The sequence below is a fragment of the Pseudomonas sp. KCJK9111 genome, assembly GCF_046231935.1.
Taxonomy (GTDB): domain Bacteria; phylum Pseudomonadota; class Gammaproteobacteria; order Pseudomonadales; family Pseudomonadaceae; genus Aquipseudomonas; species Aquipseudomonas parafulva_B.
Window position 1 is genome coordinate 1 of record NZ_JBJJMO010000035.1, and the last position, 46578, is coordinate 46578.

General features: G+C 61.7%; 44 protein-coding genes and 1 pseudogene. 39 read left to right on the plus strand and 6 right to left on the minus strand.

Annotated features, from left to right (window positions below):
• The 5 genes and pseudogenes from ACK59L_RS13190 to ACK59L_RS13210 form a co-directional block, all read left to right on the plus strand.
• Nucleotides 1-506, plus strand: a 506-nt coding sequence (locus ACK59L_RS13190; RefSeq protein ID WP_409274062.1) for an HNH endonuclease, incomplete at its 5' end; no start/stop codon positions are given.
• A pseudogene (locus ACK59L_RS13195) lies at nt 503-727 on the plus strand (structural protein P5); the annotation flags it as partial. The gene ACK59L_RS13190 and the pseudogene ACK59L_RS13195, both read left to right, overlap by 4 nt.
• A gap of 135 nt (nt 728-862) precedes the next feature.
• Entirely contained in the window at nt 863-1855 is a 993-nt protein-coding gene (locus ACK59L_RS13200; protein ID WP_409274064.1) for an acyltransferase family protein, read from the plus strand.
• A 61-nt stretch (nt 1856-1916) separates the two neighbouring features.
• Entirely contained in the window at nt 1917-2405 is a 489-nt protein-coding gene (locus ACK59L_RS13205; protein WP_409274066.1) for a glycoside hydrolase, read from the plus strand.
• Entirely contained in the window at nt 2402-2914 is a 513-nt protein-coding gene (locus tag ACK59L_RS13210) for a DUF2514 family protein (protein WP_409274068.1), read from the plus strand. Before ACK59L_RS13205 ends, ACK59L_RS13210 begins: the two co-directional genes overlap by 4 nt.
• Nucleotides 2915-2916: 2 nt before the next feature.
• Here the strand turns inward: ACK59L_RS13210 and ACK59L_RS13215 are convergent, their stop codons facing one another.
• The gene (locus ACK59L_RS13215; RefSeq protein ID WP_409274070.1) at nt 2917-3189 is read right to left on the minus strand and encodes a hypothetical protein; all 273 of its coding nucleotides are present in this window, start codon (nt 3187-3189) and stop codon (nt 2917-2919) included.
• Nucleotides 3190-3338: 149 nt separating this feature from the next.
• Here ACK59L_RS13215 and ACK59L_RS13220 point away from each other — a divergent pair, with 149 nt between their 5' ends.
• Nucleotides 3339-3569 (plus strand): hypothetical protein, encoded by a 231-nt coding sequence (locus ACK59L_RS13220; protein WP_409274072.1) that lies wholly within the window; start codon nt 3339-3341, stop codon nt 3567-3569.
• 67 nt (nt 3570-3636) lie between these two features.
• Nucleotides 3637-4017 carry a LexA family protein gene (locus ACK59L_RS13225; protein WP_409274074.1) on the plus strand — a complete coding sequence of 127 codons (381 nt, stop codon included), beginning with the start codon at nt 3637-3639 and terminating at the stop codon, nt 4015-4017.
• A gap of 378 nt (nt 4018-4395) precedes the next feature.
• Here ACK59L_RS13225 and ACK59L_RS13230 read toward each other — a convergent pair whose 3' ends face one another.
• Nucleotides 4396-4752 carry a hypothetical protein gene (locus ACK59L_RS13230; RefSeq protein ID WP_409274076.1) on the minus strand — a complete coding sequence of 119 codons (357 nt, stop codon included), beginning with the start codon at nt 4750-4752 and terminating at the stop codon, nt 4396-4398.
• Between the two features lie 672 nt (nt 4753-5424).
• On the opposite strand from ACK59L_RS13230, the gene ACK59L_RS13235 reads away from it, so the two are divergent.
• Nucleotides 5425-7071 carry a Na+/H+ antiporter gene (locus ACK59L_RS13235; protein WP_409274078.1) on the plus strand — a complete coding sequence of 549 codons (1647 nt, stop codon included), beginning with the start codon at nt 5425-5427 and terminating at the stop codon, nt 7069-7071.
• 26 nt (nt 7072-7097) lie between these two features.
• On the opposite strand, the gene dapC is transcribed toward ACK59L_RS13235, so the two are convergent.
• The 3 genes from dapC to map are packed head-to-tail and all read right to left on the minus strand — an operon-like array spanning nt 7098 to nt 11842.
• Nucleotides 7098-8294, minus strand: a complete 1197-nt coding sequence (dapC, locus tag ACK59L_RS13240) for a succinyldiaminopimelate transaminase (protein ID WP_409274080.1) — start codon at nt 8292-8294, stop codon at nt 7098-7100.
• A 27-nt stretch (nt 8295-8321) separates the two neighbouring features.
• Entirely contained in the window at nt 8322-11021 is a 2700-nt protein-coding gene (locus tag ACK59L_RS13245; RefSeq protein WP_409274082.1) for a [protein-PII] uridylyltransferase, read from the minus strand.
• 38 nt (nt 11022-11059) lie between these two features.
• A complete protein-coding gene (map, locus tag ACK59L_RS13250) occupies nt 11060-11842 on the minus strand; it encodes a type I methionyl aminopeptidase (protein ID WP_145130334.1) in 783 nt (260 codons plus the stop codon).
• A gap of 348 nt (nt 11843-12190) precedes the next feature.
• Between map and rpsB the strand changes: the two genes are divergently transcribed.
• The 23 genes from rpsB to ispD all read left to right on the plus strand — a co-directional run bounded on the left by rpsB (nt 12191) and on the right by ispD (nt 38215).
• Nucleotides 12191-12928 (plus strand): 30S ribosomal protein S2, encoded by a 738-nt coding sequence (rpsB, locus tag ACK59L_RS13255; protein WP_003252287.1) that lies wholly within the window; start codon nt 12191-12193, stop codon nt 12926-12928.
• Between the two features lie 182 nt (nt 12929-13110).
• Nucleotides 13111-13974 (plus strand): translation elongation factor Ts, encoded by an 864-nt coding sequence (gene tsf, locus ACK59L_RS13260; RefSeq protein WP_058603722.1) that lies wholly within the window; start codon nt 13111-13113, stop codon nt 13972-13974.
• Between the two features lie 180 nt (nt 13975-14154).
• Nucleotides 14155-14898, plus strand: a complete 744-nt coding sequence (gene pyrH, locus ACK59L_RS13265; RefSeq protein ID WP_023534028.1) for a UMP kinase — start codon at nt 14155-14157, stop codon at nt 14896-14898.
• Nucleotides 14895-15452: a ribosome recycling factor gene (gene frr, locus ACK59L_RS13270; RefSeq protein ID WP_058639521.1), complete on the plus strand. Its 558-nt coding sequence runs from the start codon at nt 14895-14897 to the stop codon at nt 15450-15452. The genes pyrH and frr overlap by 4 nt, the downstream gene beginning before the upstream one ends.
• Before the next feature lie 15 nt (nt 15453-15467).
• Entirely contained in the window at nt 15468-16223 is a 756-nt protein-coding gene (gene uppS, locus ACK59L_RS13275) for a polyprenyl diphosphate synthase (protein WP_027913873.1), read from the plus strand.
• Complete coding sequence (locus ACK59L_RS13280) at nt 16223-17038, plus strand: phosphatidate cytidylyltransferase (protein WP_196136331.1); 816 nt, start codon at nt 16223-16225, stop codon at nt 17036-17038. Before uppS ends, ACK59L_RS13280 begins: the two co-directional genes overlap by 1 nt.
• On the plus strand, nt 17035-18225 hold the full coding sequence (gene ispC, locus ACK59L_RS13285) for a 1-deoxy-D-xylulose-5-phosphate reductoisomerase (protein WP_409274086.1): 1191 nt from the start codon (nt 17035-17037) through the stop codon (nt 18223-18225). The genes ACK59L_RS13280 and ispC overlap by 4 nt, the downstream gene beginning before the upstream one ends.
• 67 nt (nt 18226-18292) lie before the next feature.
• Nucleotides 18293-19645, plus strand: coding sequence for an RIP metalloprotease RseP (rseP, locus tag ACK59L_RS13290; protein WP_058639563.1), 1353 nt, complete (start codon nt 18293-18295; stop codon nt 19643-19645).
• 74 nt (nt 19646-19719) lie between these two features.
• Nucleotides 19720-22071: an outer membrane protein assembly factor BamA gene (gene bamA / locus ACK59L_RS13295; protein WP_144965293.1), complete on the plus strand. Its 2352-nt coding sequence runs from the start codon at nt 19720-19722 to the stop codon at nt 22069-22071.
• Nucleotides 22072-22115: 44 nt separating this feature from the next.
• On the plus strand, nt 22116-22619 hold the full coding sequence (locus ACK59L_RS13300; RefSeq protein ID WP_023534153.1) for an OmpH family outer membrane protein: 504 nt from the start codon (nt 22116-22118) through the stop codon (nt 22617-22619).
• A gap of 1 nt (nt 22620) precedes the next feature.
• Nucleotides 22621-23676 (plus strand): UDP-3-O-(3-hydroxymyristoyl)glucosamine N-acyltransferase, encoded by a 1056-nt coding sequence (lpxD, locus tag ACK59L_RS13305; RefSeq protein WP_409274090.1) that lies wholly within the window; start codon nt 22621-22623, stop codon nt 23674-23676.
• Between the two features lie 113 nt (nt 23677-23789).
• Complete coding sequence (gene fabZ, locus ACK59L_RS13310; RefSeq protein ID WP_023534097.1) at nt 23790-24230, plus strand: 3-hydroxyacyl-ACP dehydratase FabZ; 441 nt, start codon at nt 23790-23792, stop codon at nt 24228-24230.
• Nucleotides 24227-25003, plus strand: a complete 777-nt coding sequence (gene lpxA / locus ACK59L_RS13315) for an acyl-ACP--UDP-N-acetylglucosamine O-acyltransferase (protein ID WP_027913879.1) — start codon at nt 24227-24229, stop codon at nt 25001-25003. The genes fabZ and lpxA overlap by 4 nt, the downstream gene beginning before the upstream one ends.
• A 1-nt stretch (nt 25004) precedes the next feature.
• Nucleotides 25005-26132, plus strand: a complete 1128-nt coding sequence (gene lpxB / locus ACK59L_RS13320) for a lipid-A-disaccharide synthase (RefSeq protein WP_409274094.1) — start codon at nt 25005-25007, stop codon at nt 26130-26132.
• 1 nt (nt 26133) lies between these two features.
• Nucleotides 26134-26757: a ribonuclease HII gene (rnhB, locus tag ACK59L_RS13325; RefSeq protein ID WP_196136334.1), complete on the plus strand. Its 624-nt coding sequence runs from the start codon at nt 26134-26136 to the stop codon at nt 26755-26757.
• Between the two features lie 174 nt (nt 26758-26931).
• Nucleotides 26932-30456 carry a DNA polymerase III subunit alpha gene (gene dnaE, locus ACK59L_RS13330; protein ID WP_144965299.1) on the plus strand — a complete coding sequence of 1175 codons (3525 nt, stop codon included), beginning with the start codon at nt 26932-26934 and terminating at the stop codon, nt 30454-30456.
• A gap of 106 nt (nt 30457-30562) precedes the next feature.
• The gene (locus ACK59L_RS13335; protein ID WP_027913883.1) at nt 30563-31510 is read left to right on the plus strand and encodes an acetyl-CoA carboxylase carboxyltransferase subunit alpha; all 948 of its coding nucleotides are present in this window, start codon (nt 30563-30565) and stop codon (nt 31508-31510) included.
• Nucleotides 31511-31597: 87 nt separating this feature from the next.
• Nucleotides 31598-32881 carry a tRNA lysidine(34) synthetase TilS gene (tilS, locus tag ACK59L_RS13340; protein WP_409274097.1) on the plus strand — a complete coding sequence of 428 codons (1284 nt, stop codon included), beginning with the start codon at nt 31598-31600 and terminating at the stop codon, nt 32879-32881.
• Nucleotides 32882-33151: 270 nt separating this feature from the next.
• A complete protein-coding gene (locus tag ACK59L_RS13345; protein ID WP_409274099.1) occupies nt 33152-34780 on the plus strand; it encodes a CTP synthase in 1629 nt (542 codons plus the stop codon).
• A 3-nt stretch (nt 34781-34783) separates the two neighbouring features.
• Nucleotides 34784-35629 carry a 3-deoxy-8-phosphooctulonate synthase gene (gene kdsA / locus ACK59L_RS13350; protein ID WP_058639512.1) on the plus strand — a complete coding sequence of 282 codons (846 nt, stop codon included), beginning with the start codon at nt 34784-34786 and terminating at the stop codon, nt 35627-35629.
• A gap of 152 nt (nt 35630-35781) precedes the next feature.
• Nucleotides 35782-37071, plus strand: a complete 1290-nt coding sequence (gene eno / locus ACK59L_RS13355) for a phosphopyruvate hydratase (protein ID WP_058605315.1) — start codon at nt 35782-35784, stop codon at nt 37069-37071.
• Between the two features lie 158 nt (nt 37072-37229).
• Entirely contained in the window at nt 37230-37511 is a 282-nt protein-coding gene (gene ftsB / locus ACK59L_RS13360; RefSeq protein ID WP_023534037.1) for a cell division protein FtsB, read from the plus strand.
• A complete protein-coding gene (gene ispD / locus ACK59L_RS13365) occupies nt 37508-38215 on the plus strand; it encodes a 2-C-methyl-D-erythritol 4-phosphate cytidylyltransferase (protein WP_058639511.1) in 708 nt (235 codons plus the stop codon). The genes ftsB and ispD overlap by 4 nt, the downstream gene beginning before the upstream one ends.
• Before the next feature lie 68 nt (nt 38216-38283).
• On the opposite strand, the gene ACK59L_RS13370 is transcribed toward ispD, so the two are convergent.
• Nucleotides 38284-39177, minus strand: coding sequence for a LysR substrate-binding domain-containing protein (locus ACK59L_RS13370; RefSeq protein WP_196136337.1), 894 nt, complete (start codon nt 39175-39177; stop codon nt 38284-38286).
• 105 nt (nt 39178-39282) lie between these two features.
• Here ACK59L_RS13370 and ACK59L_RS13375 point away from each other — a divergent pair, with 105 nt between their 5' ends.
• From ACK59L_RS13375 to rpoS, 8 genes are all read left to right on the plus strand, one after another.
• Nucleotides 39283-40395 carry an S-(hydroxymethyl)glutathione dehydrogenase/class III alcohol dehydrogenase gene (locus ACK59L_RS13375; RefSeq protein WP_023534027.1) on the plus strand — a complete coding sequence of 371 codons (1113 nt, stop codon included), beginning with the start codon at nt 39283-39285 and terminating at the stop codon, nt 40393-40395.
• Between the two features lie 8 nt (nt 40396-40403).
• Complete coding sequence (fghA, locus tag ACK59L_RS13380) at nt 40404-41258, plus strand: S-formylglutathione hydrolase (protein ID WP_409274104.1); 855 nt, start codon at nt 40404-40406, stop codon at nt 41256-41258.
• A gap of 96 nt (nt 41259-41354) precedes the next feature.
• A complete protein-coding gene (ispF, locus tag ACK59L_RS13385) occupies nt 41355-41828 on the plus strand; it encodes a 2-C-methyl-D-erythritol 2,4-cyclodiphosphate synthase (protein ID WP_058605320.1) in 474 nt (157 codons plus the stop codon).
• On the plus strand, nt 41825-42883 hold the full coding sequence (gene truD, locus ACK59L_RS13390; protein ID WP_058605321.1) for a tRNA pseudouridine(13) synthase TruD: 1059 nt from the start codon (nt 41825-41827) through the stop codon (nt 42881-42883). Before ispF ends, truD begins: the two co-directional genes overlap by 4 nt.
• Complete coding sequence (gene surE / locus ACK59L_RS13395; protein ID WP_058605322.1) at nt 42871-43620, plus strand: 5'/3'-nucleotidase SurE; 750 nt, start codon at nt 42871-42873, stop codon at nt 43618-43620. Before truD ends, surE begins: the two co-directional genes overlap by 13 nt.
• A gap of 35 nt (nt 43621-43655) precedes the next feature.
• Complete coding sequence (locus ACK59L_RS13400) at nt 43656-44294, plus strand: protein-L-isoaspartate(D-aspartate) O-methyltransferase (protein WP_167339267.1); 639 nt, start codon at nt 43656-43658, stop codon at nt 44292-44294.
• Nucleotides 44295-44486: 192 nt separating this feature from the next.
• On the plus strand, nt 44487-45344 hold the full coding sequence (locus ACK59L_RS13405) for a peptidoglycan DD-metalloendopeptidase family protein (RefSeq protein WP_409274107.1): 858 nt from the start codon (nt 44487-44489) through the stop codon (nt 45342-45344).
• Between the two features lie 108 nt (nt 45345-45452).
• Nucleotides 45453-46460 (plus strand): RNA polymerase sigma factor RpoS, encoded by a 1008-nt coding sequence (rpoS, locus tag ACK59L_RS13410; protein WP_023534146.1) that lies wholly within the window; start codon nt 45453-45455, stop codon nt 46458-46460.
• Nucleotides 46461-46578: the final 118 nt, after the last annotated feature.

Genomic DNA, 46578 nt, shown 5'->3' on the forward strand with positions numbered 1-46578 from the left:
TCATCGCCGAGTTTCCAGGCTACGACGTTTCGCCTGGAGGTCAGGTGCGCAGCCGCCGCGGCGGAAAATGCACGGTCCTTGCCGGCTCTGTCGATGCAAAGGAATACACCGCCTACATCCTTCGCGATAGGAGCACTGGTAAGCCCTGCCGCCGCCTGGCCCATCGCTTGGCGGCAGGGGCCTATCTTCCTGCACCCAAGCAGGATCAAACCGACGTTTGCCACAACGATGACAACCCTGCCAATAACGCGGCAGGCAATCTGCGCTGGGACACTCACGAGGCCAATCAGATGGATATGCGTGCTCACGGCACGATGCAGGACGGCGAGAAGTGTGTGACGGCTGTCCTGACCGCTAAGCAGGCGCTGGACATCCGCAATACCGTTTTGCGTGAAGGCCGCGTATCAGGACGTCGCATGTGCGCGAAGTACGGGATCTCTCCGGCACAGGTAAGCCGAATCAAAAATGGATCGCGCTGGGCTTGCCTGGCAGAGGAGGCAGCATGACGACTAAAGCACCCCGGGGCATTCCCTCGAACAACCCCGACAACATCGATTTCAACCCTTGCAACGCCTGGGTCGGCCAGCTCGGCCTGGAGGAGGGCGTGGCCAAGCCGCGCTTCGCCCGGTTCGACTCACCCGAGAACGGTATCCGCGCCCTGGGCAAGCTGCTGATCAACTACCGAAGCAGGAACCCCATACCCAGTGTGGGCGGAAACGGGATCGACGGTCTCTGATTTCGCCACCAATGGTGCGATTTCCGAAGTTGGCAGTCGCCTCGACACTGATTGGTATTATTAGCTGAGGCGTACCGGTATCATCCACGCTGGGGCATCAGGACCAGCGAGAGGCGTAAGGCAGCAATGGGTTTTTTGAGATTTGTACTGGCAGCTTTGGTGGTTGTCAGTCACATGGGTTACACAGTCAATGGGTTCAACCCTGGTGTATGGGCAGTTGTTGTGTTTTATCTGCTCGCTGGTCATGTGGTTGCGAGGCTTTGGTCCCAAAGGCCCTTTGAGGGAACACTTGATTCGGTTCTATGGTTTTACAAGGACCGAGCGCTGCGAATTTTCCCGCTCTATCTCGCAGCCTTAGTTTTCGGTGTGTTGGTGTGGTGGCTTGGTGCTAAAAGTTACTTCTTAAGTCTTAATCCCGGGTTGCTCCATTGGGTGAGCAATATTACCGTGATCCCGCTTAGCTACTACATGTGGAATGGGATAGACAAGTTTACCATATTGCCCCCGGCTTGGTCTTTGGGCGTGGAGTTGCAGTTTTACCTGCTGGTGCCGCTGCTATTGCTAAGTCACAGGGTGGCTTTTATCGTCAGCTCTATCAGTGTTGCGATTTTTACCGCTGCGCAAGTCGGTTGGCTTAACACGGATGTGTTTGGGTATAGGCTGCTCTTAGGTGTGCTCTTCATATTCCTTACCGGCGCCGTCATTGAGTGTGGCTCAAAATCGGCGAAACGTGCTGTAACTTCTGCTTGTGTCGCCATGCTTGTTTATGTGTTCGTACTGTGGGGTTTAGGGGTTCGTCGAAGTTATGATGTCGAGGTTGCTCTGGGGTACATAGTAGGGGTCCCGTTGGTTGCTGTTCTTTCTACAGTAAAATTTTCCGGGCGCTTAAATGTCGCGCAGCGCCATGCGGGCAGTGTTTCTTACGGTCTTTTCCTATTCCATTTCCCCTTGATCTGGTTATCGGAAATGTTTGCCGTCCCCTCAGCGTTGAAGGTCTTATTCGTGATGATGTTCTCAGTAGGCTTGGCGGTAGTATGCCATCGCTACATAGAGTTGCCGTTTTGGAAGCGGTTCCGAAGCTTTGTATCTCGATCTCCATCAGTGTCTTATTCAAGTTAATCGCATCAGCCCAACTCAAAGCCCGCAAAATCGCGGGCTTTTTTTTCGACTGGAGAAAAGCATGGCCAGACTCACCGAATCCCAGGCCGGAGGCGCCAACGTGCTCCGGTTTCTGGATCTGATCGCCTTCGCCGAGGGAACCCAAGCCGTAAAGGGTAGCGACGACGGGTACAACGTCCTGTTCGGCAAAGGCCTGTTCCAGGGCTATGCCGATCATCCTCGCCAGAAAATCACCAGACTCTCCAACGGCAAGCCGATCACCAGTAGCGCGGCAGGTCGCTACCAGTTTCTTGCCGGCACGTGGGACGAACTGGTGAAGCGCTACAGCTTCAGGGGGCGCTTCACGCCAGAGGCGCAGGACCTAGCTGCCATCAAACGATTGGGAGAGCGTGGCGCGCTGGAGCTGATCAAGGATGGAAAGATACGCGAGGCAATAGCCAAGTGCGCCAATGAATGGGCCAGTTTCCCTGGCAACGGCTATGACCAGAACCCTAAAGCCCTGAGCGCTCTGCTGGCTCAGTGGCAGAAGCTCGGCGGGGTTCTGGCGTGACCTGGCTCGGCGCGGTGCCGGCCTGGTGCTGGTGGCTGATAGCGCTGGTGCTGGTCGCCGGCGGCCAGCAGTACAGGGTCGTGGTTGCCCAAGGCGAAACGTCTGATGCCCGCACTGAACTTGCCGACTACCGCCTGGAGGTCGCCGAAAACAGCCGACGCGCCGCCGCCCAGGCCCGCGCCGAAGAACAACGCCGCCAGAAAGCGGCAGACGAGGAGGGTGAGCATGTACGCAAGAAACTGGAGGAGGTCACTGTCCGCGCCACTGCTGCTGAGTCTGCTGCTGGCGGGCTGCGCGGTGAAATCGCCAGACTGCGCGCCGGCCGATCTGCAACCTGCGATGCCATCGTTGCCCAGCAGCGCCAGGCAGGAACCTCTGCCGTCGTGGTGCTCGGGGGATTGCTTGAAGACGCTGACCGAATGGCGGGAAGCCTCGCGACAGCGCTTGAGCGAAGCCGAGTAGCGGGCCTGGCGTGTGAGTCGGTGGTAGCAAGGATTAGAGGTGAATAATTCTACTTCGGCTTTGAAGCATTAATGCTCCAAGACATAAAGCCTGCGACAACCGCGCCAACGATGACGCCAGTGATTAGGGCGCTTTTGAGTGATCCAAACTGGTAGATCACAACGCCACTGATGAGCGCAGCGATTGCAGCTACAAAACTAATCAATTGCATCTCTGTTTCCTTCATCTGATCATCGCTTTTATTGCGATGACAATGAGGGCACACCTCACCAGAGAACGGGATCGTCTCACCGCATCCAGAGCAAATAATTTTCATTGCCATTTATCACGTCCTTGAATATGTTCGGTATCAGCTTAGCGAGCTTAACGATGTCCCCCAGCCCTAGGCATATTGTTGCCTTAATCGAAGTACACTGCATAGAGGCAGCGTAAGGATATATTTAGTGCTTCAGTGCAAGGAGTTAATCCTGAATGGACAAAGACAAGGCTGATTTTGCCGCTGCCGTTGAGGCAGGCGAACCGCTGATCGCGCAGTCGATGGAAGCTCTCAAACGGTACTGGGAGGCCAGAGACTATGGAGCGCCAACCGAGGAAGTAGAGCGGCTGCGGCTCCATTCCGAGTCCTTGGCCCAGGCGGTTTCTGACTACCAGCTTCGCACCGTCTCCAAGCTGATGGGCAACAAACTGCCCCCGCTGCATTAGCGCATCCCGCTTGTCGGCAGTTGCCGGCCCCATTGCAGGTCACTACCATACTGTTCATTTATACAGTATGGAGGGCCCGCCAATGAACACCGCCCTTGACTTCGAAATCGACGACCTGCCCTTGCTCAGCCTGGACGATCTGATGCAAATCCGTGCGCCCTGGACCTACCTGGTCAAGATTGAGGGTGAGAGCATGCAGGGCGTCGGGATGTACTCCGGTGACCTGCTGGTCGTTGATCGAAGCGTCGAGGCCAAGCACGGCGACATCGTGATCGCGGCGGTGAACGGCGAGCCGATCTGCAAGCGCATGTGCCGTGAGCACGGTGTGCTGGTCCTGCGGTCGGAGAATCCCAAGTACCCGTCGCGGTATATCATGGAGGGCGATACGTTCGAGGTGTGGGGTGTGGTCAGGTACAGCGTTCGGGACCACGATCGTCTAACGGGATAGGGGATTCGGTTCGGCAGAACGCCGGAGGCGGGAAGGAGAGGGATATAGCTGATTTTCTCGTACCACTTTTTGTACCAAACGTGGTTTTTGGAGGGGGCTAAAGGGGGCTAGACGCCCCCGGGAGCCTCTAAAACCCCCTTTCTCAATACACCAGCTATTCCGCGCACCAGCCACCTTTGACGGCGACTAATACTCCGGCGGCAAATACTGGTTTTGATTGGCCAAAAACGAGATAAGTCGGGACGCAGTTTAGGACAGGTTGTTGAGCTGGGCTGATTAACACTTGGAATGTGCGTATCAGACCTCAATGCTGGAATTTGCGGTAGCGTTCGATCACATTTTATCGGGCTCTTAGTAATATGCTTATTCGTTAATTAGTCATGTCGGATAACGGAAGTCTGCGACTGGAACAAAAGCAGTGCCGTTAGCAGAGGATAGGGTCAGCCTATAGCGCGGATTATCTGTGCTCGCATCGTAATACCCGGTTGCGCCATTTGCGTTGATATGTATGGCACCGTTGATAAGTGGGATGTATTTGCCGCCAATCCCGTATTCAACATTCATCCAGTGCCCAATCTCCGGAATCGTCATCTTCTCTTCGCCCAGGGGCGCATGTGAGTTTTCTACCTGTAGCATGACACGCGCGGCAGTATCTCTTGACTGCTGCGGAGTTGAAGCCAAAGGCTGCGCCCGCATCAAGTTGTAAAATTCTTCAAGTCGTTGTCCTTTTCTCATCGCTAAAATATCCTTAAGGCTAGATGTTTGACATACCTTGAGATCAGAATTGTACAGGGACTGCCAAGATAATAAATAGCTGCCATTTCCTTCCCTAAGGCGACTGCAATCCTGTAGCTGTAATGACGCAAGAGAGCGCGAAAGCTTCCCCAAAACACAACCGTAAATGCCCGATTCTGTTGAGCAGTCAACGCATGAATAAGGCGGAAATAAAAACCGTTAATCTCGCTTCAACCCATTGAATTTACAGGGCTTTTACATTTTCATTGAGGCATCCCAGGCTTTGATGCCGTAGAGCGTGTAGGTCATTGTGTGCATCGGGGATACGTGTCGCCCCAATCTCTCCATTTCCGAATGTCAGTCGCGCGATTATGCGATAACCCTTCGCACGGCGCCACGGGCGGTTGGCCCGAACGGGCGGGGTTGCTACTGCATAATCCTGCTGCCGCTCTGCCTAGGCAGGAACGTGCGCCCAATTGCATCCAATCACCGGTCATTTCCCAACCCCGGCTGAACCCTTGGGCGGCAGGTGTATCTTCATGTTACACATTAGTTCGCCACCTGCGACCTTGGTGCAGCGGCCAGGCAAGCTTGTCACCCGTTACCATGCTGATCCAGGTGTATGTTTTGTCCTCGGGTACGAGGGCCGTTTGAAGAAGGAAGACCCACTGGATGCAGTCCGCCTATACCGTCCTTATCCTGCTGATGCTGGTCAGCCTGTCGAAATTGGTCGGCCGCCTCATTCCCCTGCCTCTGCCGCTGGTACAGATCGCCGCTGGCGCTTTGCTGGCCTGGCCGACACTCGGGCTGCATGTCGCCCTTGACCCTGAGCTGTTCCTGTTCCTGTTCTTGCCGCCGCTGTTGTTCGCCGATGGCTGGCGCATTCCCAAGCGCGAGTTGTGGCGCATTCGGGGCCCGGTGGTGGCCTTGGCGGTGGGGTTGGTGCTGTTCACAGTGGTCGGTGCGGGCTATTTCATCCACTGGCTGCTGCCGAGCATCCCGTTGCCGGTGGCATTCGCGCTGGCAGCCGTCCTGTCGCCGACTGATGCGGTGGCCGTTTCTGCCATTACCCAAGACCGCCTGCCTACGCCGTTGATGCACATGCTCCAGGGTGAGGCCCTGATGAACGATGCTTCGGGCCTGGTCACTTTCAAGTTCGCCCTGGCGGCTGCCATCACCGGTGTCTTTTCACTGACCGACGCCAGCTTCAGCTTCGCGCTGGTGGCGCTCGGCGGCCTGGCCGTGGGAGTGGCGCTGAGTTGGTTGGTCGGCCGCCTGCGTGCCTGGATGATCGGCCGCGGCTGGGATGACCCGGCCACCCATGTGGTGTTCATGCTGCTGCTGCCGTTCGCGGCCTATGTGCTGGCCGAGCGCCTCGGCGTGTCGGGCATCCTCTCGGCAGTGGCGGCTGGCATGATGCAGAGCTGGCTCGACCTGCTGCCACGCCAGACCAGCACCCGCCTGCTCAACCGCAGCGTATGGTCGCTGCTGGAGTTCGCGTTCAACGGCTTGATTTTCCTGCTGCTGGGCTTGCAACTGCCCGACATCGTCAAGGCGGTGGTCAGCCATGAAACCACGCTGTGGCCGACCCTGGCCTGGCGCTGCCTGGACGTGGTCGCCATCTTCGCGGCGCTGATCGTGCTGCGGTTCATCTGGGTACAGAGCATCTGGCGCCTGGTGGGTGTTCTGCGCCGTTGGCGCGGCAAGCCTGCGCTGGTGATGTTGCCTACCGCGCGCTCGTGCTGGCTGCTCACGCTAGGCGGTGTGCGAGGGGCCGTCACCCTGGCGGGTGTGATGTCGATTCCGTTGCTGATCGGGGCGGGCAAGGCGTTTCCTGAGCGCGACCTGCTGATCTTCATTGCCGCCGGTGTCATCCTGCTGTCGTTGATCGGTGCCTGTGTCGCACTGCCGCTCTTACTGCGCGGTGTGACCAAAAGCCCTGACGAGCGTATGCAGCAGGAAGTGCATGAAGCCTGGCGACGCACCGCCGAGGCGGCGATTCACGCCTTGGAAGCCGAAGAGGTGGTCGATGCCAACGCGCCGCAGGACGCCGCCCAGGCCACGCTGGCTACGGAGTTGAAGGCTCGGCTGATGGCTGAGTATCGCGATCAATTGGACCGCCACAACGACAGTGATGAGGCCAGGGCCTTGGCCGAGCAGATGGACCTGCTCGAGCGCCGGCTGCGTTTGCGTGCGCTGCGGGCCCAGCGCCTGGAGCTCTATAACCTGCACCGCCAGCACCTGCTCGGTGACGAGGTGGTGCGGCATGTGCTGGGCGAGTTGGACATGAGCGAGGCTAACCTGGGCCAGGTCAAGTGAGCTGGCCCCGTCTCGCGTAAAAGGCTTCAGCGCGCGTGCAAGAACGCGCGAATTCGCTCGGCTGCCTCGATGCATTCGGACAATGGGGCGACCAGTGCCATGCGCACGCGTCCGGCGCCGGGATTTACCCCATCCACTTCACGGGACAGGTACGAGCCTGGTACCACGGTCACGTGCTCGGCCTCGAACAGATCGCGCGTGAAGTCGACATCGCTACCCGGCACCTTGGCCCACAGGTAGAAGCTGCCGTCCGGGCGTTGCACATCCAGTACCGGCTCGAGGATGGCCAGCACGGCGTCGTACTTGGCGCGGTACTGGTCGCGGTTGGCGCGCACATGTGCCTCGTCCTCCCAGGCGGCGATGCTGGCCAGCTGTGTCTGCACCGGCATGGCGCAGCCATGGTAGGTGCGGTACAGCAGGAACGGCTTGATGATGTCGGCATCACCGGCGACGAAGCCCGAGCGCAGACCGGGCAGGTTCGAACGCTTGGACAGGCTGTGGAACACCACGCAGCGCTTGAAATCGCGACGTCCCAGCTCCGCACAGGCTGTCAGCAGCCCCGGGGGCGGTGCATCCTCATCGAAATACAACTCGCTGTAGCATTCGTCGGCAGCGATCACGAAGTCGTGCGCATCGGCCAGCGCGATCAGCTTCTTCAAGGTGTCCATCGGCACCAAGGCGCCGGTGGGGTTGCCGGGCGAGCACAGGAACAGGATCTGGCAACGGGCCCAGACGTGGTCGGGCACCGCGTCGAAGTCGGGGTTGAAACCGTTGCCTTCCAGGCAGGGCAGGTAATGCGGGGTGGCGCCGGCCAGCAGCGCAGCCCCTTCATAGATCTGGTAGAACGGGTTGGGGCTCAACACCAGGCCATCGGCATCACGGTCGACCACCGCCTGGGTAAAGGCGAACAGCGCTTCGCGGGTGCCGTTCACGGGCAGGATGTGACGCTCGGCATCCAGCCACCCAGCCGGCACGCCAAAGCGTCGCTCGCACCACTGCCCGATGGCCTGGCGCAAGGCAGGCAGGCCCAGGGTGCTGGGGTATACCGCCAGCTTGTCGAGATTGTCGGCCATCGCCTGGGCCACGAAGGGTGGCGAGGCGTGCTTGGGCTCGCCGATCGACAGGGCAATGGCGCGCTTGTCAGCAGCGGGTGTAACGCTACCCAGCAGGGCACGCAGCTTTTCGAAAGGGTAGGGCTGAAGCTGGCTCAAGGCAGGATTCATTGGCGCAAGGTCTCGTCAATCATGTCGTCAAAAGGTCACGCGGGCAGGGCTGGCGCTGGCCTGCCCTGCTTGCAGTTGTTGCACGATGGCTTCCTGCAGGCGGCTGCACAGTTGCGGGTCGGACAGGGGCTGGTTGTCGGCATCGGTGATGAAGAACACGTCCTCCACCCGCTCGCCCAAGGTGGCAATCTTGGCGTTCTGCAACGACAGGTCGAACTCCAGGAAGATGCGCCCTAGCCGCGCCAGCAGGCCCGGACGGTCGGGCGCGGTGATTTCGAGAATGGTCACCGGGCGCTGGGCGTCGTTGAGGATGGTCACCTGCGGCGGGAAGTCGAAGTGCTTGAGTTGGCGCGGCACCCGACGCTGGATGATCGTGGGGTAGTCCTCGGGGTTGCGCAGGGCCTCGGTCAGGCCGTCTCGAATCTGCCTGACCCGTTGCGGGTTGTCGCCGATCGCACCACCGTCGTTATCCAGCACAATGTAGGTGTCCAGGGTGAACTGGCTGCTGGAGGTGATGATGCGGGCGTCGTGGATGTTCAGGTTCAACTGCGACATGGCCGCCACCGTCACGGCGAAGAAATCGTGCTGGTCAGGGGCATAGATGAAGATCTGGGTCCCGCCTTCGAATTCGCGCTGGGTGGTTTCCTTGATCAACACCAGCGGGCCGCCGTCAGCCGGCTGTTGCAGGATGGCGTCGGTGTGCCAGGCCACGTCGGAGGCGGTGTGCTTGAGGAAGTAATCATCCCCCAGCTGGGACCACAACTGCTCCACGTCATCCGGGTCGGTGCCTTCGCGCACCAGCGTGTCCAGTGCCGAGGACTGGGTCTGGCGAATCTGCTCTTCACGATCGAGCGGGTTTTCAAGCCCGCGGCGCAGGGCACGCTTGGTCTCGGTGTACAACTGGCGCAACAGGCTGGCTCGCCACGAATTCCACAAGGTGGGGTTGGTGGCGTTGATATCCGCCACTGTCAGCACATAGAGGTAGTCCAGCCGCGTCTCGTCCCCTACGTGCAGGGCGAAGTCGTTGATCACCTGCGGGTCGGACAAATCCTTGCGCTGGGCGGTGGTGGACATGACCAGGTGGTTCTGCACCAGCCAGGCGATCAACCGGCTGTCCCAGGCAGGGAGCTGGTGGCGCTCGCAGAACTTGAGGGCATCGACCGCGCCGAGCTCGGAATGATCGCCCTGACGGCCCTTGCCAATGTCGTGGTAGAGCCCGGCCAGGTAGATCAGCTCAGGCTTGGGCAAGCGGCCCATGAGCTTGCTGGCCAGCGGGAATTTCTCCGACACCGGCGTGTACTGCAGCTTGCGCAGGTGCTTGATCAGGTTGAGGGTGTGGGCATCGACGGTATAGATGTGGAACAGGTCATGCTGCATCTGCCCGACAATCAGCCCGAACTCCGGCAGGTAGCGCCCGAGGATGCCGTAGCGGTTCATGCGCCGAAGGTTGCGATGAATACCGATTTCACACTTGAACAGCTCGATGAACAAACTGGTGTTGCGAATATCGTTGCGGAAGGTGTCGTCGATCAGGTGCCGATGCTCGCGCAGCAGGCGTACGGTATCGGCACGTACACCCTTGATTTCCGGGTGCTGGGCCATCAGCACGAACATTTCCAGCATGGCGAACGGCGTGCGCTTGAACACGTTCGGGCGCACGGCCTCGATGTAGCCGTCGTGCAGGCGGAAGCGCGCATTGAGCGGTTGGGTGGTGCCGCTGTCGTCGTCGGCGAGAATGACCTCCTCGAAATGCTGGATGATCAGGTCGCACAACTGGCTGATGCTCATCACCACCCGGTAGTACTGCTGCATGAACTGCTCAATGGCACGCTTGGGGTTTTCGTCGCTGTAGCCCAGCAGGGCGGCGATGCTGCGCTGGTGGTCGAACAGCAGGCGGTCCTCGGCACGGCCCGCGAGCATGTGCAGGGCGTAACGCACCCGCCACAGGAAGTCCTGGGAGGAGGCCAGGAGCGCGTTTTCGCTTTCCAGCAGGAAGCCTTCGCCGGCCAGGGCATGCAGGTTCAGGGTGCCGTACTGGCGGCGCGCCACCCACAGCACGGTCTGGATGTCCCGCAGCCCGCCAGGCGAGCCCTTGACGTTGGGCTCGAGGTTGTACTCGGTGTCGTTGTACTTGTGGTGACGCGCCTGCAGCTCGGCGCGCTTGGCCAGGAAGAACTCGCGGCTTGGCCACATGTGCGCCGTGCTGGTGACCTCGAGCATGCGCTGGCGCAGGGCTTCCGGGCCGGCGATGGTGCGGCTCTCCATCATGTTGGTGATGATGGTGAGGTCGGCGCGGGCCTGTTCGGCACATTCATCGACGGTGCGCACGCTCTGGCCGACCTCCAGGCCGATGTCCCACAGCAGGGTCAGAAAGCGCTCGATGGCGTCGCGATACCGCTCATGCTCGGCCTCACCCAGCAGGATGAGCAGGTCGATGTCCGAGTGCGGGTGAAGCTCACCACGCCCGTAGCCGCCGACCGCCACCAGGGAAATGCCGTCCTGCTCGCCCCAGTCGAACTGGTTCCAGGCCTGCTGCAGGACGTTGTCCACCAGCCAGGCCCGGGCCTGGATCAGTGGGCGGATGGCGTGGCCTGCGCGAAAGCGTCTGTCCAGCACCTCGCCCGCCTGGCGAATGGCCTTCTTGAAGGCGGGTATGGGGCTGGCCTTGAGGGCCAGTTCCGCCTGGAACTGACCACGGTCGAACAGTTCGGGGTCGAGCTGGGGCATGGGGTCAGGTTCCTGTCATCGAAGGCTGCTAGGGTGGCTCAGGCCGAAGTGCGGGCGATGGTGTCGTCCTTGCGCAGGGTGAAGATCTCGTACCCGGTCGCCGTGACCACCAGGGTATGCTCCCACTGCGCCGAAAGCTTGCGGTCCTTGGTGATCGCGGTCCAGCCATCACCCAGCACCTTGGTGTCGGCCTTGCCCTGGTTGATCATCGGCTCGATGGTGAAGGTCATGCCTTCCTTGAGTTCCATGCCAGTGCCGGCGCGGCCGTAATGGAGGATCTGCGGCTCTTCGTGGAACACCTTGCCGATGCCATGACCGCAGAACTCGCGCACCACCGAGAAGCCGTTCTTCTCGGCGTGCTTCTGGATGACTTCGCCGATGTCGCCCAGGCGGCAGCCCGGCTTGACCAGCTCGATGGCCTTGTACAGGCATTCCTGGGTGACCTGGGACAGGCGCTCGGCCCATACCGGCACGGTGCCGACGTGGAACATGCGGCTGGTGTCGCCGTGGTAGCCGTCCTTGATCACCGTGATGTCGATGTTCAGGGTGTCGCCATTTTTCAGGGGCTTGTCATTGGGGATACCGTGACAGACCACGTGGTTGATGGACGTGCAGATGGACTTTGGGTAGCCCTTGTAGTTGAGCGGCGCCGGAATGGCCTGCTGGACGTTGACGATGTAGTCGTGGCACAGGCGATCGAGCGCTTCGGTGGTGACACCGGGCTTGACATGCTCCTCGATCATTTCCAGCACGTCGGCTGCCAGGCGGCCGGCGATGCGCATCTTCTCGATGTCTTCTGCAGTCTTGATGGTGACGGTCATTACAGGCTCTCTACTCGGCGCCGCAGACGGCGCGTTCAAATCGGGAAAGGCGTCATTCTATCAGAGGTGCGGGCTCGTAGCGGCACGCTGCCCTTGCAAAGGCATACCTCCAACCGCCCTGGCCGTGCGCTGGCGCCCATGCCCTGCCATCCGGCGGTTGGGGGGTGAGTTTCGTGTTTTGTTTACGCGCAGCCTGTGGTATAACATGCGCCGCTTTCGGAGCCAGCTCCGTCTGCATCCAAACCCACACACGTGTCGACACGATGGCCTGGGTGCCCCGAGCTTCAGGGTTCGCGGGTTGGTCATTGGGATACGTGGAGGCCCAACCCGACTTATCAAGGAACTATCATGTCCCAAGTCAACATGCGCGATATGCTGAAGGCCGGTGTGCACTTCGGCCACCAGACCCGTTACTGGAACCCGAAAATGGGCAAGTACATTTTCGGTGCGCGCAACAAGATCCACATCGTCAACCTGGAAAAAACCCTGCCGATGTTCAACGACGCTCTGTCGTTCGTAGAGCGCCTGGCCCAGGGCAAGAACAAGATCCTGTTCGTCGGCACCAAGCGTTCCGCCGGCAAGATCGTCGCCGAGCAAGCTGCTCGCTGCGGTTCGCCGTACGTTGACCACCGTTGGTTGGGCGGCATGCTGACCAACTACAAGACCATCCGTGCTTCGATCAAGCGTCTGCGCGACCTGGAAACTCAGGCCGAAGATGGCACCTTTGCCAAGCTGACCAAGAAAGAAGCCCTGATGCGCTCCCGCGATCTGGAAAAACTGGACCGCAGCCTGGGCGGCATCAAGGACATGGGCGGTCTGCCTGACGCTCTGTTCGTCATCGACGTTGATCACGAGCGCATCGCGATCACCGAAGCCAACAAACTGGGTATCCCGGTCATTGGTGTTGTCGATACCAACAGCAGCCCGGAAGGTGTTGACTACATCATCCCAGGTAACGATGACGCCATTCGCGCTATCGAGCTGTACATGACTTCCATGGCTGACGCTGTCATCCGTGGCCGCAACAATGTTGCTGGCGGCACCGAAGTCTACGCTGAAGAAGCGGCTGCACCTGCTGCCGAGTAATAGACGCTAGCGTCGACTTGGCACGCGAAAAGGGGGCTATGCCCCCTTTTTGCCACCTTGAAATCCTGCTGTCGGCAGCCGTCCCTTCCATGGGCATGCAGGCACAGACAGCGGATTAGCAGAATTGAACGCCCGTCACAAGCGGGTGGAATGGTTGAAAAACTTTCCAAGAGGATTTTGAAATGGCAGCAATTACTGCAGCGCTGGTCAAAGAACTGCGCGAGCGTACCGGCGAAGGCATGATGGATTGCAAGAAAGCCCTGGAAAAGGCTGGCGGCGACATCGAAAAAGCCATTGACGACATGCGTGCCTCGGGCGCCATCAAGGCCGCCAAGAAGGCTGGCAACGTGGCTGCCGAAGGCGCGATCGCCGTCAAGACCGACGGCAAGGCCGCCGTACTGCTGGAAGTGAACTCGCAGACCGACTTCCTGGCCCTGCAAGACGACTTCAAGAACTTCGTCGCCGAAAGCCTGGAAGAAGCCTTCGCCCAGAAGCTGACCGACGCCGCTCCGCTGATCGCCTCGCGTGAAGCTGCCCGTGAAGCCCTGGTCGCCAAGTGCGGCGAAAACGTCAACATCCGTCGCCTGGTGCGCGTGGAAGGCGACGTGGTCGGCGCCTACCTGCACGGCAACAAGATCGGTGCTGTCGTTGTCCTGAAAGGCGGTGACGTCGAGCTGGCCAAGAACATCGCCATGCACGTTGCAGCGTCCAACCCCGAGTTCCTGGACTCGTCGGAAATCTCCGCCGAAGCCATCGAGCGCGAGAAGGGTGTCTTCCTGCAGCTGAACGCCGACAAGATTGCTGGCAAGCCGGAAAACATCGTTGAAAACATGATCAACGGCCGCATCACCAAGTTCAAGGCTGAAGCCTCGCTCAAAGAGCAGGCGTTCGTCATGAACCCGGAAGTCAAGGTCGGCGAACTGGCCAAGAAAGCCGGTGCTGAAATCGTTTCCTTCACCTACTTCAAGGTTGGCGAAGGCATCGAGAAGCCAGTCGACGACTTCGCTGCTGAAGTTGCCGCACAGGTTGCTGCTGCCAAGCAGTAAGACAGCCCCGTCTGTCGCCCCAAAGAGGCTGCCCGCTCACGCGCGCAGCCTCTTTGTCAAAGCGGCGAGGCGTTTACACAACGCTGCCGCCGCTGGCGCCGAAACGGTGCCACGCTACAGTTAGCAGGCTGCAAACAGCCCGCACGAATTTTCTACAGTACGCCGCAGGAGAGACTCGCAATGGCTCAGCAGGTGAGTGGTCGCCAACCTCGCTATAAACGCATTTTGCTCAAACTTAGCGGCGAGGCCCTGATGGGCTCCGAAGACTTCGGGATCGACCCGAAGGTGCTCGATCGCATGGCCCTGGAAGTCGGGCAACTGGTCGGTATCGGTGTGCAGGTCGGCCTGGTCATCGGTGGTGGCAACCTGTTCCGAGGGGCTGCACTGAGCGCCGCCGGCATGGATCGCGTCACCGGCGACCACATGGGGATGCTGGCTACCGTGATGAACGCCCTGGCCATGCGCGATGCGCTGGAGCGCTCGAACATCCCGGCACTGGTCATGTCGGCCATCTCCATGGTGGGCGTCACCGATCACTATGACCGTCGCAAAGCGATTCGCCACCTCAACTCCGGGGATGTGGTAATTTTCTCCGCCGGTACCGGCAACCCGTTCTTTACCACCGACTCGGCAGCCTGCCTGCGGGCCATCGAAATCGATGCCGACGTGGTGCTCAAGGCGACCAAGGTCGATGGTGTGTACACTGCCGATCCATTCAAGGACCCGCATGCCGAGAAGTTCGATCGCCTGACCTATGACGAGGTCCTGGATCGTAAGCTCGGGGTGATGGACTTGACCGCAATCTGCCTGTGCCGTGACCACGGCATGCCATTGCGGGTATTCAACATGAACAAGCCAGGCGCCCTGCTGAACATCGTGGTGGGCGGCGCTGAAGGCACTCTGATCGAGGAAGGCCAAGCATGATCAACGACATCAAGAAAGACGCGCAGGAGCGCATGACCAAGTCCATCGAGGCCCTGGGCCGCAACCTGGCGGCCATCCGCACCGGTCGCGCGCACCCAAGCATTCTGGACAGCGTCAAGGTCACTGCCTGGGGTAGCGAGATGCCGCTGAACCAGGTCGCTGCGATCAGCGTCGAGGACGCGCGCACCCTGAAGATCGTCGCTCACGACAAGAACCTGAGCGCTGCCATCGAGAAGGCCATCCTGACCTCCGACCTCGGGCTCAACCCATCGAGCGCCGGCACCACCATCCGTGTGCCGATGCCTGCCCTGACCGAAGAAACCCGCAAGGGCTACACCAAGCAGGCCAGCGGCGTTGCCGAAGACGCCAAGGTCGCCGTGCGCAACGTGCGTCGTGACGCCCTGGCGGACTTGAAGAAGCTGACCAAGGACAAGGCCATCAGCGAAGACGAAGAGCGCCGCGCCGCCGATGACATCCAGAAGCTGACGGACAAGTTCGTCGCCGAGGTGGATGCAGCCTTCAAAGCCAAGGAAAAGGACCTGATGGCCGTCTAAGGCCAGGTTTTTTTAATGGAAAAGACCAAGCCAGCGGTGCCTCCCTCGGTGCCGCGTCACGTCGCGATCATCATGGACGGCAACAACCGCTGGGCGAAACGACGCTTGTTGCCTGGCGTTGCCGGGCACAAGGCGGGTGTCGATGCCGTGCGGGCAGTCATCGAAGTCTGCGCCGAGGCCGGCGTCGAAGTGCTGACTCTCTTTGCCTTCTCCAGTGAGAACTGGCAACGCCCTGCCGATGAGGTCGGTGCGTTGATGGAGTTGTTTTTCTCGGCGCTGCGCCGCGAGGCGCGTCGCTTGAACGACAACAACATCAGCCTGCGCATCATCGGTGACCGCTCCCGCTTTCACCCGGAACTGCAGGCTGCCATGCGCGAAGCCGAGGCGCTGACCGCAGGCAATAGCCGTTTCATCCTGCAGATCGCCGCCAACTACGGTGGGCAGTGGGACATCGCCCAGGCCGCGCAGCGGCTGGCGCGTGAAGTCCAGGCTGGCCATCTGCGCCCCGATGACATCACCCCGGGGTTGTTGCAGACGTGCCTTGCGACCGGCGAGCAGCCCTTGCCGGACTTGTGCATCCGTACCGGTGGCGAGCATCGCATCAGCAATTTCCTGTTGTGGCAACTGGCCTACGCCGAGTTGTATTTCTCCGACCTTTACTGGCCGGACTTCAAACACGAAGCCATGCGCAGTGCATTGGCTGATTTCGCTTCGCGCCAGCGCCGCTTTGGTAAGACCAGCGAGCAGGTCGAGGCTGGAGCGCGTGCTTAATGCTTAAACAACGCATCATTACCGCGCTGATCCTGTTGCCGATAGCGCTGGGCGGGTTCTTCTTGCTCGAGGGGGGCAACTTCGCCCTGTTCATCGGCCTGGTGGTAACGCTCGGCGCCTGGGAGTGGGCGCGTTTGGCGGGGTTGATGGCTCAGCCCCTGCGTGTCGCCTATGCCCTGGTCGTCGCTGGGGCGTTGATGCTGCTGTACATCCTCCCGGAACTGGCCCCCTGGGTGCTTGGGGCGGCCGTCATCTGGTGGGGGCTGGCCACTTGGCTAGTGCTGACCTACCCGCGCACCAGCGAACTGTGGGCCAGTGCCGCCTGCCGGCTGTTGATCGGCCTGCTGGTGTTGTTGCCGGCCTGGCAAGGCCTGGTGCTGCTCAAGCACTGGCCGCTGGGTAACTGGTTGATCCTGTCGGTCATGGCTTTGGTCTGGGCGGCCGACATCGGTGCGTACTTTTCCGGCAGGGCCTTCGGCAAGCGCAAGCTGGCGCCGCAGGTCAGCCCTGGCAAGAGCTGGGAAGGCGTCTACGGCGGGTTGGCGGTCAGCCTGGTGATCACCCTGGTGGTGGGTATCACTCGTGACTGGAGCTTCGGTCAGCTACTGCTCGGCCTGGCAGGCGCTGCACTGGTGGTGATGGCCTCGGTGATCGGCGACCTGACCGAAAGCATGTTCAAGCGCCGCTCGGGCATCAAGGACAGCAGCAACCTGCTACCCGGCCACGGTGGCGTGCTCGACCGCATCGACAGCCTGACGGCGGCCATTCCATTGTTCGCCGTGCTGTTGTGGGCGGCCGAATGGGGTGTGATGTGAGTCAGGTGCAACGCATTACCGTACTTGGGGCGACCGGCTCCATCGGCCTGAGCACCCTGGACGTGATCGCTCGCCATCCTGAGCGCTATCAGGCCTTCGCCTTGACCGGCTACACGCGCATCGAGGAGCTGTTGGCCCTGTGCGTGCGGCATCGCCCGGCCTATGCCGTGGTGCCGAGCGCTGAGGCGGCGGGGCGCCTGCGTGCGGGCCTGACGGCGGCAGGGTGCGCTACCGAAGTGCTGGAAGGCGAGGCCGGGTTGTGCCAGGTAGCCTGTGCCAGTGAAGTGGATGCGGTCATGGCCGCCATCGTCGGCGCGGCAGGCTTGCGGCCAACCCTGGCGGCCGTGCAGGCCGGCAAGAAAGTGCTGCTGGCCAACAAGGAAGCGCTGGTCATGTCCGGCGCCCTGTTCATGGACGCCGTGCGCCAGTCGAGCGCGGTGTTGCTGCCCATCGACAGCGAGCACAACGCCATCTTCCAGTGCATGCCCAGCGACTACGCGCGCGGGTTGAGCGCTGTGGGGGTGCGCCGCATTCTGCTGACGGCCTCGGGTGGGCCGTTCCGTCAGACATCGACCGAGGCCTTGCTGGACGTCACGCCTGAACAGGCGTGTGCCCACCCGAACTGGTCGATGGGGCGCAAGATTTCCGTCGACTCGGCGAGCATGATGAACAAGGGCCTGGAGTTGATCGAGGCCTGTTGGCTGTTCGATGCGCCGCCAAGCCTGGTCGAGGTGGTGGTGCACCCGCAAAGCGTGATCCACTCGCTGGTCGATTACGTCGACGGTTCGGTGCTGGCGCAGTTGGGTAACCCGGACATGCGTACCCCCATCGCCAATGCGCTGGCCTGGCCGGAGCGAATCGATTCCGGGGTGGCCCCGCTGGACCTGTTCAGCATTGCTCGCCTGGATTTCGAGGCGCCCGATGAGCAGCGTTTCCCCTGTCTGCGCCTGGCGCGAGAGGCGGCGCAAGTGGGCAACAGCGCCCCTGCCGTGCTCAATGCGGCCAACGAAGTGGCGGTGCAGACGTTCCTCCAGGGCCGTATCCGCTTCCCGGAGATCGCGAGTATGATCGAACAGGTACTGGACCAGGAGCCCGTGGTGCCGCTGACGTCGCTGGAGGCAGTGTTTGCCGCCGACCAGCGAGCGCGCGAGCTGGCCTGGGCCTGGCTGCACCGCAACGGCCGCTGAGGCGGGCTGGCCCGGTTATCGACAACAGCACCCCCACTGACCCATTGCTCATCATTCGGAGATGGACATGACAGCGCTCTACATGATCATTGGTACGCTCGTCGCCTTGGGTGTGCTTGTCACCTTCCACGAGTTCGGCCACTTCTGGGTGGCGCGTCGCTGTGGCGTGAAAGTGCTGCGTTTCTCGGTGGGCTTCGGTACGCCGCTGGTGCGCTGGCATGATCGTCAGGGCACCGAATTCGTCATCGCAGCCATTCCGCTGGGCGGCTACGTGAAGATGCTCGACGAGCGCGAAGGCGATGTGCCCCCTGCGCTGGTGGGCCAATCGTTCAATCGCAAGCCGGTCGGCCAGCGCATCGCGATCGTTGCCGCCGGGCCGGTCGCCAACTTCCTGCTGGCCATCTTCTTCTTCTGGGTGTTGGCGATGCTTGGCAGCCAGCAGATCCGGCCGGTCATCGGCACCGTCGAGACGGGTAGCCTGGCGGCGGCTGCAGGGCTGACGGCCGGCCAGGAGATCGTCTCGGTGGACGGCAAGCCGACCAACGGCTGGTCGGCAGTCAATCTGCAGTTGGTGCGCCGCCTGGGTGAGAGTGGCACGCTGAACATCGGTGTGCGCGATGAGGGCAGCAGTGCCGAGCAACAGCGCCAGGTGAAACTCGACCAGTGGTTGAAAGGCGCCGATGAGCCTGATCCGATTCGCTCGCTGGGCCTTGAACCCTGGCGCCCCGCCATCGTGCCGGTACTGGCCGAGATCGATCCCAAGGGGCCGGCCGCGGCTGCAGGCTTGAAAACCGGTGACCGGTTGCTGGGCGTCGGCGGCCAGTCGGTGAGCGAATGGCAGCAGGTGGTCGATAGCGTGCGCGCGCGGCCCGGCGCCCAGGTGGTGGTGCGTCTGGAACGTGACGGTGCGCCGCTGGACATACCGGTGACGCTGGGCGCGAAGGGCGAAGGTGAGGCCGCTGCAGGCTACCTGGGAGCGGGCGTCAAGGGCGGTCAATGGCCGGCCTCGATGCTGCGCGAAGTCAGCTATGGGCCGGTGGAGGCGGTGGGTGAAGGCCTCTCGCGCACCTGGAACATGAGCGTGCTCACGCTCCAGTCACTGAAGAAAATGCTGTTCGGTGAGCTCTCGGTAAAAAACTTGAGTGGACCGATAACCATTGCTAAAGTGGCGGGCGCTTCAGCCCAGTCCGGCGTGGGGGATTTCCTGAATTTCCTGGCCTACCTGAGCATAAGCCTGGGGGTTCTTAACCTGCTGCCCATCCCGGTACTGGATGGGGGGCACTTGCTGTTCTACCTGGTTGAATGGGCGCGCGGTCGTCCGTTGTCTGATCGGGTACAAGGTTGGGGGGTCCAGATCGGTATCAGTTTGGTCTTGGGGGTGATGCTGCTCGCCCTGATCAACGATCTGGGTCGACTATAAAAGCTTCGCTCAATTGCGAAACCTGTCGTTCATGACGGCAGGTTGTTTATTGCCAGTTGGAATAAAAGGACTTCATGAAACGTCTGTTGCTAACTGCGGTGCTCTCCGCACTGATGATCGCTGAAGTTCACGCCGAGTCCTTCACCATCTCCGATATCCGCGTCAACGGCCTGCAGCGGGTTTCCGCGGGCAGCGTCTTTGGTGCCTTGCCCCTCAACGTGGGCGACCAGGCCGATGACCGGCGCCTGGTGGAGTCGACCCGCTCGCTGTTCAAGACCGGGTTCTTCCAGGACATCGAGTTGAACCGTGATGGCAACGTGCTGATCATCAATGTGGTCGAGCGCCCGTCGGTGTCGAGCATCGAGATCGAAGGCAACAAGGCGATCAGTACCGAAGACCTGATGAAGGGCCTGAAGCAATCGGGCCTGGCCGAAGGCGAGATCTTCCAGCGTGCCACCCTCGAAGGCGTGCGTAACGAGCTGCAGCGCCAGTACGTGGCCCAGGGCCGTTACTCGGCCGAGGTCGACGCCGAGGTGGTGCCGCAGCCGCGCAACCGTGTGGCCCTGAAGATCAAGATCAACGAAGGCACCGTCGCTGCCATCCAGCACATCAATATCGTTGGCAACAACGTGTTCGATGACGACACCCTGGGGCAGCTGTTCGAGCTCAAGACGACTAACTGGTTGTCCTTCTTCAAGAACGACGACAAGTATGCCCGTGAAAAACTGTCCGGTGACCTGGAGCGTCTGCGTTCTTACTACCTGGACCGCGGCTACATCAACATGGACATCGCGTCCACCCAGGTGTCCATCACGCCTGACAAGAAGCACGTCTACATCACCGTCAACATCAACGAAGGCGAGAAGTACACCGTCCGTGACGTAAAGCTCTCCGGTGACCTCAAGGTGCCGGAAGACCAGGTCAAGTCGCTGCTGCTGGTGCAGCCGGGCCAGGTATTCTCGCGCAAGGTGATGACCAGCACGTCCGAGCTGATCACCCGTCGCCTGGGTAACGAAGGCTATACCTTCGCCAACGTCAACGGCGTGCCTCAGCCAAACGACCAGGATCACACCGTCGACATCATGTTCGTGGTCGATCCGGGCAAGCGTGCCTACGTCAACCGCATCAACTACCGCGGCAACACCAAGACCGAAGACGAAGTGCTGCGCCGCGAAATGCGTCAGATGGAAGGCGGCTGGGCATCGACCTACCTGATCGACCAATCCAAGACCCGCCTTGAGCGCCTGGGCTTCTTCAAGGACGTGAACGTCGAGACCCCACCGGTACCGGGTACCGACGACCAGGTCGACGTGAACTACAGCGTCGAGGAGCAGGCCTCCGGTTCGATCACCGCCAGCGTCGGCTTTGCCCAGAGCGCAGGCCTGATCCTGGGTGGCTCGATCAGCCAGAGCAACTTCCTGGGTACCGGTAACAAGGTGTCTGTTGGCCTGACCCGTTCCGAGTACCAGTCGCGATACAACTTCGGCTTCGTTGATCCCTACTTCACTGCCGATGGCGTGAGCCTGGGTTACAACGCCTTCTACCGCAGCACCGACTACGACGACCTCGACGTCGACGTGGCGAGCTATGCGGTGGACAGCCTGGGTGCCGGTGTGAGCCTGGGTTACCCGATCAGCGAGACGTCGCGCCTGACCTATGGGTTGAGTGTGCAGCAGGACAAGCTGAAGACGGGTAAGTACACCGTTAATGAGATCTTTGATTTCATCAACAAGGAAGGCAAGAACTTCACCAACTTCAAAGCCTCGATCGGCTGGTCCGAATCGACGTTGAACAAGGGGGTGCTGGCAACACGTGGTCACTCGCAGAGTCTGAGCCTTGAAACCACGATTCCAGGCAGTGACTTGTCGTTCTACAAGCTGGACTACCGTGGCCAGCTGTTCAAGCCACTCAGCCAGAACTACACCCTGCGTCTGCACACTGAACTGGGTTACGGTGACGGTTTCGGCGGTACCTCCGGCCTGCCGTTCTATGAGAACTACTACGCGGGTGGCTTCAACTCCGTTCGCGGCTTCAAAGACAGCACCCTGGGGCCGCGCAGTACGCCAAGTAAGTTTAATAAGGAGAACGGCACTATTGACGACCCCGACCAAGACCCGCTTCCATTCGGTGGCAACGTCCTGGTCCAGGGCGGCGTCGAGTTGCTGTTCCCGCTGCCGTTCGTCAAGGACCAGCGTTCCCTGCGCACCTCGGTCTTCTGGGACGTGGGTAACGTGTTCGACACCAACTGCGGCAACAAGCCGGACTGCACCAAGGTCGGTTTCTCCGACATGGCCAGTTCGGTCGGTCTTGGCGTGACGTGGATCACGGCCTTGGGCCCGTTGAGCTTCAGCCTGGCGATGCCGATCAAGAAGCCGGACGAGGCAGACACCCAGGTGTTCCAATTCTCTCTGGGCCAGACCTTCTAAGGTCGGCCCTTGCTTAACGACAACGGTTTATCCAGGAGTTCATCGTGCGCAAGTTGACCCAAATGGCCGTAGTGGCCGCGGCGCTGGTCGCCACCCCGGCTTTCGCCGAAATGAAGGTTGCCGTTCTGAACTATCAGATGGCCCTGCTCGAGTCCGATGCCGCCAAGAAGTACGCCGTGGATGCCGAAAAGAAGTTCGGCCCTCAGCTGACCAAGCTCAAGGGCCTGGAAAGCAGCGCCAAGGGCATCCAGGATCGCCTGATCAAGGGCGGCGACAAGATGCAGCAGCAGGAGCGTGAGCGCCTGGAGCTCGAGTTCAAGCAAAAGGCCCGCGACTTCCAGTTCCAGTCCAAGGAACTGAACGAAGCCAAGGCCGTTGCCGACCGCGACATGCTCAAGCAGCTCAAGCCCAAGCTGGACGGCGCTGTCGAGGAAGTGATCAAGAAGGGCGGTTACGACCTGGTGCTCGAGCGCGGTGCGGTCATTGATGTCAAGCCTCAGTACGACATCACCCGCCAGGTTATCGAGCGTATGAACCAAGCCCGTTGATATGACCGTGACCATGACGCTTGGCCAACTGGCCGAGACCCTCGGGGCCACCCTCAAGGGTCCCGAGACGCTGCAGATCACAGGCCTTGCCACCTTGCAGGAGGCCGGGCCGGGTCAGTTGAGCTTTCTTGCCAACCCGCAGTACCGCAAGTACCTGGACCAGAGCCAGGCGGCTGCCGTGCTGCTCAAGGCCGCCGATGCCGAGGCGTTCGCCGGCCATGCCCTGATCGTTGCCGATCCTTACCTGGCGTATGCCCGCATTTCCCACCTGTTCGACCCCAAACCCAAGGCTGTGGCGGGGATTCACCCCAGCGCCGTGGTGGCCGGGGATGCCCAGGTGGATGCGACGGCCAGTATCGGGCCTTTCGCGGTCGTTGAAAGCGGTGCGCGTATCGGAGCCCATGTCACCATCGGCGCCCATTGCTTCATCGGTGCTCGCTGCGTGATCGGTGAAGGGGGCTGGCTGGCGCCGCGGGTCACGCTGTATCACGATGTCACCATTGGCAAACGGGTGGTTATCCAGTCCGGCGCAGTGATCGGTGGTGAAGGCTTTGGCTTTGCCAACGAAAAAGGCGTGTGGCGCAAGATTGCCCAGATTGGCGGTGTGAGCATCGGTGACGATGTGGAGATCGGTGTGAACACGGCCGTGGACCGTGGCGCGCTGTCCAACACCTGTATCGCCGACGGCGTCAAGCTCGACAACCAGATCCAGATTGCCCACAACGTGCAGATCGGGGAGCATACGGCCATGGCTGCGTGCGTGGGTATCTCCGGCAGCACACGTATCGGCAAGCATTGCACCATCGCCGGTGGCGTGGGCATGGTCGGTCATATCGATGTTTGCGACAACGTTTTCGTGTCCGGGATGACCATGGTGACCCGCTCGATCACCGAGCCGGGTGGCTATTCTTCCGGTACTGCCATGCAGCCTCTGGCTGACTGGCGCAAGAGCGCCGCGCGCATCCGCCACCTGGACGACATGGCCAAGCGTCTCCAGCAGCTGGAAAAACGCGTCGATACCGTGACCTCAGGTGGGCAGCCGACATCAGAAGGCTGATACCATTTCCTGAGCAAGAGTGAACAGTCGCTAGCTGGCTCCTCTTTGGATTGCAAAAGGAGCGTGTGGTCAGCACCTGCGCTCCCTATTCTTATACAGGCTTCCCCCCCGAAATGATGGACATCAACGAGATTCGCGAATACCTGCCTCACCGTTACCCGTTCCTGTTGGTGGACCGCGTGACGGATCTGGATTACGAGGCCCAGAGCATTCGTGCCTACAAGAATGTCAGCATCAACGAGCCGTTCTTCAACGGCCACTTCCCGGCGCACCCCATCATGCCCGGCGTCCTGATCATCGAAGCCATGGCCCAGGCGGCCGGCATTCTCGGTTTCAAGATGCTCGATGCCAAGCCTGCCGACGGCACCCTGTACTATTTTGTCGGCTCCGACAAACTGCGTTTCCGTCAGCCGGTGCTGCCGGGTGACCAGCTGGTGCTGGAAGCGAAGTTCCTGAGCCGCAAGAGCATGATCTGGAAGTTCGAATGCCGTGCCCTGGTCGACGGCAAGGCAGTATGCTCGGCCGAAATCACCTGTGCGGAACGCTCCCTATGAATTCGATTGATCCTCGGGCCATCATCGACCCTTCGGCCAAGCTGGCCGAAGGCGTCGAGGTGGGCCCTTGGTCGATCGTTGGCCCCGATGTCGAAATCGGGGAGGGCACCGTCATCGGCCCACACGTTGTGCTCAAGGGGCCGACCCGGATCGGCAAGCACAACCGTATCTTTCAGTTTTCCTCGATTGGCGAAGACACTCCGGACCTCAAGTACAAGGGTGAGCCGACTCGCCTTGTGATCGGCGATCACAACGTTATCCGTGAAGGCGTCACGATTCATCGCGGTACCGTGCAGGATCGCGCCGAAACCACCGTTGGCGACCATAACCTGATCATGGCCTATGCCCACATTGGCCATGACAGTGTGATCGGCAGCCACTGCATCCTGGTCAACAACACCGCGCTGGCGGGCCATGTGCATGTGGGCGACTGGGCGATCCTGTCCGGGTTCACCCTGGTGCACCAGTATTGCCACATCGGCGCCCATGCGTTTTCCGGCATGGGCACGGCCATCGGCAAGGACGTACCCGCGTTCGTCACCGTTTTCGGCAGCCCCGCCGAAGCGCGCAGCATGAACTTCGAAGGCATGCGCCGCCGTGGTTTCAGCGACGAAGTAATCCATGTGCTGCGTCGCTGCTACAAGATCGTCTACCGCCAGGGCCTGACGGTGGAGGATGCATTGCGCGAACTCGAAGCGCCGGCGGCGCAGCATCCGGAGGTCGAGCTGTTCCGCCAGTCGATCGTGAGTTCGGCCCGCGGCATTACGCGCTGACATGGCCCAGCTCTGCGTAGCCCTGGTCGCGGGTGAAGCCAGCGGCGACATTCTCGGTTCCGGCTTGATGCGCGCCTTGAGGGCGCGCCATCCCGATGTGCGCTTTATCGGGGTCGGTGGCCCGCTCATGGAAGCCGAAGGCCTGCAATCCTACTTCCCCATGGAGCGTTTGGCCGTCATGGGGCTGGTCGAGGTGCTTGGTCGCCTGCGTGAATTGCTCAAGCGTCGCAAGCTGCTGGTCCAGACCCTGATCGAGCAGAAGCCGGACGTGTTCATCGGTATCGATGCGCCCGACTTTACCCTGGAGATCGAACTCAAGCTGCGCCAGGCGGGGATCAAGACCGTTCATTACGTCAGCCCATCAGTGTGGGCATGGCGGCAGAAGCGTGTGTTGAAAATCCGTCAGGGCTGTGACCTGATGCTGACACTGTTGCCGTTCGAGGCCCGCTTCTACGAAGAACAGGGCGTGCCGGTGCGATTCGTCGGCCACCCCCTGGCCGATACCATTGCCCTGCAGGCGGATCGGCCCGCAGCGCGCGCCGCCCTGGGGCTGGGCGAGGGCCCGGTGGTCGCCCTGATGCCCGGCAGCCGCGGGGGTGAAGTCGGGCGCCTGGGTGCGTTGTTCCTCGATGCAGCGCAACGTCTGCAGCAGCGGGTGCCGGGGGTGCGCTTCGTGCTGCCCTGTGCCAATGCCGCCCGCCGCGCCCAACTGGAGCAGATGCTCGAGGGTCGCGACTTGCCGTTGGCCCTGCTCGATGGCCGTTCGCACGAGGCGCTGGCCGCCTGTGACGCCGTCCTGATCGCATCGGGTACAGCTACCCTGGAAGCGCTGCTGTTCAAGCGGCCCATGGTGGTTGCCTACCGCCTGGCGCCGCTGACCTACTGGATACTCAAGCGGCTGGTCAAAAGCCCCTACGTGTCCTTGCCCAACCTGCTAGCGCGCCGTGCGCTGGTGCCCGAATTGCTGCAAGACGCCGCGACCAGCGAAGCGCTGGTCGATGCGCTGCTGCCCTTGCTGCGCGACGGCACCGGACAAACCGACTCGTTCGACGAGATTCACCGCACCTTGCGCCGGGATGCCTCCAACCAGGCCGCCGACGCTGTGCTGGGCCTGCTGGAGAAACGCTGACATGCAGTTCGGTCTGGATTTCAACCTGGTCGAAGACCTGGTCGCCGGCGTCGACGAAGTGGGCCGCGGCCCCCTGTGTGGTGACGTGGTGACGGCTGCCGTGATCCTGGATCCGGCACGGCCAATCCTTGGGCTTAACGATTCGAAGAAGCTGACCCAGGCGCGCCGCGAAGCCTTGTTCGATGAAATTTGTGACAAGGCCTTGAGCTTTTTCATTGCCCGCGCCGCGGTCGAGGAAATCGATCGCCTCAACATTCTGCATGCCACCATGTTGGCCATGCAGCGCGCGGTAGAAGGTTTGCACATCACGCCGAACATGGCCTTGATCGATGGCAACCGCTGCCCGCAGTTGTCGGTGCCATCGGCGTCGGTGGTGCAGGGGGACGCCAAGGTGCCCGCCATCGCGGCCGCTTCGATCCTGGCCAAGGTGACGCGTGATCGCGAGATGGGCGCCTTCGAGCTGATCTACCCCGGCTACGGCATGGGCGCGCACAAAGGCTACCCGACGCCGGTGCACCTGGAGGCGCTGGCACGGCTCGGGCCCACACCCATTCATCGTCGATCGTTTGCGCCCGTGCGTGCCGCCTGGGGTGTGCGTGAGGCTGTGACCGCCTCGCTGATCTGATACCCGCCATTGCGTACCCAAGGGGCTCAAGCCCTGCGGGGCCGGGCTGGGCGGCTTACCCTGGCACCTGCTCAGGTAGCCCTGCCGTCGCACGGCGGCAACCGGCGCCCAAAACCCCTGCCCAATTGAGCTACAATCGCGCCCTTGTCGTTTAGCACTGCTACAGGATTATTCATGTCGGTTTCCTTCGTTCACCTGCGCGTCCACTCCGAATTCTCGCTGGTCGACGGTCTGGTCCGGATCAAACCGCTGGCCAAGGCGCTGGCCGGGATGAACATGCCTGCGGTGGCGATCACTGACCAGAGCAACATGTGCTCACTGGTCAAGTTCTACAAGGCGGCCATGGGGGCGGGCATCAAGCCGATCTGTGGTGCGGACCTGTGGTTGGCCGGCGAAGATGCACAGGCGCCGCTGTCGCGCATCTGCTTCCTGGCCATGAACCCCCAGGGCTACCGTAACCTAACCGAGCTGCTCTCCCGGGGCTGGACCGAGGGCCAGCGCAATGGCCTGGTCATCATCCAGCGCGACTGGATTGCAGCGGCCAGTGAAGGTTTGATCGCGCTGTCGGCGGGCAAGGAAGGTGACATCGGCATGGCGTTGCTGGGGGGGCGCAGCGAGGAGGCGCAAGCGCTGCTGGAGGACTGGATGGCCATGTTCCCCGAGCGCTTTTATGTCGAAGTCCAGCGCACCAGTCGCCCCAGGGATGAAGAGTATGTGCATGCCGCCGTGGCCCTGGCCGATCGGCTGGGTGCGCCGCTGGTGGCCACCAACGATGTGCGTTTCATCAAGCAGACCGATTTCGACGCCCACGAGACCCGGGTGTGCATCGGTGAAGGCTGGACACTGGACGATCCGCGTCGCCCGCGCCTGTACAGCGACCAGCAATACCTCAAGTCGGCCGAAGAAATGGCCGAGCTATTCAGCGACCTGCCGGACGCCCTGGCCAACACCGTCGAAATCGCCAAGCGCTGCAATATCCAGGTGCAACTGGGCAAGTACTTCCTGCCCGACTTCCCGACGCCCAATGGCATGGGGATCGATGATTACCTGCGGCACGTGTCCCACGAAGGGCTGGAAGAACGCCTGGCGGTGCTGTGGCCGAAAGAGACCACGCCCGACTACGAGCAAAAGCGCCAGGTGTACCTGGACCGCCTCAAGTTCGAGCTGGATATCATCATCCAGATGGGCTTCCCCGGCTACTTCCTGATCGTGATGGACTTCATCAAGTGGGCCAAGAACAATGGCGTACCGGTGGGGCCTGGCCGGGGGTCGGGTGCAGGTTCGCTGGTGGCCTATGTGCTCAAGATCACCGACCTTGACCCACTGGCCTACGACCTGCTGTTCGAGCGCTTCCTGAACCCTGAACGGGTGTCCATGCCCGACTTTGACGTCGACTTCTGCATGGACGGTCGGGACCGGGTGATCGACTACGTGGCAGAGGCCTACGGGCGTAATGCCGTGAGCCAGATCATCACCTTCGGCACCATGGCGGCCAAGGCCGTGGTGCGCGACGTGGCGCGCGTGCAAGGCAAGTCCTACGGCCTGGCCGATCGTCTGTCGAAGATGATTCCGTTCGAAGTGGGCATGACCCTGGAGAAGGCCTACGAGCAGGAAGAAATCCTGCGCGATTTTCTCAAGGGTGACGAAGATGCTCGTGAAATCTGGGACATGGCCCTGAAGCTCGAAGGCGTCACGCGCGGTACCGGCAAACACGCCGGTGGCGTGGTCATCGCGCCGACCAAGCTCACCGATTTCTCGCCCATCGCCTGCGACGAAGAGGGCGGCGGCCTGATCACCCAGTTCGACAAGGACGACGTGGAGGCGGCGGGCCTTGTGAAGTTCGACTTCCTCGGCCTGCGCACCCTGACCATCATCAAGTGGGCGATGGAGATCATCAACCGTGAGCAGGCCAAGAAAGACCTGCCCGACCTGAACATCGACTTCATCCCGCTCGATGACCGCAAGACCTACGAGCTGTTGCAGAAGGCCGAAACCACGGCGGTGTTCCAGCTCGAGTCGCGCGGCATGAAAGAGCTGATCAAGAAGCTCAAGCCCGACTGCCTCGAAGACCTCATCGCCTTGGTGGCATTGTTCCGTCCCGGCCCGCTGCAGTCGGGCATGGTGGACGACTTCATCAACCGCAAGCACGGCCGTGCCGAGCTGGCCTACCCGCATCCGGACTATCAGTACGAAGGCTTGCAGCCAGTACTGGCGCCGACCTACGGCATCATCCTGTATCAGGAACAGGTAATGCAGATTGCCCAGGTGATGGCCGGGTACACCCTGGGCGGCGCCGACATGCTGCGCCGGGCGATGGGCAAGAAAAAGCCCGAGGAAATGGCCAAGCAGCGCGGCGGTTTCATCGAAGGCTGTGCCAACAATGGAATCGATGGGGATCTTGCAGGCAACATCTTCGACCTGGTAGAGAAGTTCGCAGGCTACGGCTTCAACAAATCTCACTCGGCGGCCTATGGCCTGGTGTCCTATCAGACGGCCTGGCTCAAGACCCACCACCCGGCACCGTTCATGGCGGCGGTGCTGTCGGCGGACATGCACAACACCGACAAGGTGGTGGTGCTGGTCGAGGAAGTGCGCACCATGAAGTTGCGTCTGGATGCGCCAGATGTGAACTTCTCGGACTTCAAGTTCACCGTCAACGACGATGGCCGCATCGTCTATGGCCTAGGCGCGATCAAGGGCGTAGGCGAGGGGCCTGTGGAGGCGATCGTCGAGGCCCGTGCCGAGGGCGGCCCGTTCAAGGACCTGTATGACTTCTGCGAGCGCATCGACCTTAAGCGCGTCAACAAGCGCACCCTCGATGCGCTGGTGCGCAGTGGCGCGCTGGACCGGCTCGGCCCGCACTTTCACGACGAGATCAAGGCCTACCACGCCCACATCGACATCAACCGGGCCATCCTGCTGGCCGCACTGGGCGATGCCATCAAGGCGGCCGAGCAGACGGCCCGCACGGCCGACAGCGGCCACATCGACCTGTTCGGCGGCATGTTCGACGAACCGGACGCTGACGTGTATGCCAGTTACCGCAAGGCGCGGCCACTGACACTCAAGGAACGGCTCAAGGGCGAGAAGGACACGTTGGGCCTTTACCTCACCGGCCACCCGATCGATGAATACGAGGCTGAAATCCGCCGCTTCGCGCGCCAGCGCATCATCGACCTCAAGCCGTCGCGCGAAACCCAGACCATTGCCGGCATGATCATCGCCCTGCGGGTCATGAAGAACAAAAAGGGCGACAAGATGGGGTTCGTCACCCTGGACGACAGGTCTGGGCGTATCGAGGCCTCGCTGTTTGCCGATGCCTACATCACGGCCCAATCACTGCTGCAGAACGATGCGATGGTGGTGGTCGAAGGGGAGGTCAGCAACGACGATTTCTCGGGTGGCCTGCGGCTGCGGGTCAAACAGGTGATGACCTTGGAGGATGCCCGCACCAAGCTGGCCGAGAGCCTGCGCCTGAAGGTCGCCCACGAGGCGCTCAAGGGCGATCGCCTCAAGTGGCTGGGTGAGCTGATCACCCGTCACCGCGGCGCTTGCCCGATCACGCTGGAATACACCGGCAGCGATGCCAAGGCCATGCTGCAATTTGGCGACCAGTGGGCCATCGACCCCGCAGACGGGCTGATTCAGACCCTGCGTGACCAGTTCGGACGTGAGAACGTCTTTTTGCAATACCGTTGAGCCGCTCAACATTTAATCTCGACCTGAAGGCGCCTGATCCCTTAAGGTATGGCGCCAAACGGATCAACCGGCCGGCCGCCTGGCCGTAGACCCAAGACGGATGACTATGAACCCGAACTTTCTCGACTTCGAACAGCCGATTGCCGACCTGCAAGCCAAGATCGAAGGCCTGCGCCTGGTAGGCAACGACAATTCGCTGAACATCAGCGATGAAATTGCCCGTCTGCAAGACAAGAGCAATACCCTGACCGAAAGCATCTTCGGCAACCTGACCAGCTGGCAGATCGCTCGCCTGGCACGTCACCCGCGTCGTCCCTATACCCTGGACTACCTGCAGCACATCTTCACCGAATTCGAAGAACTGCACGGCGACCGCCACTTCTCCGACGATGCCGCCATCGTTGGCGGTACGGCACGCCTGGACGGCAAGCCGGTCATGGTCATCGGGCACCAGAAGGGCCGCGAAGTGCGGGAAAAGGTTCGCCGCAACTTCGGCATGCCGCGCCCCGAGGGCTACCGCAAGGCGTGCCGCCTGATGGAAATGGCCGAGCGTTTCCGCATGCCGATCCTGACCTTCATCGACACGCCGGGTGCCTATCCAGGCATCGATGCCGAGGAACGTAACCAGAGCGAGGCCATTGCCTGGAACCTGCGCGTGATGGCGCGCCTGAAGACGCCCATCATCGCCACGGTGATCGGTGAAGGCGGGTCGGGCGGCGCACTGGCCATCGGCGTGTGCGACCAGCTGAACATGCTGCAGTACTCCACCTACTCGGTCATTTCGCCCGAAGGCTGCGCTTCGATCCTGTGGAAGACGGCCGACAAGGCTGCCGATGCCGCCGAGGCCATGGGCATCACGGCTGAGCGCCTCAAGAGCCTGGACATCGTTGACAAGGTCATCCCGGAGCCACTGGGTGGCGCTCACCGTGATCCTGCCGCCATGTCCGAAAGCATCCGCGCCGAGCTGGTGCAGCAGCTGGACATGCTCAGCGGGTTGGACCACGACGCCCTGCTGGCTCGCCGTTACGATCGCCTGATGAGCTACGGCGTCTGATCGCCCTCGGGGCCGTCTGTCGGCCCGTCGGGTGAGCCTGTATCCCAGGCTCACCCACATCCGTCACCCAGGTTGATCGAGGCCTCGATGATTGATCTCGCCCCCTGGCTATGCGCCCGTACGTGGTACGTCGCCCTCTCTGGCGGCCTCGATTCCACCGTCCTGCTGCACTGGCTCGCCGCCTACGCCCGTAGCCATCCTGCACCGCCGCTGCGCGCGATTCACATCCATCATGGCCTGCAACCCGTCGCGCAGGCGTGGCCTGCCCATTGCCAGCGTGTGTGCGATGACCTGGGCGTCGAGCTGCAGGTCATCGAGGTCGACGTCGCCCCAGGCCCGAGCCTGGAGCAGGCTGCCCGTCAGGCCCGTTACGCTGCGTTCGAGCGGGTGTTGGCGGCAGGTGACATGCTGTTCACCGGCCAGCACCGCGACGATCAGGCTGAAACGCTGCTGTTTCGTCTGCTGCGGGGCGCGGGGTTGCGTGGCCTGGCGGCGATGCCGAGGGAGCGGGCGCTAGGGCAGGGCAGGCTGGTCAGGCCGTTGCTTGGTTGTTCCCGGCAACAGTTGCAAGGCTATGCCCAGGCGCATGCGTTGGGCTGGGTCGAGGACCCTTCGAATGCCGACACACGGTTTGCCCGCAACTATCTGCGCAGGGAGGTCTTGCCGTCCCTTGTGCAGCGCTGGCCGCAAGCCGGGCAGAACCTGGCCCGTGCCGCCGAACACCTGGGCGAAGCCCTGAGCCTGCTGGACGAGCTGGCCGAAAACGACCTGGCGCCCGTACGCCAGGGTGCTCCTGCTGCTTGGCCTGGGCTCGACTCGCTGGATCTGGCCGGCCTGCTCGCGCTTTCACCTGCCCGCCAGCGCAATGCGTTGCAGTATTGGCTCAGCCACCGAACCCGGTTGCCCGACGCGCGCCACTGGGCCGGCTGGGCGGACCTGCGCAACGCCGCGGTCGATGCCTGCCCCGTGTGGCAACTGGCCGATGGCCAACTGGTGCGCAGCCAGGGGCGCATCTGGTGGCTGAGCGGCGACTGGTTGCAAACGCCCTGTAAGGCCATGGAGTGGGAAAACGCCGATCAGCCGTTGGCCTTGCCTGGCAACGGCAGCGTGCGACTTGTTGGCGCAGGCGCGCTGACGGGCCTGCGTATCGGCTACCGTCAGGGCGGGGAGTGGCTGGACATCCCAGGGCGCGGGCGACGTGATCTCAAGCGCTTGCTCAATGAACTGCACGTGCCGCATTTTCTGCGCCTGCGCCTGCCGCTGCTCTACCAAGGCGAGCGGCTGCTGGCGGTGGCCAACCTGCCCAGTCTGGCCCAAGGCAATTACTGTCTGCACTGGCAGTTGCCGACCAGCGCGCAAGGTTTGAGCTAGTGGGTACATTCGGGTAGACTACCCTCCCTTCTTGATACAGCTTCTGTGGGTTCCGCGAAAACACAGGAGTTGCCGATTACCAAGCAGTTTTTTGCTGGGCTGATTCTTAGAAATGACGAGCGAGCGCCCTGCCAGGGTTACCCCTGGTCTGTACACACGCGGCAGTTTTTCGAGATGCACTGTGATTGACGCAGGTGATCGGGGGCGTTTGCCCTCCTTCGCTATCTCCGGCGGCGCTGGCCGCTTTAACGCAGACTTCTAGGGTTTTTCATGACGCGCTACATATTCGTCACGGGCGGTGTTGTTTCTTCATTGGGGAAAGGCATTGCCTCGGCTTCCCTGGCGGCCATCCTGGAGGCGCGGGGCCTGAAGGTCACCATGCTCAAGCTGGATCCGTACATCAACGTCGACCCAGGCACCATGAGCCCGTTCCAGCACGGTGAAGTATTCGTCACCCAGGACGGCGCCGAGACCGACCTGGACCTGGGCCACTATGAGCGGTTCATCCGCACCACCATGACCCAGAACAATAACTTCACCACCGGCCGCGTCTACGAGCACGTGCTGCGCAAGGAACGCCGTGGTGACTACCTGGGCGCGACCATCCAGGTCATCCCGCACATCACCGATGAAATCAAGCGCCGCATCATCAAGGGTGCAGGCGATGCCGACGTGGCCTTGGTCGAGATCGGCGGCACCGTGGGCGACATCGAGTCCCAGCCGTTCCTCGAAGCCATTCGCCAGCTGCGCGTGGAAGTAGGCTCCAAGCGCGCGATGCTGATGCACCTGACGCTGGTGCCTTACATCGCCACTGCCGGTGAAACCAAGACCAAGCCGACCCAGCACTCGGTCAAGGAGCTGCGCTCCATCGGCCTGCAGCCTGACGTGCTGATCTGCCGCTCCGATCATCCTGTCGATGCATCCTCGCGCCGCAAGATCGCCTTGTTCACCAACGTTGAAGAGCGTGCGGTGATTTCGCTGGAAGACGTCGACACCATCTACAAGATTCCAGGTGTCTTGCATGCCCAGGGCCTGGACGACTTCGTCGTCGAGCGTTTCGGCCTGCAGTGCACGGGTGCCGACCTGTCCGAATGGGACAAGGTGGTCGACGCCAAGCTCAACCCGGAGCATGAAGTCACCATCGCCATGGTCGGCAAGTACATGGAGCTGCTCGATGCGTACAAGTCGCTGATCGAAGCGATGAGCCACGCGGGCATCACCAACCGCACCAAGGTCAACCTGCGCTACATCGATTCCGAAGACATCGAGAACCAGGGCACCAGCCTGCTCGAAGGCGCCGATGCCATCCTGGTCCCCGGTGGTTTCGGTCTGCGCGGTGTCGAAGGCAAGATCACGGCGGTGCAATACGCCCGTGAGAACAAGGTGCCGTACCTGGGTATCTGCCTGGGCATGCAAGTGGCCGTCATCGAGTTCGCCCGTAACGTGATGGGCTGGCGCGACGCCAACTCCACCGAGTTCGATCGCGATAGTGGTCATCCGGTCGTCGGTCTGATCACCGAGTGGGCAGACGCCACCGGTGCGGTCGAAACCCGCAGCGAGGCGTCCGACCTGGGCGGCACCATGCGCCTAGGTGCTCAGGACTGCCAGCTGGCTGCAGGTTCCAACGTGCATGCGTGCTATGGCAAGGACATCATCACCGAGCGCCACCGTCACCGCTACGAAGTGAACAACAACCTGCTGCCGCAACTGGTGGACGCGGGCCTGGTGGTTTCCGGTCGTTCCGAAGACGGCGCCCTGGTCGAGGTGGTGGAGTCCAAGGACCACCCCTGGTTTGTCGCCTGCCAGTTCCACCCGGAGTTCACCTCCACCCCACGCGATGGCCACCCGCTGTTCAGTGGCTTCGTCAAGGCGGCGCTCGCCCAGAAGAACAAGGCCTGATCCATGCCCCAGAAGATCATCCGCGTCGGTCACATCGATATCGCCAACGACAAGCCATTCGTCCTGTTCGGTGGCATGAACGTGCTGGAATCCCGCGACCTGGCCATGAAGGTGTGCGAAGAGTACGTGCGGGTTACCGAAAAGCTCGGTATCCCCTATGTGTTCAAGGCCAGCTTCGACAAGGCCAACCGGTCCTCGGTCACCTCCTACCGCGGCCCTGGTATGGAAGAAGGCCTGAAGATCTTCGAGGAGATCAAGCGTACCTTCAACGTGCCGGTGATCACCGATGTGCACGAGCCTTACCAGGCCGAGCCGGTAGCCAAGGTCTGCGACATCATCCAGTTGCCGGCTTTCCTGTCGCGCCAGACCGACCTGGTCGTGGCGATGGCCAGGACCGGCGCGGTGATCAATATCAAGAAGGCCCAGTTCCTCGCACCCCAGGAGATGAAACACATCCTGACCAAGTGCGAAGAAGCCGGTAATGACCAATTGATCCTGTGCGAGCGTGGTTCGAGCTTCGGTTACAACAACCTGGTCGTGGACATGCTCGGCTTCGGTGTCATGAAGCAGTTCGAATACCCGGTGTTCTTCGACGTGACCCATGCCCTGCAGATGCCGGGTGGTCGTGCCGACTCCGCTGGCGGGCGCCGCGCTCAGGTGACCGACCTGGCCAAGGCTGGCATGAGCCAGGGGCTGGCAGGGCTGTTCCTCGAAGCTCACCCCGATCCGGACAACGCCAAGTGCGACGGCCCGTGTGCCCTGCGCCTGGACAAGCTGGAGCCATTCCTGGCTCAGCTCAAGCAACTGGATGACCTGGTGAAAAGTTTTCCGACGGTAGAAACCGCGTAAAGCACTTTTCTCGGGTAAAGTACCGTCCGATTCACCCCTGACCACTCGGTCAGGGGCTCCCTTCGCCGGGCCTGCCACAGCATCCTCGTCCGGTGAACGGCAAGAATTTTCTAAGCTGCGTTGTTTTCGTCAATTCTGGAGTGCTTACAACAATGGCAAAAATCGTCGACATCAAAGGTCGTGAAGTTCTCGATTCGCGTGGCAACCCCACCGTGGAAGCCGATGTACTGCTCGACAACGGCATCATCGGCAGCGCGTGCGCGCCGTCCGGTGCTTCCACCGGCTCGCGCGAAGCGCTGGAGCTGCGTGATGGCGACAAGAGCCGTTACCTGGGCAAGGGTGTGCTGAAGGCTGTCGCCAACATCAATGGCCCGATCCGCGACCTGCTGCTGGGCAAGGACCCTTCCGACCAGAAGGCCCTGGACCACGCCATGATCGAGCTGGACGGTACCGAGAACAAGGCCAAGCTGGGCGCCAACGCGATCCTGGCCGTGTCCCTGGCGGCTGCCAAAGCGGCTGCCCAGGATCAGGACCTGCCCCTGTACGCCCACATTGCCAACCTCAACGGCACTCCAGGCCAGTACTCGATGCCGGTACCAATGATGAACATCATCAACGGTGGCGAGCATGCCGACAACAACGTCGATATTCAGGAGTTCATGGTCCAGCCAGTGGGCGCCAAGACCTTCTCCGACGGCCTGCGCATGGGGACCGAGATCTTCCATCACCTCAAGGCCGTGCTCAAGGCCCGTGGCCTGAACACTGCCGTCGGTGACGAAGGTGGCTTCGCCCCTAACCTGGCCTCCAACGAAGATGCCCTCGGCGCCATCGCAGAAGCCGTCGAGAAAGCCGGCTACAAGCTGGGCACCGACGTGACCCTAGCCCTGGACTGCGCCGCCTCCGAGTTCTATGAAGACGGCAAGTACAACCTGTCCGGCGAAGGCAAGTCGTTCGACGCCGAAGGCTTTGCCGACTACCTCAAGGGCCTGACCGAGCGCTTCCCGATCATTTCGATCGAAGATGGCCTGGACGAGTCCGACTGGGCTGGCTGGAAGATCCTCACCGACAAGATCGGCGAGAAGGTGCAGCTGGTCGGTGACGACCTGTTCGTGACCAACACCAAGATCCTCAAGGAAGGCATCGAGAAGGGCATCGGTAACTCGATCCTGATCAAGTTCAACCAGATCGGTTCGCTGACCGAGACCCTGGAAGCCATCCAGATGGCCAAGGCCGCCGGTTACACGGCCGTGATCTCCCACCGCTCGGGTGAAACCGAAGACTCCACCATCGCCGACCTGGCCGTGGGTACTGCGGCCGGTCAGATCAAGACGGGTTCGCTGTGCCGTTCTGACCGCGTGTCGAAGTACAACCAATTGCTGCGCATCGAAGAGCAACTGGGTGCCAAGGCGGTTTACCGTGGCCGTACCGAGTTTCGCGGCTAAGCAAGAGATGGTAAAAAGACAGCAGCCGGAGCTGTAGGAACGTTCGTACCGTAACTTCCTACGTTCCATCGGGTTTCTGTCTGAGAAGCCTGGCCTCGGCCAGGCTTCGTGCTATCTGAGACCCTGAACCAACAGGGTCTTTCAACCTGGATATCTTGATGCGCAGTCCTTATTGGTTGTTCCTGGTCCTGCTTCTGCTGCTGGGCGGCCTGCAATACCGTTTGTGGGTAGGCAATGGCAGCCTAGCGCAGGTGGCCGAGCTCAAGCAGCAGATTGACGAGCAGCATGCCGAGAACGAGCGGCTGCTGGAGCGTAACCGTGTGCTCGACGCCGAAGTGCTGGAGTTGAAAAAAGGCATGGAAACTGTCGAGGAGCGTGCCCGCCACGAGCTCGGCATGGTCAAGGAAGGCGAAACCCTCTTTCAGTTGCCCCAGAAATGAGTGAACGCTTGCCGGCCTTCTGGGCCGTGATCCCTGCAGCGGGTGTGGGCGCCCGCATGGCTGCCGATCGTCCCAAGCAATACCTGGAGCTGGCAGGGCAGACCATCATCGAGCACAGCCTGGCGTGTTTTCTCGACCACCCTTCCCTCAAGGGGGTCGTGGTCAGCATCGCTGAACACGACCCGTACTGGCCCGGCCTTCGGTGCGCCAGCGACCCGCGCATCCGCCGGGCTGCCGGAGGGCGCGAGCGTGCTGATTCGGTGCTCAATGCCTTGCTGCTGTTGCATGCCCAGGGCGCGGAAGATGATGACTGGGTGTTGGTGCACGACGCGGCGCGGCCCAACCTGGCACGCAGTGACCTGGACAAGCTGCTGGCTGAATTGGCAGATGATCCGGTGGGCGGCCTGTTGGCCGTACCAGCCCGTGACACGCTCAAAAGGGCCGACGGCCACGGGCGCGTCAGCGCCACGGTTGACCGCAGCACCATTTGGCAGGCCTATACACCGCAGATGTTCCGTTTGGGGGCGCTGCATCGGGCACTGGCCGAGTGCCTAGTGTCGGATGTGGTGGTGACCGATGAGGCTTCGGCCATTGAATGGTCCGGTCAATCGCCACGGCTGATCGAGGGCCGCAGTGACAACCTCAAGGTTACGCGCCCTGAAGACCTGGAGTGGCTGCGCCAGCGCTGGAGTGGGAGACGTTGACCTGGGCCGTTCACCTCGCCAGTGATTGAATCAGGCTGCCAGCGCCCGCCATTGTGGCTGAGCGCCGGTCATGCCCGATACTCCGGCAGACCTGCCAGGCCCTCTTTCAGGTAGTCCACCAGGCGCCGCACTTTGGGCGACAGGTGCCGCTGCTGCGGGTACAAGGCCCACACCGCCGTATTGGGAGGTTGGTGGGCTTGCAGCAGCGGGACCAAAGCACCGCTGTGCAGGTGTTCGAGCACGTAGTAATCCGGCAATTGGCACAAGCCGATGCCCTGAAGCGCCGCGTCCAGCACCGCCTGGCCGCTGTTGCACCGCCAGTTGCCCTGAACGCGCTGGCTGATTTCACGCCCCTCCATTTGCAACGCCCACACATCCGAACTGCCTATCAGGCAGTTGTGCCTGGCCAGTTCCGACAGGCTGTGCGGCCTGCCGTAGCGCGCCAGATAGCCTGGCGAGGCGCACACGTACATGCGCCGGGGTGCCAGGCGCGTCGCGATCAGGCGCGAGTCGGCCAGGCGACCGAGGCGGATGGCCAGGTCCATGCCTTCGTGCAGCAGGTCCAGGGTCTGGTTGCTCAGTTCGACGTCCACCCTCAACTGCGGGTACAACGCCATGAAACGGGTGACCAAGGGCACGATGAAGCGCTCGCCGTAGGCCACGGCGCATGTCATGCGCAGCAGCCCCTTGGGCTCGCTGGCCAGATCGCCCATCGCCCGCAGCGCTTCCTCGCGCCCATCCTGCAGCCGCTGGCAGTGCTGCAGGAACGTCTGACCGGCCTCGCTGAGCGTGACTTTTCGTGTGCTGCGATACAGTAAGCGCGTCTGTACGCGTTCTTCCAAGCGCGCTATCTGCCGGCTTACATGGGAAGAGGACACGCCCAGCCGTTCCGCTGCCGCCGTGAACTGCCCCAATTCGGCCACGGCAACGAATTCATCGATGCCCTCCCAGCGGTTATTCATGATTATCCCTGCACGGCAATAATGTTTTGTCTTTCACCGGATTATTCAACAATTGCGGGTGAAATACACTGTCTGCCGATTTCATTCCTATCTGGAGACCCTGCGATGATCAAGTCCCGCGCTGCCGTAGCTTTCGAAGCCAAGAAGCCCTTGGAAATTGTCGAAGTCGATGTGGCCATGCCCAAGGCGGGCGAGGTGTTGCTGCGCGTGGTCGCCAGCGGCGTGTGCCACACCGATGCCTATACCTTGTCCGGTGCTGACCCGGAAGGCATCTTCCCATCGATCCTCGGCCACGAAGGCGGCGCCATCGTCGAAGCCGTGGGCGAGGGCGTGACCTCAGTGGCGGTGGGTGACCATGTGATTCCGCTGTATACCCCTGAGTGTGGCAAGTGCAAATTCTGCCTGTCCGGCAAGACCAACCTGTGCCAGGCCATCCGCGCCACCCAGGGCAAGGGCCTGATGCCCGACGGCACCACGCGTTTCTCCTACAAGGGTCAGCAGTTGTTCCACTACATGGGCACCTCGACCTTCTCCGAATACACCGTGTTGCCGGAAATTTCGGTGGCCAAGATCCAGAAAGAGGCGCCGCTGGAGAAGGTCTGCCTGCTGGGCTGCGGCGTGACCACGGGTATTGGCGCAGTGCTGAACACCGCCAAGGTACAACCGGGTGATACCGTCGCCGTCTTCGGGCTGGGCGGCATTGGCCTCTCGGCCATCATCGGTGCGGTCAAGGCCAAGGCCTCGCGCATCATCGCCATCGACATCAACCCGGCCAAGTTCGAAATCGCTCGCCAACTGGGCGCTACCGATTGCATCAACCCCAAGGAGTACGATCGCCCGATCCAGGAAGTGATCGTCGACCTGACCGACGGCGGCGTGGACTTCTCCTTCGAGTGCATCGGCAACGTGCAACTGATGCGTGCCGCCCTGGAGTGCTGCCACAAGGGCTGGGGCGAGTCGGTGATCATCGGTGTCGCCGGCGCCGGTCAGGAAATCGCCACCCGGCCGTTCCAATTGGTCACCGGGCGCGTCTGGCGCGGTTCGGCCTTCGGCGGCGTGCGTGGCCGCAGCGAATTGCCGAGCTACGTGGAAATGTCCGAGAAGGGCGAGATTCCGCTGGATACCTTCATTACCCACACCATGGGCCTGGAGGACATCAACAAGGCCTTCGACCTGATGCACGAAGGCAAGAGCATTCGCAGCGTCATTCACTTCTGAGGCTTGCTATGACCCTGGACAACATTTCCTGCCAGAAGAGCTTCGGCGGCTGGCACAAGCGTTACCGCCACACCTCCAAGGTGCTGGGTTGCGACATGGTCTTCGCCGTCTACCTGCCACCTCACGCCGAGCAGGGCGAGAAGCTGCCGGTGCTGTACTGGCTTAGCGGCTTGACCTGCAACGACGAGAACTTCATGCAGAAGGCCGGCGCCCAGCGCCTGGCCGCGGAGCTGGGGCTGATCATCGTTGCGCCCGACACCAGCCCTCGCGGCGAGCAGGTACCCGGCGATCCTGACGGTGCCTGGGACTTTGGTCTGGGTGCTGGCTTCTACCTCAACGCCACGCAGCAACCCTGGGCTCAGCACTACCGCATGCACGATTACGTGGTGCAGGAACTGCCGGCCCTGATCGAGGCGCATTTCCCGGCTTCGGGCGAGCGCAGCATCAGTGGGCACTCCATGGGCGGGCACGGCGCCCTGGTCTGCGCATTGCGCAACCCCGGCCGCTATCGCTCGGTGTCGGCGTTTTCGCCGATCTGCAATCCGATGGATTGCCCTTGGGGCGAAAAGGCCTTCAGCCGCTACCTGGGTGAAGAGCGCACGCGTTGGCGTGAGTGGGATGCCAGCGTGTTGCTGGCCGAAACCCCGTCGGGGCAGTGCCCCCCGTTGCTGGTGGACCAGGGCGATCGCGACGACTTCCTCGAAAAGCAGCTCAAGCCTGAGGCCCTGGAGCAAGCGGCGCGCAAAGGCGGTCATGAGCTGACCCTGCGCCTGCAGCCTGGCTACGATCACAGCTACTACTTCATCGCCAGCTTCATCGAGGAGCACCTGCGCCACCACGCGGTAGCCCTGGGACGGGTGTAGCCGTAGGGCAGCCAGCCGGCGACGTTCGCCGGCTCTGCACCTTGGCGTGGCAAATGCAGGTAGAATCACGCCCTGACTCATTCAGGGCGTTTTCTTATGCGTATTGGCCACGGCTACGATGTGCACCGGTTCTGCGACGGTGATTTCATTACCCTGGGCGGGGTGCGTATCCCCCACAAGTTCGGCCTGCTGGCCCATTCCGATGGTGACGTGCTGCTGCATGCCCTGAGCGATGCATTGCTCGGCGCCGCCGCACTGGGTGATATCGGCAAGCACTTCCCCGACACCGACCCGCAATTCAAGGGCGCCGACAGCCGCGTGCTGCTGCGTCATGTGCTGGATGTCGTTCGGGCCAAGGGCTGGCAAGTGGGTAACGTCGACGCCACCATCATTGCCCAGGCGCCGAAGATGGCACCCCACATCGAGGTCATGCGCCAGCGCATCGCCGACGATCTTGCGGTGGGCCTCGACCAAGTCAACGTCAAGGCCACGACGACCGAGAAGCTGGGCTTCGCCGGGCGTGAGGAGGGGATCGCCGTGCACGCGGTTGCCCTGTTGCTGCCGGCATGACCGAACTGGATCTGTTGGGCCCAAGGGCGTCGGGGCAAGCCCTGGGCACGGCTGTGCTCAAGGCCGTTGCCGAAGATTTTCAGGTCGACGAAGTGCTTGATATCCCGCTGTCTGGCCAGGGCGAGCACCTGTGGCTATGGGTGGAGAAGCGTGAGCTCAATACCGAGGAAGCGGCCCGCCGCCTGGCCAGGGCCGCCGGGGTGCCTGCGCGCGCCATCAGCTACGCCGGGCTCAAGGACCGCCAGGCCTTGACCCGCCAGTGGTTCAGCCTGCATTTGCCGGGCAAGGCCGACCCAGACCTGTCGCGGGCCGAGGATGCCAATCTGCGCGTGCTCAAGCAGATGCGCCACCAGCGTAAATTGCAGCGCGGCGCGCATTCGTCCAACGGCTTCACGCTGCGCCTGACCCAACTGGCAGCCGATCATCAGGCTGTCGATGCGCGCCTGGCCCAGCTCAAGGCGAACGGTGTGCCCAATTACTTCGGTACCCAGCGCTTCGGGCATGCCGGCGGCAACGTGCATGACGCCCTGGGTTGGGCCGAGCGCCAGGCCTTGCCTGAGCAACGTAACGTTCGCTCGCGCCTGCTTTCAGCCGGTCGCAGCTACCTGTTCAACCAGGTGCTGGCCGCACGGGTAAACGATGGCAGCTGGGCCCGTGCGCAAGTGGGCGATCTGCTGGCGTTCACCAACAGCCGCAGTTTTTTCCCTGCTGCTGAGGCCGAATGCGCTGATCCTCGCCTGGCTGTTCTCGACCTGCACCCTACAGGCCCTCTGTGGGGCGAGGGTGATTCGCCAGCCGGCGGTCGAACCGGGGCGTTGGAGAATTCGGTCGGTGCCGCCCAGCCCGCGCTGTGCCAGTGGTTGGCAAAGGCGGGCATGGATCACGAACGGCGTATTCTGCGGCTCCCTATTACTGGCCTTACGTGGCATTATCCCGAGCCTGATATCCTGCAACTGGAATTCGTCCTTCCGGCCGGATGCTTCGCCACCGTCGTGGTGCGCGAGGTGGTGGATCTGGTGTCGGCAGGGCAGACGGACAGCCCATGCGTATTCTGATTTCGAACGACGACGGTGTGACCGCACCAGGCATCGCCGCGCTGCACGCTGCGCTTGCCGATTACGCGCAGTGCACGGTCATTGCACCTGACCAAGACAAGAGCGGCGCCGGCAGCTCGCTGACGTTGGATCGGCCGCTGCACCCGCAGACACTGGCCAACGGCTTCATCAGCCTCAATGGTACGCCGACCGACTGCGTGCACCTGGGGCTGAACGGTCTGTTGCCGTACACCCCGGACATGGTCGTGTCGGGCATCAACCTGGGGGCCAACCTGGGCGATGACGTGCTGTACTCGGGTACGGTGGCCGCAGCGCTGGAGGGGCGCTTCCTGGGCGGTACGTCGCTCGCGTTCTCGCTGCTTTCGCGCCAACCGGACAACCTGCCGGCCGCGGCTCATATCGCCCGTCGTCTGGTCGAGGCACAGTCGCGCCTGGCGCTGCCGCCGCGTACCGTCCTCAATGTCAACATACCCAACCTGCCGCTCGAGCGCATTCGTGGCATCCAGCTGACGCGACTGGGTCATCGGGCGCGGGCTGCGGCACCCACCAAGGTGGTCAACCCGCGTGGCAAGGAAGGCTACTGGATCGCAGTTGCCGGTGATGCCGAGGACGGCGGTCCGGGTACTGACTTCCATGCGGTGATGCAAGGCTATGTTTCCATCACCCCGTTGCAGCTTGACCGAACCTTCAACGACGCCTTCGAGCAGCTCGATGGCTGGCTGGAGGGCTTGCTTTGATGCGTGAGGACGATATGTTGCGTCGGGGCATCGGCATGACGTCCCAACGCACCCGCGAGCGCCTGATCCAGCGGCTGTGCGAGGAGGGCGTGTCCAGCCCCCAGGTGCTCGATGTGATTCGCCGCACGCCACGCCACCTGTTCGTGGACGAGGCACTGGCCCATCGGGCCTATGAAGATACCGCGCTGCCCATCGGCCACAACCAGACCATTTCGCAACCGTTCATGGTGGCGCACATGAGCGAATTGCTGCTGGAGGCGGGCCCGCTGGATAAGGTGCTGGAGATTGGCACAGGCTCGGGCTACCAGACCGCCGTGCTGGCGCAATTGGTCGAGCGGGTATTCTCGGTCGAGCGCATCAAGGTTCTGCAGGACCGGGCCAAGGAACGCCTGGTGGAGCTGAACCTGCGCAACGTGGTGTTTCGTTGGGGCGATGGTTGTGAAGGGTGGCCGGCACTGGCCCCCTACAATGGCATCATCGTCACCGCCGTTGCGCCGGAAGTGCCCCAGGCGCTGCTCGATCAACTGGCGCCGGGTGGGCGGATGGTGATTCCAGTGGGATCACCCGGTGAGGTGCAGCAGTTGATGCTCATCGTACGAGAAGAGCATGGGTTCTCACGCCGCGTACTCGGAGCGGTACGCTTCGTGCCCCTGCTCAATGGGCCGGTGGCCTGATTCATCGGGGCATCGACGGGCTATTTTTGCACCTGCGTCGAATTCTTGCAGGATCGACCTGTCTATCTGGCGGTGCACACACGTTGCGCGAGTGTGTTGCAGCCGCCTGCCAAGACCGGCGAGCTTCGTTATAATTGCAACAATATTGCATTCTTGTCTTGAAACGTTTTCGGCACCATGAGGGGAGCGCGGGTGGGTCACACAGTCTTTCGGCAGCGCAAGGACAGCTCGGGTCTCAGGCTCCTGGTGCTGGTACTGGCCATGGGCACACTGCTGGTGGGGTGTTCGAGCTCTGGCAGCAACAGTGCGCGTGTCGTCGACCGCAACAGCAGCGCGCCCAAACGGCCGACCGTGACCTCCGGTCAGTATGTGGTCAAGCCAGGCGACACGCTCTTCTCCATCGCGTTTCGCTACGGTTGGGACTACAAGGAGCTCGCGGCACGCAACGGTATCGCCCCGCCGTATACCATTCGCCCTGGCCAGCCGATTCGCTTCAGCAGCGGGGCCTCGAGCAGCACCACCGTGGTGGCCAGCCCGTCCTCGTCCAGCCGGACCACGGTCACCCGCCGTCCTGTAGGTGCCACGGCATCTACTCCTGCCACGACCACCAAGACCGTTACCACATCCAGCTCGGCGAGCACGCCAGTGGTCGCTACCGTGCCTGCGGCCGAGCGTGCGGCCGGTGGCTGGACCTGGCCAGCTAACGGGGTTTTGATCGGCAAATTTGCTTCAAACGGTAGTTTGAATAAAGGCATTGATATCGCCGGTGATTTGGGACAGCCTGTTTTTGCTGCGGCCAGTGGATCAGTGGTGTACGCCGGGAGTGGTTTGAGGGGCTACGGCGAGCTGATCATCATCAAGCACAGCGATACCTATGTCAGTGCCTACGGCCACAACCGCAGGCTCTTGGTACGGGAGGGGCAGCAGGTCAAGGCAGGGCAGTCGATTGCTGAAATGGGGTCTACAGGCACAGATCGGGTGAAGTTGCATTTCGAAATTCGCCGCCAGGGCAAACCCGTCGACCCTCTCCAGTTCCTGCCACGCCGTTGATTGTTGTTTCCAGTCTGTTCCGCTGACATGGAGGGGACAGGCTCAAGCGCTGCCAGGGAGACAGGCGCCGCTCGAGTCTGAGTTCGAACTCAGCAAAGGACTATAACAATGGCTCTCAGCAAAGAAGCGCCGGAGTTTGACATCGACGATGACGTCCTCCTCATGGAGACGGGCATCGTTTTGGAAACGGATGTGGTGTCAGACGAACCTGCTGTACCTTCGGTTCGGACCAGGGCCAAATCAGGCTCTTCGCTTAAACAACACAAATATATCGATTACAGCCGGGCGCTTGATGCGACTCAGTTGTACCTCAACGAAATCGGCTTTTCGCCCTTGCTTTCGCCGGAAGAAGAAGTGCACTTTGCGCGCTTGTCGCAAAAGGGCGACCCCGCTGGCCGCAAGCGCATGATCGAAAGCAACCTGCGCCTGGTGGTGAAAATCGCGCGCCGCTACGTGAACCGAGGGTTGTCGTTGCTCGATCTGATCGAGGAAGGCAACCTGGGGCTGATTCGCGCGGTGGAGAAGTTCGATCCTGAGCGGGGCTTTCGTTTCTCGACCTACGCCACCTGGTGGATTCGGCAGACCATCGAGCGGGCGATCATGAACCAGACCCGCACCATTCGCCTGCCCATCCATGTGGTCAAGGAACTCAACGTTTACTTGCGCGCGGCGCGCGAGCTGACCCAGAAGCTGGACCACGAGCCTTCGCCGGAAGAGATCGCCGCCTTGCTCGAGAAGCCGGTTGCCGAGGTCAAGCGCATGCTGGGTCTCAACGAGCGGGTTTCCTCCGTGGACGTGTCCCTGGGCCCTGACTCGGACAAGACGCTGCTCGACACCCTGACGGATGATCGACCCACAGACCCGTTCGAGCTGCTGCAGGACGATGACCTGTCGCAGAGCATCGATCAGTGGTTGGGTGAACTGACCGACAAGCAACGTGAAGTGGTGGTGCGCCGGTTCGGCTTGCGTGGGCACGAAAGCAGTACGTTGGAGGACGTCGGTCTGGAGATAGGCCTGACCCGCGAGCGGGTGCGGCAGATACAGGTCGAGGGGCTCAAGCGGCTGCGTGAGATTCTGGAAAAGAACGGCCTATCCAGCGAGTCGCTTTTTCGTTAGTCCCGGGTTTTGCGCTGCGTTCAGAAACGCCCCAATAAAAAGGGGCGTTTTTGCGTCTGGGGTTTGAAGAATCATGCTATCAACGAGCTTTGCGTGGTCAGAGGCGTTCGTACCGGTC

Excerpts from the sequence above, each read along its gene's own strand:
- ACK59L_RS13220 (WP_409274072.1), top strand. The coding sequence starts at position 3,339 with ATGGACAAAGACAAGGCTGATTTTGCCGCTGCCGTTGAGGCAGGCGAA.
- ACK59L_RS13205 (WP_409274066.1), top strand. The coding sequence starts at position 1,917 with ATGGCCAGACTCACCGAATCCCAGGCCGGAGGCGCCAACGTGCTCCGG.
- dapC (WP_409274080.1), bottom strand. The coding sequence starts at position 8,294 with ATGAATCCTGCCTTGAGCCAGCTTCAGCCCTACCCTTTCGAAAAGCTG.
- eno (WP_058605315.1), top strand. The coding sequence starts at position 35,782 with ATGGCAAAAATCGTCGACATCAAAGGTCGTGAAGTTCTCGATTCGCGT.
- ACK59L_RS13400 (WP_167339267.1), top strand. The coding sequence starts at position 43,656 with ATGACGTCCCAACGCACCCGCGAGCGCCTGATCCAGCGGCTGTGCGAG.
- ACK59L_RS13200 (WP_409274064.1), top strand. The coding sequence starts at position 863 with ATGGGTTTTTTGAGATTTGTACTGGCAGCTTTGGTGGTTGTCAGTCAC.
- rpoS (WP_023534146.1), top strand. The coding sequence starts at position 45,453 with ATGGCTCTCAGCAAAGAAGCGCCGGAGTTTGACATCGACGATGACGTC.
- ACK59L_RS13215 (WP_409274070.1), bottom strand. The coding sequence starts at position 3,189 with ATGGCAATGAAAATTATTTGCTCTGGATGCGGTGAGACGATCCCGTTC.
- tilS (WP_409274097.1), top strand. The coding sequence starts at position 31,598 with ATGATTGATCTCGCCCCCTGGCTATGCGCCCGTACGTGGTACGTCGCC.
- lpxD (WP_409274090.1), top strand. The coding sequence starts at position 22,621 with ATGACCGTGACCATGACGCTTGGCCAACTGGCCGAGACCCTCGGGGCC.
- ACK59L_RS13370 (WP_196136337.1), bottom strand. The coding sequence starts at position 39,177 with ATGAATAACCGCTGGGAGGGCATCGATGAATTCGTTGCCGTGGCCGAA.
- frr (WP_058639521.1), top strand. The coding sequence starts at position 14,895 with ATGATCAACGACATCAAGAAAGACGCGCAGGAGCGCATGACCAAGTCC.
- rpsB (WP_003252287.1), top strand. The coding sequence starts at position 12,191 with ATGTCCCAAGTCAACATGCGCGATATGCTGAAGGCCGGTGTGCACTTC.
- ACK59L_RS13375 (WP_023534027.1), top strand. The coding sequence starts at position 39,283 with ATGATCAAGTCCCGCGCTGCCGTAGCTTTCGAAGCCAAGAAGCCCTTG.
- ACK59L_RS13345 (WP_409274099.1), top strand. The coding sequence starts at position 33,152 with ATGACGCGCTACATATTCGTCACGGGCGGTGTTGTTTCTTCATTGGGG.
- pyrH (WP_023534028.1), top strand. The coding sequence starts at position 14,155 with ATGGCTCAGCAGGTGAGTGGTCGCCAACCTCGCTATAAACGCATTTTG.
- truD (WP_058605321.1), top strand. The coding sequence starts at position 41,825 with ATGACCGAACTGGATCTGTTGGGCCCAAGGGCGTCGGGGCAAGCCCTG.
- ispD (WP_058639511.1), top strand. The coding sequence starts at position 37,508 with ATGAGTGAACGCTTGCCGGCCTTCTGGGCCGTGATCCCTGCAGCGGGT.
- lpxB (WP_409274094.1), top strand. The coding sequence starts at position 25,005 with ATGGCCCAGCTCTGCGTAGCCCTGGTCGCGGGTGAAGCCAGCGGCGAC.
- ACK59L_RS13235 (WP_409274078.1), top strand. The coding sequence starts at position 5,425 with ATGCAGTCCGCCTATACCGTCCTTATCCTGCTGATGCTGGTCAGCCTG.
- ACK59L_RS13280 (WP_196136331.1), top strand. The coding sequence starts at position 16,223 with ATGCTTAAACAACGCATCATTACCGCGCTGATCCTGTTGCCGATAGCG.
- dnaE (WP_144965299.1), top strand. The coding sequence starts at position 26,932 with ATGTCGGTTTCCTTCGTTCACCTGCGCGTCCACTCCGAATTCTCGCTG.
- ftsB (WP_023534037.1), top strand. The coding sequence starts at position 37,230 with ATGCGCAGTCCTTATTGGTTGTTCCTGGTCCTGCTTCTGCTGCTGGGC.
- bamA (WP_144965293.1), top strand. The coding sequence starts at position 19,720 with ATGAAACGTCTGTTGCTAACTGCGGTGCTCTCCGCACTGATGATCGCT.
- ACK59L_RS13245 (WP_409274082.1), bottom strand. The coding sequence starts at position 11,021 with ATGCCCCAGCTCGACCCCGAACTGTTCGACCGTGGTCAGTTCCAGGCG.
- rseP (WP_058639563.1), top strand. The coding sequence starts at position 18,293 with ATGACAGCGCTCTACATGATCATTGGTACGCTCGTCGCCTTGGGTGTG.
- map (WP_145130334.1), bottom strand. The coding sequence starts at position 11,842 with ATGACCGTCACCATCAAGACTGCAGAAGACATCGAGAAGATGCGCATC.
- tsf (WP_058603722.1), top strand. The coding sequence starts at position 13,111 with ATGGCAGCAATTACTGCAGCGCTGGTCAAAGAACTGCGCGAGCGTACC.
- kdsA (WP_058639512.1), top strand. The coding sequence starts at position 34,784 with ATGCCCCAGAAGATCATCCGCGTCGGTCACATCGATATCGCCAACGAC.
- ACK59L_RS13225 (WP_409274074.1), top strand. The coding sequence starts at position 3,637 with ATGGAGGGCCCGCCAATGAACACCGCCCTTGACTTCGAAATCGACGAC.
- fabZ (WP_023534097.1), top strand. The coding sequence starts at position 23,790 with ATGATGGACATCAACGAGATTCGCGAATACCTGCCTCACCGTTACCCG.
- ACK59L_RS13230 (WP_409274076.1), bottom strand. The coding sequence starts at position 4,752 with ATGAGAAAAGGACAACGACTTGAAGAATTTTACAACTTGATGCGGGCG.
- ACK59L_RS13335 (WP_027913883.1), top strand. The coding sequence starts at position 30,563 with ATGAACCCGAACTTTCTCGACTTCGAACAGCCGATTGCCGACCTGCAA.
- rnhB (WP_196136334.1), top strand. The coding sequence starts at position 26,134 with ATGCAGTTCGGTCTGGATTTCAACCTGGTCGAAGACCTGGTCGCCGGC.
- fghA (WP_409274104.1), top strand. The coding sequence starts at position 40,404 with ATGACCCTGGACAACATTTCCTGCCAGAAGAGCTTCGGCGGCTGGCAC.
- surE (WP_058605322.1), top strand. The coding sequence starts at position 42,871 with ATGCGTATTCTGATTTCGAACGACGACGGTGTGACCGCACCAGGCATC.
- uppS (WP_027913873.1), top strand. The coding sequence starts at position 15,468 with ATGGAAAAGACCAAGCCAGCGGTGCCTCCCTCGGTGCCGCGTCACGTC.
- ispF (WP_058605320.1), top strand. The coding sequence starts at position 41,355 with ATGCGTATTGGCCACGGCTACGATGTGCACCGGTTCTGCGACGGTGAT.
- lpxA (WP_027913879.1), top strand. The coding sequence starts at position 24,227 with ATGAATTCGATTGATCCTCGGGCCATCATCGACCCTTCGGCCAAGCTG.